Origin of the sequence: Kitasatospora sp. Root107 (genome assembly GCF_001424875.1) — a bacterium.
Taxonomy (GTDB): domain Bacteria; phylum Actinomycetota; class Actinomycetes; order Streptomycetales; family Streptomycetaceae; genus Kitasatospora.
In genome coordinates this window covers 50,635-100,227 of record NZ_LMCT01000009.1, presented here as the reverse complement: position 1 = coordinate 100,227, position 49,593 = coordinate 50,635, and the positions used below count along the sequence as shown (strand labels likewise).

40 protein-coding genes, 1 tRNA gene, 2 pseudogenes and 1 riboswitch are annotated in these 49,593 nt (G+C 73.3%); of the genes and pseudogenes, 25 read left to right on the top strand and 18 right to left on the bottom strand.

The features are described 5' to 3' along the window. Window positions 1–398: 398 nt before the first annotated feature. Both ASC99_RS09700 and ASC99_RS09695 read right to left on the bottom strand, forming a co-directional pair. A pseudogene (locus ASC99_RS09700) lies at window positions 399–1,646 on the bottom strand (PP2C family protein-serine/threonine phosphatase); the annotation flags it as partial. Window positions 1,647–1,834: 188 nt separating this feature from the next. After that, entirely contained in the window at window positions 1,835–3,199 is a 1,365-nt protein-coding gene (locus ASC99_RS09695) for an NAD(P)/FAD-dependent oxidoreductase (RefSeq protein ID WP_057230271.1), read from the bottom strand. Window positions 3,200–3,570: 371 nt separating this feature from the next. On the opposite strand from ASC99_RS09695, the gene ASC99_RS09690 reads away from it, so the two are divergent. Together ASC99_RS09690 and ASC99_RS09685 are read left to right on the top strand one after the other, a co-directional pair. Continuing rightward, window positions 3,571–4,398, top strand: a complete 828-nt coding sequence (locus ASC99_RS09690) for a TetR/AcrR family transcriptional regulator (RefSeq protein WP_082598215.1) — start codon at window positions 3,571–3,573, stop codon at window positions 4,396–4,398. A 369-nt stretch (window positions 4,399–4,767) separates the two neighbouring features. Next, complete coding sequence (locus tag ASC99_RS09685) at window positions 4,768–6,774, top strand: sigma-70 family RNA polymerase sigma factor (RefSeq protein WP_235502918.1); 2,007 nt, start codon at window positions 4,768–4,770, stop codon at window positions 6,772–6,774. Window positions 6,775–6,855: 81 nt separating this feature from the next. Here the strand turns inward: ASC99_RS09685 and ASC99_RS09680 are convergent, their stop codons facing one another. From ASC99_RS09680 to ASC99_RS09670, 3 genes are all read right to left on the bottom strand, one after another. Beyond that, window positions 6,856–7,545, bottom strand: coding sequence for a DsbA family oxidoreductase (locus ASC99_RS09680; protein ID WP_057230270.1), 690 nt, complete (start codon window positions 7,543–7,545; stop codon window positions 6,856–6,858). 113 nt (window positions 7,546–7,658) lie between these two features. Further along, window positions 7,659–8,177, bottom strand: a complete 519-nt coding sequence (locus ASC99_RS09675) for a universal stress protein (protein ID WP_057241214.1) — start codon at window positions 8,175–8,177, stop codon at window positions 7,659–7,661. Window positions 8,178–8,238: 61 nt separating this feature from the next. Continuing rightward, window positions 8,239–10,362: an asparagine synthase-related protein gene (locus ASC99_RS09670; RefSeq protein ID WP_057230268.1), complete on the bottom strand. Its 2,124-nt coding sequence runs from the start codon at window positions 10,360–10,362 to the stop codon at window positions 8,239–8,241. Window positions 10,363–11,221: 859 nt separating this feature from the next. Here ASC99_RS09670 and ASC99_RS09665 point away from each other — a divergent pair. The 9 genes from ASC99_RS09665 to ASC99_RS09625 all read left to right on the top strand — a co-directional run bounded on the left by ASC99_RS09665 (window position 11,222) and on the right by ASC99_RS09625 (window position 23,019). Continuing rightward, window positions 11,222–12,643, top strand: a complete 1,422-nt coding sequence (locus tag ASC99_RS09665) for a hypothetical protein (RefSeq protein WP_057230267.1) — start codon at window positions 11,222–11,224, stop codon at window positions 12,641–12,643. 259 nt (window positions 12,644–12,902) lie between these two features. Further along, window positions 12,903–14,471: a TROVE domain-containing protein gene (locus ASC99_RS09660; RefSeq protein WP_057230266.1), complete on the top strand. Its 1,569-nt coding sequence runs from the start codon at window positions 12,903–12,905 to the stop codon at window positions 14,469–14,471. 78 nt (window positions 14,472–14,549) lie between these two features. Further along, window positions 14,550–15,785, top strand: coding sequence for an L-2-hydroxyglutarate oxidase (lhgO, locus tag ASC99_RS09655; protein ID WP_057230265.1), 1,236 nt, complete (start codon window positions 14,550–14,552; stop codon window positions 15,783–15,785). Between the two features lie 59 nt (window positions 15,786–15,844). Next, on the top strand, window positions 15,845–16,675 hold the full coding sequence (gene trmB, locus ASC99_RS09650; RefSeq protein ID WP_057230264.1) for a tRNA (guanosine(46)-N7)-methyltransferase TrmB: 831 nt from the start codon (window positions 15,845–15,847) through the stop codon (window positions 16,673–16,675). 108 nt (window positions 16,676–16,783) lie between these two features. Then, window positions 16,784–18,037 carry a PrsW family intramembrane metalloprotease gene (locus tag ASC99_RS09645; protein WP_057230263.1) on the top strand — a complete coding sequence of 418 codons (1,254 nt, stop codon included), beginning with the start codon at window positions 16,784–16,786 and terminating at the stop codon, window positions 18,035–18,037. Between the two features lie 53 nt (window positions 18,038–18,090). Further along, a tRNA-Met gene (locus ASC99_RS09640) sits at window positions 18,091–18,164 on the top strand. A 170-nt stretch (window positions 18,165–18,334) separates the two neighbouring features. Continuing rightward, on the top strand, window positions 18,335–19,225 hold the full coding sequence (locus ASC99_RS09635; protein ID WP_057230262.1) for a prohibitin family protein: 891 nt from the start codon (window positions 18,335–18,337) through the stop codon (window positions 19,223–19,225). 328 nt (window positions 19,226–19,553) lie between these two features. Next, complete coding sequence (locus ASC99_RS09630; RefSeq protein ID WP_157531454.1) at window positions 19,554–22,043, top strand: tetratricopeptide repeat protein; 2,490 nt, start codon at window positions 19,554–19,556, stop codon at window positions 22,041–22,043. 49 nt (window positions 22,044–22,092) lie between these two features. After that, a complete protein-coding gene (locus tag ASC99_RS09625; protein WP_057230260.1) occupies window positions 22,093–23,019 on the top strand; it encodes a hypothetical protein in 927 nt (308 codons plus the stop codon). Here the strand turns inward: ASC99_RS09625 and ASC99_RS09620 are convergent. Further along, window positions 23,016–23,711: a class I SAM-dependent methyltransferase gene (locus tag ASC99_RS09620; RefSeq protein WP_057230259.1), complete on the bottom strand. Its 696-nt coding sequence runs from the start codon at window positions 23,709–23,711 to the stop codon at window positions 23,016–23,018. The genes ASC99_RS09625 and ASC99_RS09620 overlap by 4 nt on opposite strands. Window positions 23,712–23,807: 96 nt before the next feature. Beyond that, window positions 23,808–24,554, bottom strand: a complete 747-nt coding sequence (locus ASC99_RS09615; protein WP_057230258.1) for a sensor domain-containing protein — start codon at window positions 24,552–24,554, stop codon at window positions 23,808–23,810. Between the two features lie 125 nt (window positions 24,555–24,679). Between ASC99_RS09615 and ASC99_RS09610 the strand changes: the two genes are divergently transcribed. Further along, entirely contained in the window at window positions 24,680–25,564 is an 885-nt protein-coding gene (locus ASC99_RS09610) for a hypothetical protein (RefSeq protein WP_057230257.1), read from the top strand. Between the two features lie 31 nt (window positions 25,565–25,595). On the opposite strand, the gene ASC99_RS09605 is transcribed toward ASC99_RS09610, so the two are convergent. Next, on the bottom strand, window positions 25,596–26,399 hold the full coding sequence (locus tag ASC99_RS09605; RefSeq protein ID WP_057230256.1) for a M23 family metallopeptidase: 804 nt from the start codon (window positions 26,397–26,399) through the stop codon (window positions 25,596–25,598). Window positions 26,400–26,410: 11 nt separating this feature from the next. Then, window positions 26,411–26,574: riboswitch (cyclic di-AMP (ydaO/yuaA leader) on the bottom strand. Window positions 26,575–26,789: 215 nt separating this feature from the next. Here ASC99_RS09605 and ASC99_RS09600 point away from each other — a divergent pair. Beyond that, the gene (locus ASC99_RS09600; RefSeq protein WP_057230255.1) at window positions 26,790–27,080 is read left to right on the top strand and encodes a YiaA/YiaB family inner membrane protein; all 291 of its coding nucleotides are present in this window, start codon (window positions 26,790–26,792) and stop codon (window positions 27,078–27,080) included. 7 nt (window positions 27,081–27,087) lie between these two features. Here the strand turns inward: ASC99_RS09600 and ASC99_RS09595 are convergent, their stop codons facing one another. Then, window positions 27,088–27,285, bottom strand: a complete 198-nt coding sequence (locus tag ASC99_RS09595) for a 4-oxalocrotonate tautomerase family protein (RefSeq protein WP_057230254.1) — start codon at window positions 27,283–27,285, stop codon at window positions 27,088–27,090. 89 nt (window positions 27,286–27,374) lie between these two features. Here ASC99_RS09595 and ASC99_RS09590 point away from each other — a divergent pair, with 89 nt between their 5' ends. From ASC99_RS09590 to ASC99_RS09545, 10 genes are all read left to right on the top strand, one after another. Next, the gene (locus ASC99_RS09590; protein ID WP_063857044.1) at window positions 27,375–28,199 is read left to right on the top strand and encodes an alpha/beta fold hydrolase; all 825 of its coding nucleotides are present in this window, start codon (window positions 27,375–27,377) and stop codon (window positions 28,197–28,199) included. Beyond that, window positions 28,199–28,771, top strand: coding sequence for a TetR/AcrR family transcriptional regulator (locus ASC99_RS09585; protein ID WP_057230252.1), 573 nt, complete (start codon window positions 28,199–28,201; stop codon window positions 28,769–28,771). The genes ASC99_RS09590 and ASC99_RS09585 overlap by 1 nt, the downstream gene beginning before the upstream one ends. A 123-nt stretch (window positions 28,772–28,894) precedes the next feature. Next, window positions 28,895–29,116, top strand: coding sequence for a hypothetical protein (locus ASC99_RS09580; protein WP_057230251.1), 222 nt, complete (start codon window positions 28,895–28,897; stop codon window positions 29,114–29,116). Window positions 29,117–29,201: 85 nt separating this feature from the next. Then, on the top strand, window positions 29,202–30,332 hold the full coding sequence (locus ASC99_RS09575; protein ID WP_057230250.1) for a PP2C family protein-serine/threonine phosphatase: 1,131 nt from the start codon (window positions 29,202–29,204) through the stop codon (window positions 30,330–30,332). A gap of 265 nt (window positions 30,333–30,597) precedes the next feature. Continuing rightward, window positions 30,598–32,823: a SpoIIE family protein phosphatase gene (locus ASC99_RS09570; protein ID WP_057230249.1), complete on the top strand. Its 2,226-nt coding sequence runs from the start codon at window positions 30,598–30,600 to the stop codon at window positions 32,821–32,823. 163 nt (window positions 32,824–32,986) lie between these two features. Next, entirely contained in the window at window positions 32,987–34,570 is a 1,584-nt protein-coding gene (locus ASC99_RS09565) for a roadblock/LC7 domain-containing protein (protein WP_057230248.1), read from the top strand. 73 nt (window positions 34,571–34,643) lie between these two features. Beyond that, window positions 34,644–34,985, top strand: coding sequence for a DUF742 domain-containing protein (locus tag ASC99_RS09560; protein WP_057230247.1), 342 nt, complete (start codon window positions 34,644–34,646; stop codon window positions 34,983–34,985). Then, window positions 34,963–35,571, top strand: a complete 609-nt coding sequence (locus ASC99_RS09555; protein WP_057230246.1) for an ATP/GTP-binding protein — start codon at window positions 34,963–34,965, stop codon at window positions 35,569–35,571. Before ASC99_RS09560 ends, ASC99_RS09555 begins: the two co-directional genes overlap by 23 nt. Before the next feature lie 1,270 nt (window positions 35,572–36,841). Next, window positions 36,842–38,047 carry a cytochrome P450 gene (locus tag ASC99_RS37070; RefSeq protein ID WP_082598207.1) on the top strand — a complete coding sequence of 402 codons (1,206 nt, stop codon included), beginning with the start codon at window positions 36,842–36,844 and terminating at the stop codon, window positions 38,045–38,047. A 90-nt stretch (window positions 38,048–38,137) separates the two neighbouring features. Then, the gene (locus ASC99_RS09545) at window positions 38,138–38,362 is read left to right on the top strand and encodes a hypothetical protein (RefSeq protein ID WP_057230244.1); all 225 of its coding nucleotides are present in this window, start codon (window positions 38,138–38,140) and stop codon (window positions 38,360–38,362) included. A gap of 11 nt (window positions 38,363–38,373) precedes the next feature. Here ASC99_RS09545 and ASC99_RS09540 read toward each other — a convergent pair whose 3' ends face one another. Both ASC99_RS09540 and ASC99_RS09535 read right to left on the bottom strand, forming a co-directional pair. Beyond that, window positions 38,374–39,186 (bottom strand): isocitrate lyase/phosphoenolpyruvate mutase family protein, encoded by an 813-nt coding sequence (locus tag ASC99_RS09540; RefSeq protein WP_369824388.1) that lies wholly within the window; start codon window positions 39,184–39,186, stop codon window positions 38,374–38,376. Window positions 39,187–39,274: 88 nt separating this feature from the next. Continuing rightward, a complete protein-coding gene (locus ASC99_RS09535) occupies window positions 39,275–39,754 on the bottom strand; it encodes a carboxymuconolactone decarboxylase family protein (RefSeq protein ID WP_057230288.1) in 480 nt (159 codons plus the stop codon). A 50-nt stretch (window positions 39,755–39,804) separates the two neighbouring features. Here ASC99_RS09535 and ASC99_RS09530 point away from each other — a divergent pair, with 50 nt between their 5' ends. Continuing rightward, window positions 39,805–41,226 carry a PLP-dependent aminotransferase family protein gene (locus tag ASC99_RS09530; protein WP_057230243.1) on the top strand — a complete coding sequence of 474 codons (1,422 nt, stop codon included), beginning with the start codon at window positions 39,805–39,807 and terminating at the stop codon, window positions 41,224–41,226. Window positions 41,227–41,233: 7 nt separating this feature from the next. On the opposite strand, the gene ASC99_RS38390 is transcribed toward ASC99_RS09530, so the two are convergent. From ASC99_RS38390 to ASC99_RS09500, 7 genes are all read right to left on the bottom strand, one after another. Next, a complete protein-coding gene (locus tag ASC99_RS38390; RefSeq protein ID WP_157531452.1) occupies window positions 41,234–41,371 on the bottom strand; it encodes a DUF6126 family protein in 138 nt (45 codons plus the stop codon). 15 nt (window positions 41,372–41,386) lie between these two features. Next, window positions 41,387–41,971: a helix-turn-helix domain-containing protein gene (locus tag ASC99_RS09525; protein ID WP_057230242.1), complete on the bottom strand. Its 585-nt coding sequence runs from the start codon at window positions 41,969–41,971 to the stop codon at window positions 41,387–41,389. A gap of 59 nt (window positions 41,972–42,030) precedes the next feature. Beyond that, complete coding sequence (locus ASC99_RS09520; protein WP_057230285.1) at window positions 42,031–43,743, bottom strand: pyruvate dehydrogenase; 1,713 nt, start codon at window positions 43,741–43,743, stop codon at window positions 42,031–42,033. Between the two features lie 48 nt (window positions 43,744–43,791). Next, window positions 43,792–46,197 (bottom strand): glycoside hydrolase family 65 protein, encoded by a 2,406-nt coding sequence (locus ASC99_RS09515; RefSeq protein ID WP_057230241.1) that lies wholly within the window; start codon window positions 46,195–46,197, stop codon window positions 43,792–43,794. Next, on the bottom strand, window positions 46,194–46,946 hold the full coding sequence (locus ASC99_RS09510) for an HAD family phosphatase (protein ID WP_057230240.1): 753 nt from the start codon (window positions 46,944–46,946) through the stop codon (window positions 46,194–46,196). Before ASC99_RS09510 ends, ASC99_RS09515 begins: the two co-directional genes overlap by 4 nt. Before the next feature lie 93 nt (window positions 46,947–47,039). Beyond that, window positions 47,040–47,822, bottom strand: coding sequence for a VOC family protein (locus ASC99_RS09505; RefSeq protein ID WP_057230239.1), 783 nt, complete (start codon window positions 47,820–47,822; stop codon window positions 47,040–47,042). Between the two features lie 90 nt (window positions 47,823–47,912). Beyond that, window positions 47,913–49,025: a winged helix DNA-binding domain-containing protein gene (locus tag ASC99_RS09500; protein WP_057230238.1), complete on the bottom strand. Its 1,113-nt coding sequence runs from the start codon at window positions 49,023–49,025 to the stop codon at window positions 47,913–47,915. 212 nt (window positions 49,026–49,237) lie between these two features. On the opposite strand from ASC99_RS09500, the pseudogene ASC99_RS40285 reads away from it, so the two are divergent. After that, window positions 49,238–49,593 (top strand): annotated as a pseudogene (locus ASC99_RS40285) (hypothetical protein); the annotation flags it as partial.

Sequence of the window (49,593 nt, the reverse complement as noted above, 5' to 3'; positions counted from 1 at the left end):
CCGTTTTCCGGAGTTTCACTCACCGACTCGCTCTTTCCTTCGGCCTTTCGGCGCTTCCGACTCTACCAGGTTTCCCTGACCAGCCGTTCCGCGCTTCCGGATCCTCAAGAAGCTTGTGCCGTAACCGACCTGACGGCCTGTCCGACGTTTCAAACCTTAGCCGATCCCCGCTTCACAAAGCGAATCCAGCCGCAATCCCCGAAATGCGCACACGCCAATTCGCACTGGGTCGCGACAAGGCACGAACCAGCCACAGAATGTGGAGAAGTGGTGTTTCAGAGATCGGCTACCTCGGGAACGTCCGTGCAGAACGCGCGTCCGTTTCTCCCAGTCAGGCAGCTCGAAGAACTCTAGACCTCTGCGGGCCCCACGTCAACACCACGCAGGTCAGCCCCCAGCTGGAAGGCCAGCACCGCGACGTCGTCGTAGTGGTCGGAGCTGACGCCCATGGCGCGCAGTAGCCGCGAGCAGACCACGTCGGGGGTGCCGACGGCGCCGGCCAGGGTGTGGGCGAGCTGGTCGATGCCCTGGTCGATGTCCTCGTCCCGGCGTTCGACCAGGCCGTCCGTGTAGAGGACGCCGGTGGTGCCGGGGAGCAGGCGGAGGGTGTGGGAGAGGTGGGTGCCGCCGCCAGTGCCGAGCGGGGGGCCGTTCTGTTCCTCGCCGCGCAGGACGGTGCCGTCGGGGCAGCGGAGCAGGAGGGGGAGGTGGCCGGCCGAGGCGTAGACCAGGGTGCTGGGGGCCGGGTCCCAGACGGCGTAGGTGCAGGTGGCGATCTGGTTGGCGTCGATCTCCATGGCGAGGCCGTCGAGCAGGGTCATCACCTCGTGCGGCGGGAGGTCGAGGCGGGCGTACGCCCGGACCGCCGTGCGGAGCTGGCCCATCACGGCGGCGGCGCGCAGGCCGCGGCCCATCACGTCTCCGATCACCAGGGCGGTCCGGCCGCCGCCGAGGCCGATGACGTCGTACCAGTCGCCGCCGACCGCGGCCTCGGCTCCACCGGGCTGGTAGGTGGCGGCGACGGTCAGGCCGTCGGGCTGTTCGAGTTTCTGTGGGAGCAGGCTGCGCTGGAGGGTGACGGCGGCGGCTCGCTGGCGGCTCTCGGACTCGCGGAGCCGGGTGGCGGCCTGGACCTGGTCGGTGACCTCGGCGGCGAAGATCAGGACGCCGATCGGGGGGCCCGGCTCCGAGCCGGCGATCGGGTCGGCCTCGCTGCCGAGCGGGACGCAGGAGACGTTGTAGTAGCGGTTGCCGCCGAGGCCGAGGATGCAGCGGGACTTGACGCTCCGCGGGCGGCCGCTGCGCAGGGCCTGGTCCATCAGCGGGAGCACGCCCATCGCGGCCAGCTCGGGGAGGGCCTCGCCGGCGGGCAGTCCGTTGGTGCGTTCGCCGAAGAGTTCGCGGTAGGCGCGGTTGGCGTAGCCGAGCTGGTGTTGCGGCCCGTAGGTGACGGCGACCGGTGCGGGCAGTCGGCCGAGGACGTTGCGCAGGTCGTACAGCTCGTGGATCTCGCGCAGGTCGAGCAGCGGTCCCGGCCGGCCGGGCTCACGCGGGCCGGGGACGGTGAACGGTTCGCCGGTCGCGGTGGGCGGGGCGGCGCGCCACGGGGCTCCGGCGAGCCGCGCGCTCCAGCGCATGAGGTTCAAACGACGGCCGTTTCTTTGGGACAGCGAGTCTGCGGGCGATGGAGATCATCTGACGGATCATCACATTATGTGCCTGACGGAACACTCGGCGTGATGGTCTGAACGGGCTGATCCTGTCAGGCCGGGGCTCGATTCCGAAAGTCGTACGGCGATTGCCGTGCGTCCCGGCCGGGCTCGCCAGGCCGGACTCACTCGCGGAACCCCGCTTCGAACTCCGAACGCGGGTGCTCGACCGTACCCAGCGACACCACCTCCCGGCTGAACAGCCCGCCGAGCAGCCAGCCCGTCAGCACCCTGATCCGCCGGTCGGTGCTGGGCAGCCGCCGCAGGTGGCGGGCCCGGTGCAGCCACCAGGCCCGGCGGCCGGTGAGCTGGCCGCGCCGGGTGTGCGCGACAGCCCGGCCGAGGCCGAGCGAGGTGGAGCAGCTCAGCTGGTCCGGCCGGTACGGAGCGGGTGACCGCCCGTCGAGTACGGCGGCCAGGTTCTCGGCCAGCAGGGTGGCCTGGGCCAGGGCGTGCTGGGCGTTCGGCGCGCAGTACGCCTCGGCCCCCGCGTCCGGGTCGGGGACCGCCGCGCAGTCTCCGGCGGCCCAGACGTCCGGCAGCGCGGCGCCGTCCGGGCCGATCGCCTGCAGGGTGAGCAGGCAGCGGACCCGGCCCACCCGGTCCAGCGGCAGGTCGGTGTCGCGGAGCATCGGTGCGGGCCGGACGCCGGCCGTCCAGACCAGGGTGCGAGCGGCGAACCGGCTGCCGTCGGAGAGGCACATCCGCCGGTCGGTGGCCGACTCCAGGGTGGTGGAGAGGCGGACGTCGATGCTGCGGTCGCGGAGCTCCGCCAGGGTGTGCGCGGCGAGTTCGGGGGACTCCTCGGGCAGGATCCGGGCGGTGGCCTCGACCAGTACCCACCGCAGGTCGTCGGCGTCCACGTTGTGGTAGCCCTTGGTGGCGTACCTGGCCATGTCCTCCAGTTCGGCGAGCGCGCCGACGCCCGCGTAGCCGGCACCGACGAAGACGAAGGTCAGCGCGGCCTGCCGGAGCGCCGGGTCCCTGGTGCTGGAGGCCAGGTCGAGCTGTTCCAGCACGTGGTTGCGCAGGCTGACCGCCTCGCCGACGGTGGCGAAGCCGAGGCCGTGCTCGGCGAGACCGGGCACGGGGGTGGTCCGGGAGACCGAACCGGGCGCCACCACCAGGATGTCGTACGGGAGTTCGGCCGGATCGGCCCGTTCCCCCCGGCTCGCGCCGTTCACCCGGACCGACCGGGCGGCATGGTCGATCCCGGTGACCCGGGCGGTCAGCACCCGGCAGTGCGGCAGCACCCGGCGGAGCGGGACCACCACATGTCTGGGGTCGATCGAGCCGGCCGCGACCTCGGCCAGCAGGGGCTGGTAGGTCAGGTACGGCTGCGGTTCGACCAGGGTGATCTGCACCCGGCCGTCCCGGAGTTGGGCCTTGAGCAGCTGTTGGAGGCGGAGTGCGGTGGCGGTTCCGGCACAGCCGCCGCCGACGATCAGGATCCTGATGGGGGCGCCTCCTTCCGGTGTGAGCTGATTCACGCCTCCATGACGCCCTGCCGGGTGGCTTCTTGTCCACAGCCCGTACCGGATCGGGTGGTGCGATCCGGCCGCCGATGCGTCCCGGCCGGTCCCTGATACGCCGTCGGAGTGCCGGATTTGCCGCGAGAGCGGGGTTTCGGTCCACTTCTGCCGCGAACTTCCTTGAACTATGGTCGGATTGTGCGTCGGGCCGGACCGTTGTCCGGGTCCGAGCGGTATCTGACTGCGGCAGGGCCAACCGGGGAAGGGTGGTCCACAGTGGCCGCCCGACCGGGGACGGCCCCGTGTGATCGGGCGCAGCGGCGCGCCTGGGGGGCGTGCCGCGGCCGGACTGTGGCGCCCGGTGCCGGGCACCTGTGGGGGAGGTTGGTATGACGAATCAGGATCAACTACTGGGACTGCCGGTGCCATCGGCGGCGGGCGAGGGCGCTGCGGGCGAGAGCACGGTCGGCCACGGCCTGGTGCCGGAGCAGCGCGGGCCGGCCCAGCGCGAGTCGTACGGCGTTCCCGGGGCGGTCGCTCCGGCGGTCGCGCCGGGAGCGCCGGCGGACGAGCCGGGCGGCACCGCGCGTCTGCGGGTGGACGCGCGGCGGAATCTGGAGAGCGTGCTGCGGGCCGCCCGGCAGGTGTTCGGCGAACTCGGCTACGGCGCCCCGATGGAGGAGGTCGCCCGGCGGGCCGGTGTCGGGGTCGGCACGGTGTACCGGCGCTTCCCGAGCAAGGAGGTGCTGGTCCAGCGGATCGCCGCCGAGGAGGTCGCCTGGCTGACGGCCCAGGCCAAGGAGTCGCTGTACGGCGGCTCCGGGCCGTGGGATTCGCTGGCCGGGTACCTGTCCCGGGCGGTCGGCTCCGGCGCCGGGCGGCTGCTGCCACCGTCGGCATTCCGGTACGCGGACGAGCTGGCCACCTTCCGGGACGCGGCGGATGTGCCGCAGGTGCCGGTGCAGCGGGGTGCCGAACCGGTCTGGGACGCCGATCCGCGCCAGTTACTGCACCTGCTGGCGGCGTTGGTCGCTCGGGCGGCGGCGGCGGGCGAGCTGCGGCCGGGGGTGACGGTGGCGGATGTGGTGCTGGTGCTGACGGCGGCGGTGCCGGTGCACGCGCGTCCGGTGCGGGGCGAAGGCGACGAGAGTCAACCTCAGGACGCCCCGGCCGAGCGGTTGTTGCAGATCCTGCTCAACGGCCTTCGCGCGCACTGACTGCTGAGCTGCACCACCAGGGGCTCGGGGAACTGCGACGCCGACCACGGGGCGGGGACAGAGTGCGGGTGTGGTCAACCCCGGGCGCGGATTGCGTTGCCTGGCGTGCGGGTTCAAGCGAAAGTGCCTGCCCGTTCACGCGGAGATCACGCACCTGAGGTCGGCGTCGCAGTTCCCCGAGCCCCTGGCTGCCGAACCGTCTGCCTGGATCTGCCCGATTGGGTGGGCGGGGGCCAACCAGCTTCCCGCAGGGGCTGCACTATGCCAAGCTTTGGCCGTGGTTGGAGCCATTGTCCCGTTGCGCGCCGTTCGCCCGGCCATGTCCGCGCCCCCTGCGGTCCGGCGTATCCAGGTGTCCGGGAGGGCCGGTTGAGCGCCGAGGAGCAGAGCGAGCACGGCTACGGTCTCGGTGCGCCCGGCCAGGTGCCGGACCAGGCGGCTGCGCCGAGCCGTGAGTCGCTGACCGGCCGGGTGCCGGGCCAGGCTGCGGCCGGGCACGGCGGGGTGACCCCGGAGGCGTTCGTCGGCACCGAGGGTGAGCCGCCCGCGCGGCCGGTGGTGCCGGCGCCGGCCGATCCGGTGGACGGTGAACGGCCGCCCTCCGACGCCGAGTTGACGGCCAAGGTGCGGGCCGGGGACGACACCGCGTACGAGGAGATCTACCGGCGGCACGCGGACTCGGTCCGCCGCTACGCCCGGACCTGCTGTCGGGACAGCTTCACCGCCGAGGACCTGGCGGGCGAGGTGTTCGCCCGTACCCTGCAGGCGCTGCGGGCGGGCAAGGGGCCGGAGTTCGCGGTCCGCGCGTACCTGCTGACCGCGGTGCGGAACGTCGCCGCGGCCTGGGCGCGGAGCGAGCGGCGCGAGCAACTGGTCGACGACTTCAGCACGTTCGCGCAGACCTCGGCCGCCACCGTCGACCTGGACCTGGCCGACCCGGGTGCGGACGCCTGGGCGATGGCGCTGGCCGACCAGCGGATGGTCATGCAGGCGTACGCCGAACTTCCCGAGGACGACCGGGTGGTGCTCTGGCACACCGAGGTCGAGCGGGAGTCGCCGAAGACCGTGGCGGTGATGCTCGGCAAGACCGCCAACGCGACGGCGGTGCAGGCGCACCGGGCCCGCGACCGGCTGGCCGCCGGCTTCCTGCAGGCTCATGTGTCGGGCAGTCAGGAGCGCGCCTGCGAGGCGTACGCCAACCGGCTCGGCGCCTACGCCCGCGGCTCGCTGCGCAAGCGGGCCTCGGCGGAGGTCGGGCGGCACGTCCAGGAGTGCGACCGCTGCACGGCGGCCTACCTGGAGCTGACCGAGATCAACACCGGCCTGCGGGCGATCCTGCCCGGCGGGGTGCTGCTCTGGGTCGGTGGCGGGTACTTCACGGCGGCCGCGGCGGCCGTCGGTGCGGGCGCGGTCGGCGCGGGTGCGCTGGCCGGTGCGAGTGCCGGTGCCGGTGCCGCGACGTCCGGCTCCTCCTCCGGCGGTGCCGGAGCGGCGGCCGGGGAGGGTCTCGGCACCGCGGCGAAGGCCGGGATCGCGGCCGGGATCGCGGTGGTCGCCGCCGCTGTGGCCGCGTACGCGCTGACCGGTACGCCGGAGCCGAAGCAGCCCACCGCGGCCCCGGCGGTCTCCGCCCCGGCGGCGCCCAAGCCCGTCCCGGAGCCGCCGGCGCCCACTCCGGCGCCCGAACCCACGCCGGAGCCCGAGCCGTCCCCCACGCCGACGCCGGAGCCCACTCCCACGCCGAAGCTCGTCCCGGCGCCCACCCCGACACCGACCCCCGAGCCTCCGGCGGAGCCGACCCCGACACCGACGCCGACCCCGGAGCCGCCGGTGGTCGAGGTGCCGCCGCGTCCGACGCCGCCCACGCCGCCGCCGGTGCCGACCCCGGAGCCCCCGCGCCCCACCCCGCCGGTGCCCCCGATGATGCCGACCGACTTCTGGGCCGACGTGCTGCCGTTCGCCCCGAACGGTATGCACCGCGACCCGCCGCCCGGCCCCACCATCCGCCGTGGCGGGGGCTGGGTCCGGCAGCGCTCCGACGTGTGGATCGGCGGCAGCAGCTACCGGCACGGCCTGAGCGTCAACGCCCCGTCCACGGTGACCATCGACCTGAACCGGACCTGCACGACCTTCCGGGCGAAGGCCGGGCTGGACGACTTCGGGGTCCGGTTCGGCACCGTTCGGTTCAGCGTCGAGGGTGGGGACGGCCAGGTGCTCTGGAGCTCGGACCGGGTCCGCCCCGGCGACCGCGCGGTCCCGGTCCAGGCGGACCTGACCGGCCAGCGCTCGATCCGACTGGTCGTCACCCCGAACGAGGGCAGCTGGGGCCTGATCGACCTGGCCGACTGGGCGGACGCCCGGCTCAGCTGCCTCTGACCGCGCGATGCCCCGGCCGCACGGTGCCCTGACAGCGCGATGCCCCGGGCCGCCGAGCGGTCCGGGGCATCCGATGGCCCGTCAGACGGCGCAGGCGCCGTCCGCGCAGCTGTCCGCGTGCGGGGCGTCGGGCTCGGCCGCGGTCTCCGCCGCCACCTGCTCCAGGACCCGGAGGAAGGTCTCCGCCTCCTGGCCGCCCTGGACGGCCCACTTGCCCTCGAAGACGAAGGTGGGGACAGCGGTGATGCCGATCTCCCGAGCCTCGGCGAGCTGCGCCCGGACCGCGTCCGCGCCCTCGTCACCCGCCAGGTAGGCGGTCACCCGGTCCCGGTCCAGCCCTGCGGCCACCGCGATCTCGGTGAGCTGCGTACGGTCGCCGACGTCCACGCCCCGGCTGAAGTGCGCGGTCAGCAGCGCCTCCTTGAGGACGCCCTGGACCGCCGCGCCGTACTCGCTCTCGGCCAGGTGCAGCAGCCGGTGGCCGAGGAAGGTGTTGGCGTGCAGCGCGGTGTCGAAGTCGAAGTCGATGCCCTCGCCCTTGCCCAGCTCGGTCACCCGGGCGTCCATCGCCACCGACTGCGGCCCGTACCGGTCGGCCAGCCAGGCCCGGTGCGGGGTCGCGGTCTCGGGGGCGTCCGGCACCAGCTGGTACGGGCGGTAGACCACCTCGACGCCGTCCTTGCCCGCGAACCGGTCGAGGGCCTGCTCGAAGCGGCGCTTACCGACGAAGCACCACGGGCATGCGACGTCCGACCAGATCTCGACCTTCATGACGGTGACTCTCCTGCGCTCGGGGCCTTGGGGGACTGACTGGTGAACCCTCAACAACCGGCCCTGATTCCCGGCCCCCGTCCGCTGTGACCGCAGACACCCAGGTCAGGCCCTCAGTGGGCCGGTGGGGCGGGGACCACCAGGACCGGGCAGGCCGCGTGGTGCACAGCAGCGGTACTGACCGAGCCGAGCAGCAGGCGGCTGAAGCCGCCGTTGCCCCGGGTGCCCACCACCAGGGTGTGCTGGCCCCGGGTGCAGCGCAGCAGGACCTCGATCACGTTGCCGAGCACCACGTGCAGGGCCAGTTCGCCCTGGTACGGCCGGCCCCGGGCCTGCTCGACGGTGGCCACCGCCCGGCGCAGACCGTCCGCCATGCTGGCCGACAGCCGTTCGATGCTCTCCTGCACCAGCTCGATCATCCCCGGCGGGTAGCCGGTCGGGGACGGGTTGACCACCGCCAGGACGTACAGCGGCAGCCCGAACAGTTCGGCCTCGGCCATCGCCCGGTCGAGCGCCCAGAGCGACCCGTCCGAGCCGTCGCAGGCCGCCAGCACCCCGGGCGGATCGGCGCTCGGCAACTCCCCGAGCACCGGCAGCACCTCGGGCACGGCGACCTTCTCTGAGCTGGACACCTCCCCATGATGACCCGTCAGCTGCCTGCGGCCGGTGAAGACGCGCGGCCCTCCGGTGCGCTCAGGCCGGGCGGGCCAGGGCCGGGCGGTCCGGGGTGGGCAGGCCGGTCCAGCAGGAGCCGTGGCGGCGGGCCAGGATGCGGCGGAGCCAGAGCTCGGTGGAGACCAGTTCGGCCAGGCCGGCCAGCGTGCCGGGCAGCGGATCGGCCGACGGGTCGGTGGCCTCGGCGAGGGCGGCCCGGACGGCGGGCAGGTCGATCAGCCCGGCCTCGGCCAGCAGGGGGGCGCGGAACAGCTCGGCCAGGCCGTCGGCGGCGAGCCGCAGCCCGTCCCGGTCAGGCCCCTGGCGGTCCGGGCGGGCGGCCCGGCCCCAGTCGGGCGGCAGGTCGGTGCGGGAGGCGCCGGTCAGCACGGCCCGCAGCAGCGCGTGCCTGGCCCCGGGCTGGAGCCGGGTCTCGACCGGGAGCATCCGGGCCGCGCGGACCACCTGGTTGTCCAGGAACGGGGCGTGCAGGCGCTGCCCGCGCTGCTCGGCGGCGTGCAGCAGCGTGCGGTACTCGGCCGCGTGCCGGTGCAGCGCGTACCTGGCCCGCCGGGCGCCGGGCGGTTCGGCCGGTGCCGGGCCCCGGGCCGCCAGCCGGAGCCGGAGGGCGACGGCGGAGAGCGCGTCGTCGGAGAGCCAGCGGGCGGCGGGGCCCGGCACGCACCAGGACAGTTCGGCCGCCGAGATCTCGCCGAGGCTCCGCCCGGCCAGGCCGTGACGGACCGTCAGCCGGACGGCCGCGTCGTCCAGCGCCTCCGCGTACCGGGCGCGGGCCAGCCGATGGGCGGCGCGCCAGACCGTCAGTGGCGTGCGCAACGTGTCCAGTACGCCGGTGGCCGCCGCCCGTTCGGCCCCGGTCAGCGCGGCCACCGGCGCGGCCAGCCGCCGGGCCCGCCCGGCCAGGACCAGGTCGGCCAGCCGGGCCGGATGCCCGTCCAACACCTGGCGGGCGCCGTAGCCGGTGAGGTGGTCGGCACCGCCCGCGCTCAGCCGGCTGCCGATCCGGGCCGCCGCCACCAGCGCCGTCCCCGGCTCGTCGGTGAGCGGACCGGCCGGCAGCTCCGCCCCCGGGTCGGCCAGCTCGGCGTACGGGAGGGTGGACGGCAGCACCAGGTGCCGCAGCCGGGGCAGTTCCGCCACCGTGGCGGCCGGGCCCTCCGCCGACTCCCGGACGGTCACGGCGGTCAGCGCCTCGGGCCCGGCAGGCGCCGGGCGGTCCGGGCGGGCCCAGGAGCCCTTCACCGCGCCGGTCCTGGGAGCCGACGGAGCCTCAGCTGCCTTACGGTCGGCGGACGGTGGGGCCGGGCCGATCGGTACGGCGGCGGCGAGCAGGGCCACGGTGGCCGAGGCGGTGCCGTACGACAGGTCCACCCCGAGCCGTGGCCGGTCGGTGCCGCTGCTGGAGGCGCGCACCCGGCAGCGGACCGACTCCAGCAGCGCACGGGTCAGTTCGCGCACCGCGGGCGCTTCCTCGCGCTCGAAGGGTGCGCCGCCGCGCTCCGGCTCGTACGCGGAGATGAGGGCGCGCCCGTTCCGCAGCCCGAGCTGGTGGCCCGGCGGCACCCGCTGTACGCCGAGGTACGGCGATCCCGAGCCGACCGCCTCCGGCGACTCCGGACAGGCCAGCCGGGCGGCCAGATGGCCGGTGTCCAGCGGGGCGCCGACCAGATCGGCGAGCGGGAGCGCGGCCGTCGCGTACGCCGTGCCGCCCGCCCACGGCGTGTGGAAGACCGGCAGCACCCCGGCCAGATCGGTGAGCAGCACCGTGCTGCGGGGTCCCGTGCGGAGCACCACGGTGTAACTGCCCGGCCAGGTGGTGAGGTGGCGGACCGCCCCGCCCCTGGCGGTGGCCAGGCCGGCCGCGAGCTCCGGATCGGACGCACCGCAGCGGCCGAGCACGGCCAGGCGCACGGTGCCCGGCTGGTCCGACGCCTCGTCAGGTACGTCCGGCCCCGGCGGTCCGGTGGTCACCTTCGCCTGCGCTCCGGGTCGTAGCGTGACCAGCCGGATCTCGTCCGGCCGCCAGTCCCCCACCGCCCACAACGGGCTGGGCCCCGGCCACAACGTGACGGCCGCCAGCGGCCGTACGGTCCCGAGCCCCGGCAGGGCTGTGCCGGGGCACCAGCCCGTGAGCCACCGCATCGTGCCTCCGCTCCGCCGCGACACCTGCCGTACGGAGGCCATCGTGCCACCGTATGGGCGCAGTTGGGGTACACCTTCGGCACTTGCCAGGGCATCTACGGTCAGGGGCTCGGGGAACTGCGACGCCCACCTCGGGGCGGGGACAAAGTGCGGGTGCGGGTTCAAGCGAAAGTGCCTGGCCCTTTACGCAGCCATCACGCACCAGAGGCCGGCGTCGCAGTTCCCCGAGCCCCTGGACCGTAGCCACTTGAGCCTGTGCCGAAGGCACTGGGGCGGGCCGGGCCTCCCCCTCCGTGGCCCGGGCCGCCCCGGTGGGATGCGGTTCGGCTGGCATGGACATCGCCGAATGGCCGAAAGGCATCACACAGCCCGGGAGGGCATCCGCATGCCCTCCCGGACCCCACCGCCGCCCGCGGGGATGTAGGCAGCGGTGTCCCCCGGCCCGCCGGGTCCTCGACGACGGGCCGACCCACAGCCTCCAGCGAATCGCCGACCTGCCGATCGGGCCAGGGAGCACGGCCGGGCGCACATCTGCACCGGACCGGAGCACGCCGGTCCGCCGCGCCCCTGGTGGCTCGGGCCTGCCCGTGCGCCACCCCGTCCGGGACTCGTTGAGCGGCACGCGATCCCGCCATCCGGAATCCGGACTCTTAACCCTCGGAACCCGGACGACTACGCTAGGTGCAGCAGTGGCTCGCGCCGGGGCTCGGCGACGGGCCCGCCACCCCGTCCGCCACCCGCGTTCGCCAGCCGTACCGATCACGATCAAGCCAACTGCCCGGGCACACCGGCCAAAAGCCAGGACGACCCGCCCACACCCGAGAACCGCCGGACATCGCCAGGGGGTGCCGCAGCCACCATGACCGTCAGCTCACGAGGGCCGAACGAACGGCTCGGCACGCTTCTCGGCCTGGCCCAGATCAGTAATGCGGGCCTGGCCAGGAGGGTCAACGACCTGGGCGCCCAGCGCGGCCTGACGCTCCGTTACGACAAGACGTCGGTGGCCCGCTGGGTCGGCAAGGGCATGATCCCGCAGGGTCCCGTGCCGCACCTGATCGCGACCGCGATCGGCAGCAAGCTGGGCCGCCCGGTGCCGTTGGACGAGATCGGGCTCGGCGACACCGACCCGGCGCCCGAACTCGGGCTGGCCTTCCCGCGCGAGGTGCCGGCGGCGGTCCGGTCGGCCACCGATCTCTGGCGGGTCGACCTGGAGCTGCGCCGTGGCCCCGGCGGCGGCCGGTGGAGCGACAGTCTGGCCGGCACCTTCTCGGTGTCCGCGTACGCGACGCCGGTCTCCCGCTGGCTGATCACCCCGGCCGACGGGTCGGTGGCCCGGGGCGAGCCCGCACCCGACCTGAGCGGCTACCGGGTCGGCCACTCGGACGCCGCCAAGCTCCGTGAGGCGGCCCAGGAGGCGCGCCGCTGGGACTCCAAGTACGGCGGCGGGGACTGGCGTTCGTCGATGGTGCCGGAGTGTCTACGGGTGGAGGCGGCCCCGCTGCTGCTCGGCTCGTACAGCGACGCGGTGGGCCGGGCGCTGTTCGGCGCGACGGCCGAACTCACCCGGCTGGCCGGGTGGATGGCCTTCGACACCGGCCAGCACGAGGCCGCCCAGCGCTACTACATCCAGGCCCTCCGGCTGGCCCGGGCCGCCGCCGACGTGCCGCTCGGCGGCTATGTGCTCGCCTCGATGAGCCTGCAGGCCTGTTACCGGGGCTTCGCCGAGGAGGCGGTCGACCTGGCCCAGGCCGCGCTGGAGCGGAACCGGGGCCTGGCCACCTCCCGGACGATGAGCTTCTTCCACCTGGTCGAGGCCAGGGCTCACGCCAGGAACGGCAACGCCCCGGCCTGCGCGACCGCGCTGTCCGCGGCGGAGAGCGCACTGGAGCGGGCCCGCGCCGGTGACTCCGACCCGCCCTGGATCGACTTCTACGCCTACGACCGGCTGGCCGCCGACGCCGCCGAGTGCTTCCGCGACCTCGGCGAGCCCAGCAAGGTCCGGCAGTTCACCCGCGAGGCACTGGCCCGCCCGACCGAGGGCTACGTCCGCTCGCACGGCTTACGGCTGTTCGTCTCCGCCATGGCCGAGGCCGAGGCGGGCGACCTGGACGCAGCCGTCGCCGCCGGCGAACGGGCGGTCGAGGTGGCCGGCCGGATCTCCTCCCAGCGCAGCCGGGAGTACGTCCGCGAGCTGCTCCGCCGACTGGAGCCGTTCCAGGAGGAGCGCCGGGTCCGGGAGCTGACCGAGCGGGCCCGGCTGGTGCTGGTCGCGCCGGCGTAATTCGGATGCCCGTACGGCACGGCGCGGATAGTGTTCCCGTGTCCAGGTGCGCAGGTAGGGGCTACTTCGGATCTGACGGGCGCGGGTTCGAATCCCGCCCCCACCTTCGGGTGGGGTAGCTCAGTGGATAGAGCATCAGACTTTCGCCTCTGCCGCTTCGGTTCTCTGGACACCTACTTCTGAACAGCATTCCGCAGCTCCGCCCGGCGGCTCTGCCATGCCTCCCTGCGGTTTCACCACCCAGCAGGGAGACATCGGCATGTCCAGGTTCAATGTCCGCACGGCCAAGGCCGGTTCGACCTCCCCCGTGCGCACCACCGGCCAGCGGACGGTCACCGGCGAGGGCGGCCAGGGGTACCTGCGCGACGCGCGCTCCGAACTCTTCCTGCTCGCGGTCGCCAACCTGGTCGGGCAGCTCTCCTTCTACGAGAGCGCCGAGGCCAGGGACGACCGCTACACGAAGCTGGTCCGCGAACTCGCCGTCAGCGATCCGGAGTGGACCCTCGCACTGCTGCGCTGGGTGCGGTACGGAGCGCAGCTGCGGACCGCCGCGCTGGTGGGCGCCGCCGAGTTCACCCGGGCCCGGCTCGACGCCAAGGCACCCGGGTACTCCCGCCAGGTCATCGACGCCGTGCTGCAACGCCCGGACGAGCCGGGCGAGTTCCTGGCCTACTGGACCAGCCGGTACGGCCGGGCACTCCCCAAGCCGGTCAAGCGCGGGGTCGCCGACGCCGTCCGCCGGCTCTACACCGGCCGGGCGCTGCTCAAGTACGACACCGAGTCGAAGGGCTACCGCTTCGGTGACGTCCTCGAGCTGACCCACCCGACACCGGACCCGGAGAAGCCGTGGCAGGGCGAGCTCTTCCGGTACGCGTTGGACCGTCGGCACCACCCGGACACCGCAGTCGTCCCGGTCTCGGACCAACTGCTGCTCGCCAACCGCGAGTTGCTGGCCACTCCGGTGGAGCAGCGGCGCGCCCTGGTCACCGACGAGGGAGGCGCGGAGCGGCTGGCTGCGGCCGGAATGACCTGGGAGGCACTGGCGGGCTGGCTGCAGGGGCCGCTGGACGCCGCCGTCTGGGAGGCCGTCATCCCGTCGATGGGCCCGATGGCGCTGGTCCGTAACCTGCGCAACTTCGACCGGGCCGGCGTGAGCGACGAGGTGGCCGCCGAGGTCGCCCGGCGGATCAGCGACCCGGACGAGGTGGCCAGGTCACGGCAGTTCCCGTTCCGCTACCTGGCCGCTCACCGCAGCGTGCCGTCGCTGCGCTGGGGGCACGCACTGGAGCTCGCGCTCGGGCACTCGCTCGCCAACGTGCCCGCGCTGCCCGGCCGGACGCTGATCCTGGTCGACCGCTCGTGGTCGATGTTCGACCGGCCGAGCGGTCAGAGCGAGCTCAACCGGGCCGACTCGGCGGCGATCTTCGGCACCGCGCTGAAGGTCAGGGCCGCCGACGCCGATCTGGTCGAGTTCGGCACCGGCAGCCGGTTGCTCACGGTCGGCCGGGGCGAGTCCGTGCTGAAGGCCCTGGAACGGTTCGGTTCGCTCGGCGGCACCGACACCGCCGGGGCCGTCCACAAGCACTACCGCGACCACGACCGGGTGGTGATCGTGACCGACGAACAGGCGCAGTGGGCACCGGCCGGTGACCCGCTCGCCCCGATCCCTGCCCACGTTCCGGTCTACACCTGGAACCTGGCCGGGTACGCCGCCGGGCACGGCCCGTCCGGCCCCAACCGGCACACCTTCGGTGGCCTGACCGACACGGCCTTCCGACTGATCCCCCTGCTGGAGCGCGGCCACGACGCCGGCTGGCCCTGGGAGTGAGATCCGGTCACCCGCCCACCCCGGCGGGTGACCGGCACTAGCATCGCCGGAGAGCTGACAGTCGGCGAAGGGGCGGACATGGTCGAGGAGTTCGACGTCGTGGTGGTCGGCGGCGGGATCGTCGGGCTGTCCACGGCGTACGCGTTGACGGTGGCCCGGCCCGGGGTGCGGGTGGCGGTGCTGGAGAAGGAACCGGACTTCGCCGCTCACCAGACCGGCCGCAACAGCGGCGTCATCCACAGCGGTGTGTACTACCGCCCCGGGTCGCTCAAGGCGCAGTACGCCACGGCGGGTGCGGCCGAGATGGTGGAGTTCTGCCACGAGCAGGGCGTCCCGTACGAGGTCACCGGCAAGCTCATCGTGGCCACCGGGGAGAGTGAACTCCCGCGCCTGCGAGCCCTGGTGGAGCGCGGCCGGGCGAACGGCATCCCGGTCACCGAGCTCGGCCCGGCCGGGATCGCCGAGTACGAACCCGAGGTGACCGGTCTGGCCGGGCTGCACATCGGCACCACCGGCATCTGCGACTACGCCGCCGTGGCCCGCCGCTACGCCCGGCTCGCCGAGCAGGGCGGGGCGGTGCTGCTCACCGGCACTGCGCTGCGGGCCGTGCACCGACGCCCGGACGGGCTGACCCTGCGCGCCGGGGACCGCGAACTCCGTACCGGCGTGCTGGTGAACTGCGCGGGCCTGCACAGCGACCGGATCGCCCGGCTGGCCGGGGACGACCCCGGGGTGCGGATCGTGCCGTTCCGCGGCGAGTACTACGAACTCACCAAGGAGAAGCGGGAGTTGGTCCGTGGTCTGGTCTACCCGGTGCCGGACCCGGCCTTCCCCTTCCTCGGCGTCCACCTCACCCGGGGCATCCACGGCGACGTCCACGTCGGGCCGAACGCCGTCCCCGCGCTGGCCCGCGAGGGCTACGACTGGCGCACCGTCCGGCTGGGCGACCTGGCCGAGACGGTCCGCTTCCCCGGGACCTGGCGGATCGCCCGGCGACACTGGCGGTACGAGCTGGGCGAGTTGCACCGGTCGCTGTCCAAGCGGGCCTTCACCACCGCGGTGCGGCGCCTGCTGCCCGCGGTGACGGCCGCCGACCTGGTGCCGGCCACCGCCGGGGTGCGCGCCCAGGCCGTGGCGGCGGACGGGACGCTGCTGGACGACTTCGCCTTCGCGGGCTTCGATCCGGCCGACGCCGGGTCGACGAGGCGGATGGTGCACGTGCTGAACGCCCCCTCGCCGGCCGCCACCGCCTCACTGGCGATCGGGCGCGAGGTGGCCCGCCGGGGGCTCGCCGCACTGGCCGCAGGGGGCTGACCAACGAGGACCCGGCCCTGCCCCGGCCCTCGGACGGCCTCCCGTAGACTTGGCCGATTGTGACTGCCACCGCCCCCAGCCCCCAGCCGTCCCCGTCCGCGCGCCTGTCCGCCGCACCCGCCGGATACCCCGCGCCGATGTACCCGCACCGGGCCACCGAGGCCCAGCACCGCGAGCACCGGATCCGCAGCTTCCAGCCCCGCCGGGGCCGGATGACCCCCGCCCAGGCGGGCGCGCTGGACCGGGGCTGGGAGCGGTACGGCCTGGCGATCGACGGCAGCCCGCTGGATCTGGCAAAGCTGTTCGCCGGCCGGCCGGTGACGCTGGAGATCGGCTTCGGGATGGGCGAGACGACGGCCGCGATGGCGGCCGCCGACCCCTCGATGGGCATCCTGGCGGCCGACGTGCACACCCCGGGCCACGGCAACCTGCTCCAGCTGCTGGAGCGCACCGACTCGCGCAACGTCCGCCCGGCCGCCGGGGACGCGGTGATCCTGCTCCGCGACATGCTGCCGGACGCCTCGCTGGCCGGGCTCCGGGTGTACTTCGCCGACCCGTGGCCGAAGCCCAAGCACCACAAGCGCCGCCTGGTCCAGGAGTCCTTCCTCGACCTGGTGCTGCCCCGGCTGGCGCCCGGCGCGCTGGTGCACTGCGCCACCGACTGGGAGCCGTACGCCGAGCAGATGCTCGCCGTGCTCTCCGCCTCGCCCGAGCTGACGAACCTCCACCCCGAGGGTGACGGCTCCGGCTGGCTGGAGCCCGACGAACACCCGGCCGGCACCGTCCCCGGCTACGCGCCCCGCCCGGACTGGCGGCCGGTCACCAAGTTCGAGCGGGCCGGGATCGCCAAGGGCCACGTCGTGCACGACCTGCTGTTCCGCCGCCGCTGACCACACCGACCAGGGCTCAACTGACGCTCTATCACACCGGGTGATCCACCGGGTACGGATCGTCCCGACACCTCCCGTCGGAGCGAGTCGTTCCCCTACCCTGTCCGCGTGAGCAGTCCGCCCAGTGGCGGCCCGTACCCCCACGCCCCGGCCCCGGCCGGGGAACGCGCCGTCACCGTCGACCCGCCCACCCGCGCCACCGGCACCCGGACCGTCCCGGGGCCCCGGGTGCGGCGGGCGGGCCCGTTGCTGTCCTGGCACCCGTACGTCCGCGCCGAGGACCTGCTCCGTCGCGCCCGGGCACTGCGCTACCCCGCGCTCTCCTCCGCCCTGGCCGCCCTCGCGCTGGCGGGCTGCGGAGTGCTGATCCTGCAGCTGGTGCACCGGCAGACCGGGACCACCGGGCTGCTGGTCGGGCTCGGTCTGGCGCTGCTCCCGCTCCCGTTCGTCCTGGGCGCGCTGGCCTGGCTGAACCAGACCGCCCGGGTCCCCCTCCGGCACACCCTGTTCTGCCTGGCCTGGGGGGCCTGCGCGGCGACCACGGTGGCGATCCTGGCCAACGGCTGGGCCAGTGACTTCCTGATCGCCCGCCAGGGCAGCGCCCGGGGCGAGACCCTGCTCGCCGACTTCGCCACGCCGCTGATCGAGGAGAGCGCGAAGGGCGCGGCGCTGCTGATGCTGCTGCTGCCGGTCCGCCGCCGGCTCCGCTGCCACGTGCAGCGGATCTGCGCGGTGCCGATCCGGCACCGGCCGCCGACCGGACCACGGTCGGCCCGCGCAGCCCGCCCGTACCGGCGCCCGCCGCTCCGGCCCCGGCTGCGCCAGCTCCCGTACTTCCGGCGTCCGCCCCGGTCCCGCCCGCACACCCGGGCCCGGTCCAGCCCCCGCACGCTCTCCGCCGGGGTGGTCCTGGGCGGGGTCACCGCCTGCGGCTTCGCCTTCACCGAGAACGCGCTCTACCTCGGCCGGGCCTTCACCGACGACCAGCAGAGCCGGCTGGACAGCATCGGCCTGGGCGCCGCCCCGAGCCTGCGCGACTTCGACTCCACCCTGCACACCTTCGTGCTGCGCGGTCTGCTCTCGCCCTTCGCGCACCCGCTGTTCACCGCGCTGACCGGGCTCGGCATCGCGATCACCCTGACCACCGGACGGCACTGGCTGGCCCGGCTGGCCGCTCCCGTCGGGCTGCTGCTCTCGATGGCGGTGCACGGCTGCTGGAACGCCGCCGCCGGTCTGGGCACCAACGGCTTCCTGCTGTTCTACGCCGGGCTGATGGTGCCCTGCTTTGCTGCTCTGGTCTGCTTCGCGTTCTGGGCCAGGACCCGGGCGAAAGCGGCCAGGCACCGCTCTGCCACGGCCTGAACCGGAACGGATTTCCCTTTCGCCCGGCACTCACGTAGTGTCGTGTTTACCGACGCGGGGTGGAGCAGCTCGGTAGCTCGCTGGGCTCATAACCCAGAGGTCGCAGGTTCAAATCCTGTCCCCGCTACTCAGTAGCACAGAAGGCCCGGCAGACATCGTCTGCCGGGCCTTCTGCCGCTCCCGGGCGTTCACCGATCGGCCACCTGATCGTCACCCGCAGTCCCACGCCCGGTCAGCCCGGGCGCCCCTAGGCTCGGCGAACTCCGACCGAACCGATCGAGGGGACGACACCGACCCATGTTCTTCCTGGCCGTACTGCTGCTCGTCGCGGGCATCCTGCTGATCGTGCTCAAGCGCACCGGGGTGGTCAGCCGCCGGGGTACCGCTCCCGCCGGCTGGGCCACGGTCCTGCTGGGGCTGCTGGCCGGGCTGAGCACCTTCGCGCACGTGACCGAGCCCTACCAGGTCGCGGTGCCGGTCAGCTTCGGCAAGGTCGGCGAGCCGTGGAAGTCGGGCGTGCACCTGAAGAGCCCGTTCACCGAGGTGACCACCTTCTCCACCCGCCCGGTGGACCTCAACTTCACCGGGGACAGCAACGTCGAGGTCCGCTCCTCCCAGGGCGGCGTGCTGTACGCCGACCTGACGGTGAAGTGGTCGATCGACCCGGCCCACACGCTGGCGCTGTACAAGCTGGCCGGCGACGAGGGCTCCGTGGAACGGCGACTGGTCGCCCCGGACTCCCGGGAGATCGTCCGCAACGTCTTCGCCCGGTTCACCAGCGAGGACGGCTACGTCGCCAAGCGGGAGGCGATCAGTTCCGAGATCGACCGGCTGATCCGGGAGCGGCTGGCGCCGCGGGGCATCCTGGTGGACACGGTCAACCTGCGCAACGTGAAGCCGAGTGAGGCGCTGCAGAAGGAGATCGACCTCAAGATCCAGCAGGAGCAGGCCACCCAGCGCGCCACCGAGGCGGCCAGGACCGCCAAGGCGGAGGCCGAGCAGAAGCGGATCACCGCCGAGGGCGAGGCCGCGGCCAACAGCATCCTGAACAACTCGCTGACCGACAAGGTGCTCGCCGCCAAGTGCCTGGACGCCTTCCGGGCCGCCGCCGAGAAGAACCCGGTGTACGACAGCCCCTGCGGTTCCGGCAGCGGCGCACCGGTGATCGTGGACGGCACCAAGCGCTGAACACCCGGCCCGAATAAATCCGTTGTGCCCTCCGAGGGGGCTGCCTACAGTGGGCAGCACACTGAAAGGAGGTGATCCTGAGTTGAATTCCATCAGGATGTGTGAGGTGGCTGCTCGCTAGAGCCGCCCCTGCCTGTGCAGTAGTGAGGCCGGTACCAGCCTCCGGCGGCAGGCAATTCCCAGCAGTCACCCGGCCCGTGGGTTCACCGGAGACATCCCCGGTGCCTCGTCGGCCGCCCTCTCGGGGGCGGGCCGCGAGGAGCAGACCCACGGGCCGTCTGCATGCCCGGAGCGAGTAGGCCATGATGGTGCGCCGGGGGTGGGCGAGATGGCGGAACAGCAGGTGTCCCGGCAGGAGTTGATCCGGCGCAGGCGGCGGGGCGGGTTCGTCGGACGGCGGGCCGAGCTGGCCGCGTTCCGGGCGAACCTCGACCGCGATCCGGCCGACGAGGCGTACCAATTCCTGTTCCACGTCCGGGGCAACGCGGGCGTCGGCAAGACCTCGCTGCTGCGGCAGCTGGAGGTGGTCGCCCGGGAGCAGGACTCGGTCACCGCGTATCTGGACGACGACGTGCACAGCGTGGTCGAGGCGATGGCGGCGATCAGTGCCCAGTGCGAGCGGCAGGGGCGGCCGTTGAAGCGGTTCGACCGGCTGCTGGCCACCTACCGGCAGCGGCGGCACGAGGCGGAGAGCGCACCGGTCGGCCAGTCCGACGGGGAGCCCTCGGTGGCCGGCAGCCTGGCGGCCCAGGTCGGCCTGGCCGGGCTAGGTGCGGTGCCCGTGGTGGGTGCGCTGGCCGGTGTGATGGACGCGCAGCAGGTGGCGGCCGGCGCGGACCGGCTGCGCGGAATGCTGAGCGCGCGGCTGCGCAGCCACGACGACGTGCAGCTGGTGCTCACCCCCGTCCCGCTGCTGACCCCGGTGTTCCTGGCCGACCTGACCGAACTGGCCAGGCAGCGGCCCCGGGTGGTGCTGTTCTTCGACACGTACGAGCGGACCGCGCCGGTGCTGGACGGCTGGCTGCGGGAGCTGCTGGTGGACGGCGGGCACGGCGAGCTGCCGCTGAACGTGCTGGTGGTGCTGGCCGGGCAGCGGCGGCTGGACCCGGGGTTCTGGGCCGACGCGATGGATCTGGTCGCCGAGCTGCCGTTGGAGGTGTTCACCGAGACCGAGGCGCGGCAGCTGCTGACCACCCGGGGGATCACCGACGAGCAGGTGACCGGGACGGTGCTCCGGCTGGCCGGCGGGCTGCCGGTGCTGCTCGACACCCTGGCGCAGGCCCGGCCGACCGGCCCCGGGGCGGTACAGGACCCGTCGGGCACCGCGGTGGGCCTCGTCGTCGGCACCGGACACAACAGCTACAACAACGTCCCGCTCCAGCTCGACCAGGACGTCTACCGAGTGCTGGCCGAGGGCGACCACTACGCCTGGCTGCACGCCCTGCCGTTCGTCAACGAGCAGGCGGGGAAGGCCCGATACCACGAGGTGGTGCGGACGCCGATGCTCCGGCTGCAGCGCGCCCGGTCACCGCTCGGCTGGCGCGAACAGCACACCGCGCTGGCCGAGGCGTTCGGCCGTTGGCGTTCGGCGCTGGAGCAGGATCTGCCATCGGACGGGCGCTGGGAGGACGGCACTTGGCTGGAGTACCGCCTGAGCGAGACCTACCACCGGCTCTGCGCCAACCCGCACCAGGCGCTGCCCGGGGCCCTGGTGGAGCTGGTCGACGCCTGCGCGAGCGGTGACTCGGCCTGCCGACGAGCCGCCCGGACGATCGCGCTGGCCGCCCGGGACACCGAGGCGGAGCCGCTCGCCCACTGGGGCGAGCAGCTGGCCGGCCTCGACGAGAGTCCCGAACTCACGCTGCTCACCCTGCTGTTGACCCAGCCCGGGCTGCCCGCCGAGCACCGGGTGGCCTGCTTCCTGGCCCGGGCCGACCGGCACCAGCTGGGCGGCGACCACTCGGCGGCTGCCGGTGACTGCTCGGCGGCGCTCGCGCTCGACCCGGAGTGCGCCCGGGCCCATGCCACCCGGGCCCGGAGCCGGCAGGCGCTGAAGCAGCTGCCGGAGGCGCTGGCCGACTGGGACCGGGCCGTCGAACTCACGTCGGACCAGGCCGCGTTCCTGGTCCAGCGGGGTCGGCTGCTGCGGACCCTGGGCCGCTTCGAGGAGGCCCTGCGCGACCTGGATCTGGCCGTCGGTCTCGACCCGTCCGACTGGCTGCACCGGGCCGAGCGCGGTGAGACCCACCGCCTCGCGGGCCGCGCGGCCGAAGCACTGGCCGAGCTCACCCGGGCCACCGAACTGAACGGCGCGGAGGGCTGGCCGCTGGCCAGCCGGGGCTGGGTGCTGCACCAGCTCGGCCGCGACGAGGACGCCCTGGCCGACCTGGACCGCTCCCTCGACCTGAATCCGGATCAGCCGTGGGCCCTCACCCGCCGGGCCGAACTGCACCGGAACGCAGGTCGGTTCAACGCGGCGCTGACTGATCTGGACCTGGCCGTCACGCTCTCCCCCAGCTGGCAGTGGGTGGTCGCCGAACGCGGCGATACCCACCGGGTGGCGGGCCGTCACACCGAGGCGCTGGCCGACTTCTCCCGCGCGATCGAGCTCAGCCCGACGTACGCCTGGGCCCTGGTCCGCCGGGGCCAGACCCACGAGCGGCTCGGGCAGCACCAGGAAGCGGCGGCCGACTGGGCCGAGGCGCGAAGGCTGGACCCGGAGCTGACGGTCCGGATGCTGACCAGCGCGCATCGTCAACTCGGCACTTTCCGGGTGCAGTTCGGGAGCGGGGGCGCCGGCGACCTGCCCAGAGCGTGACCGGTCCGCTACGGTTGCAGCGCGGTTCGGGCGGCGGGAGGGGTGTGCGGTGGAGCTGGAACGTGACGGGGAGTTGGCACCGGCGGCGAAGGCCGGACTCGGGGCGGTGGTCGGGGCCGGGCTGCTGGGGCTCGCCCTGTACGCCTCGGCCTCCGGGGACTGGGCGGCGGCACTGGGCGGCGGGCTCGTGGTGTCGGCCAGCTCGATGATGGTCGGCGGCGGGGCCGGGTTCCTGTTCGGCATCCCCCGGCTGCTGACCAGCGGGGCGGCGGCCCAGCCGGCCGATCTGAGCGCGACCTCCACCGCGAGCTACGCGCCGAACACCAACCTGGAGCAGGTCTCCGACTGGCTGACCAAGATCCTGCTGGGCGCCGGTCTGACCCAGATCGGCACCCTGCCGCGCCGGCTGGCGCAGCTCGGCGACGCGCTGGCCCCGGTGGTCGGCGGCGGCAGCGGGGCGTCGGCGTTCGCGGCCTCGCTCGCGGTGTACTTCACGGTGCTGGGCTTCCTCTCCGGCTGGCTGCTCACCCGCCTGCGGCTGGCCCGCGCGCTGTCCACCGCTGACCGGCAGACGCTGGCCGACTCGGTCGGGCAGACCGTCCGCCGGGCCAGGGAGCTGGACTTCAGCCCGGCCGAGGTCAGGCGGCTGTTCGAGGCCGAGACCGAGGGCCTGCGGGTGCAGGCGCTGGCGCTGTTCCAGGGGCGGCCCGACCACGAGAACCTGCCGCTGGTGATTGGTGCGATCCGCAGCGACCTGTCCGCCTTCGAGCTGCTGCAGGCCCTGCTGGCGGCCCGCGAGGCGGTCCTGCAACTGCCGCTGACCCCGGAGGAGAAGCGCAGCCTGCGCTTCGCGGTGGAGGACAAGCTGCGCAACTTCCGTACCGCGCCGAAGGACTCGCGCCGCCGGGTGGTCGGCGAGGAGATCCTCAAGAAGCTCCCCACCGCGGTCCCGAACCCCACCCCGGCAAAGCCCTAGCGCCCGACCCTGCGGAGCACCAGCACCCGGCGGGTCCGCCCGTCGCCCGGGCGGGCGAACCGGGTGATCTCGCTGGCCACCCGACGCTCCCCCAGTGCGAACCGCAGCCGCGACAGGTGCGGGCAGGGCCGGGCGGCGCCGTCGTGCAGCGGGTGGACCCTGACCTCGCCGTCCGGCGCGGTGACCCGGACCAGTTCGAGCAGCCCGGCCAGCTGCTGCTCGGGCGGGAACAGCTCCGGGTAGGCGAACAGCAGGTACGCGCTCAGGGTGAGCGCGAACGAGCCGTCGGCGAACGGGAGCCGGGGCAGTGCGGCGGCCACGTACCGCTCGGGACGGGCCACGCTGTCGGCGGCGAACAGCCGACGGGCCCGGTCCCAGCTGCGCAGGTAGCGCTCGGGCCGCAGGTGGGTGGAGGGCAGGTGCCGGTCGGGGGCCGTCGCCAGCCGGGCGGCCATGCTGTCCCGGCCGGCCCGGGCCAGTGCGGTGAGTTCGGGCAGCGGGGCGGCGTAAGCCGGGTCGGTGGCGATCACCGTGACGCCGAGTTCGCGGGCCTCGGCGGTCAGTCCGGCGGCGCCGCCGGGGCAGTCCAGGACCGGTCCCGGCAGGGCCACCAGGGCAGCCCTGGTCAGGCCGAACAGGCCGCAGTACTCGTCCAGCGGACGCGAGGTGATCAGCGTGCCGGGGGTGTGCACCAGGCCTCCCGAGGATGCGTCAGGCCCGGTACCGGGGAGCGGTACCGGGCCTGTTCATCGCAGCACGGGAGCGGCGGGGCCGCATCCGGTCGCGGGTCAGCGGCTGCCGCACAGCCCCTTGACCGCGATCCGGGAGATGTTGGTCAGGCCCCGGATCAGCACCGGGGTCAGGAAGACCAGCACCAGGCCGAGCAGCGAGACGCCCGCGATGTCCCGGGCCGAGCTGATGTAGTACTCGTGGTGCACGCCCGCGTCGGTGGTGAAGTCGTACACCCGGTAGCCAGGCCAGTCGGTGTAGCGGGCGAACACCCAGTGGTAGGCCGGGTAGAGCGCGACCACCCAGCCGGTCACCAGGAAGGTCACCGTGAGGGTGAAGCTCAGGATGCTCCAGGGCAGCATCAGCACCTGGTACAGCGCCGCCTTCCAGCCCGCCTTGTCGGCCAGCCGGGCGGTGACGGAGCCCCAGAAGCCGGGCCGGGACGGCACCACCGGGGCGGGTGCGGCGACCTCGGTGGCCAGCAGGGTCTCGGCCCGGTACCGCTCCAGCGCGGCGAAGCCCCGGGAGCCCGAGGTGAGCAGGGCGAGCACCGGCAGCCCGAGCGCGGTGACCACCAGGCCGAGCCCGAGCGAGAAGAAGGTGACCACGAAGGTGAAGCCCAGGACGGCGAGCGGCAGCGAGCCGAGCACGAAGCCGACCTCCCGGTAGGTGGCGGCGGCGAACGGCGCCCACCAGAACCTCGGGTGCACCCGGCTGCTGCTGTTGCTGCTGCTGCGCTCGGCGTACGGAAAGGTCTGACTGGTCATCACCGGCTCCTCGGTCTGGTTGTCCTGCTCGCTGCCCACCCCTCAAAGGTGCCCGATCGGCGCCCCCGGCGACATGAGGTCCACCGGCGGACTGGGGGTAGGGAGAACCCCACCCCTGTCCAGGGCGAACGGCCTGCGGCCCGGGCACCGGATACCGTACGGGGGTGAACGACGACGACCTCCGGCTCAGCCCGCGTACCCGTGCCGACGACCTGCTCCGGTGGGCGGCCGACCAGGGCCTCGACCCTGTCCCGGTGGAGGCGGTCCGGACGGTGCTGGCCCTGCTGGAGCTGGGCGACGGCCGGATGCACGACGGCTACCCGGAGCTGAGCTCGCCGGTGGTGGAGCAGCTGCTGTACGAGCGGATCTACATGTACGTGCAGCCGGCGTCCGACCCCGGCGCGTACGGGCGGGCGGTGGGGCTGCTGATCGACCATCAGCGGGCCGCCAAGCGGCTGAACGCCAAGCGGCACGAGCGGCTGCACGCCGAGGTGGAGTGGCAGGGCGAGCTGCTCTGCGGGCTGCTCCGGCAGCCGCACCTGGTCACCTGGCCCCGGCTGTTCACGCTGCTGCTCCGGGCGGCCGGGGTGGACACCTCCGACCTGGCGGCGGTCCGGGCCTGGCTGGACGGCTTCCGCGAGCTGACGGCGGAGCAGCGGGCCGAGGCGTTCGGCGCGCTGACCGAGCTGGACGAGATCGACGCCGACGGCGGCTGGGGCCGGACCAGGCTGATCTCGATCGGGATGGCCACCGACGGCGCCCGGCTGCTGCTGGAGAACCGGCTGATGCAGCGCAGCTACCGCAACCTGGCCGGGCTGAACGCGCTCGGCCTGCCGATGCCGGACGAGCTCTCCGGCGACTTCGACGGCTTCGAGGCCGCGGTGGCCGAGGAGGCGCTCAGGCTGCTGGGTGAGTGGACGGTCCCGGGGCTGCCCGCCCTGCTGGTGCACGAGTACCCGGACCTGGCCCCGGAGCCGGGCGCCGAGGAGATCGAGGCGTACCTCGCCGAGCAGGCGGAACAGGCCGAGGAGACTGAGGAAACCGACTGAGGGCGATGGCGGGCCCGGCTCCGACGGTGTGTCAGGGGTTGATGCCGCGCTCGCGCAGCCAGTCCAGCGGGTCGACCGGGGCGGCGCCGTCCGGCCGGACCTCGAGGTGCAGGTGCGGTCCGGTGACGTTGCCGGTGGCCCCGACCTTGCCGAGCACGGTGCCGGGGGCGACCTCGCCCGAGGCGGTGGCGATCGAGGAGAGGTGGCAGTACCAGATCTCGGTGCCGTCGGTCAGGGTCTCGATCACCCGGTAGCCGTACGCGCCGGACCAGCCGGCCGAGGTGACGGTGCCCGCCCCGACCGCGGTGACCGGGGTGCCGGTGGCGGCCGCGAAGTCCAGGCCGGTGTGCAGGTGCGACCAGTACGAGCCGGACTGGCCGTAGTGGGCGGTCAGCTCGTAGTTGGTGGTCGGCGCCGCGAACGCGCTGCGCTGCTCGGCGTGCTTCGCCTCGGCCTCCTGGGCGGCCCGCTTGGCCTCCGCCTCCTGGGCGGCGGCCAGCCGGGCGGACTCGTCGGCGGCGGTGCGCTGCCCGTCGGCCTGGAGCTGAATCCGGGCGGCGAGGGCGAGGCCGGGGTCGGCGGAGAGCAGGTGCTGCTGCCCGGCCTGGTCGGCGGAGTCGGCGGCTGCCACGGCGGGCGGCTGCGGGGCCGCGGCGGCCGGGCTCGCGGCGAAGGCGGTGGCGCCGAGTGCGGCGGTCATCGCGGTGACGCCGATCAGCGGGCCGCCGGAGCGGGGCTGACGGGGCATCCGGTGCCTGGCTGCCTCCGGGTGCTCCAGCAGCAGCTGGTTGCCGGAGTCGGTACGAGGGTGTGCCTGGGAGTGCGTCGACGCCACGGAGGCGCGCTCCTTTCCTTCCTTCTCGCCTACCGGGTTAGCTGACGGGTTCGGAGCAGGAAGGTCTCCTACGACCGGGTCGGGGACCCAGTCGATTCACCCCAAGGAACGGTGGTTCCCCGGCTCCCGGACCCACCGGTGAAGGCGGGTCCTGAGGATTAGGCGACGGCGCACGGTGCCGTTCTGGTACGGCGTTGCCGACCGCGCTGCGTTATCAAACGTTAATCCTAGGAGCCCGTGATTCCAAGCGCCTAGAGAGGTGCAGTCCATCTCTTCTGACGACCCGTGACCGGAATGCGGCATTTGCTCATTCACTCGGTGACGGTGCGCTACCGATGGTTGAGTATCCGTACTCAGGTGCGCGGCAAGGGAGTTGGAGACCCTCAGGACATGAGCCCTTCGATGCAGCCGCGGACCACCAACGCCTACTACCTGCAGGCGGTCCTGTCCTTCGCCCTGGCCAGCTCGGCCCTGGTGATCGGGATCGCCTACCTGCCGGTCGACCCCTGGATGCGCGGCTTCCTGGCGGTCGGCCTGCTCTACGAGATCACCGCGGCGTTCACGCTCGCCAAGGTGATCCGCGACCGCCAGGAAGTCGGCGAGATCTCCAGCCGGGTCGACCAGGCCAGGCTGGAGAAGCTGCTCGCCGAGCACGACCCGTTCCGGGTGGACGGGGTCTGAGCAGCGATCAGCCGGCGGCCCGCTTGGCGGCGTAGGTCTCCCCACCCGCCGCCCAGTTCTCCAGCGGGATCTCCTCGATCACGACGGTGACCGCCTCCGGGCTCACCCCGGTGACCCGGACGTACGTCTCGGTGAGCTCGCGGGCGATCTCGGCCCGCTGCTCCACGGTCCGACCGGCCAGCTGCTTGACGTTGATGAACGGCATGACGACCCCTCAGGTTCGGTGCGACGCGACCATCCGCACGCTATCCCACGGCCCACCCCTTGACGGCTAAGGCTATTAGCCTTAGCTTTATGGCTATGACAAAGAACTCCAGCACCCAGTACCTCGATGTCCCCGGCGGCCGACTGGCCTACGACGACACCGCCACCGAGACCGGCCTGCCGGTCGTCCTGCTCCCCGGCATGCTCGACTCCCGCACGGTGTACCGGCACCTGCGCCCGCTGCTCACCGCCGCCGGCCACCGGGTGATCACCCTGGACCTGCGCGGTTTCGGCGAGTCCTCGATCGCCTGGAGCGACTACTCGCCCGCCGCGATCGCCGAGGACACCCTCGCCCTGCTCGACCACCTGGGCATCGAGCGGGCCGCCCTGGTCGGCAACTCCTACACCGGCGCCACCGTGGTGAAGGTCGCCACGCTCGCCCCCGAGCGGGTGGCCGGCATCGCCCTGATCGACGCCTTCATCGAGAACCTGCCTCCGAACGCCTTCCAGCGCGCCCTGGTCAAGACGCTCGGCGCCCTGGTGGTGCAGTTCCCCGCCGCCTGGGGCGCCTACCTCAAGAAGGCGTACCCGAGCGGCGGACCCGCCGACCTCGCGGAGTACCGCGCCGCCGCCGTCGCCGCCCTGCGCGCCCCCGGCCGCCGGGTCGCCACCCGCGGGCACGTCAACGGCGACTCCGCGCCGCTCGGCTGGACCGCCGGGGTGACCTGCCCCGCCCTGGTCCTGATGGGCAGCCAGGACCCGGACTTCCCCGATCCGGCCGTGGTGGCCGACCGCCAGGCGGCGGCGCTGAAGGCCCGTAAGGTGATGATCGACGGTGCCGGGCACTACCCGATGGCGGAGTTCCCGCAGGCCACCGCCGACGCCCTGCTCCCCTTCCTGTACGAGGTCGCCTGATGCCGAGGGCCGGACTCTCCCCCGCCGCCGTGGTCGATCACGCCCTGGAGCTGATCGACGCCCAGGGGCCCGAGGGCCTCACGCTGGCCGCCGTGGCCGGCCGGGCGGGTGTCGCCACCCCCTCGCTCTACAAGCACGTCACCGGTGGTCTGGCCGAACTGCGCCGGCTGATCGCCGTCCGGGTCACCGAGGAGCTGGCCGAGCGGCTGGCCGAGTCGGTGCTCGGACGCAGCCGGGACGAGGCGATGACCGCGCTGCTGAACGCCTACCTGGACTACGCCGAGCAGCACCCGCGCCGGTACGCGGCGCTGCCGCAGGCGCCCGATCCGGACCCGGACCTGACCCGGGCCGCCGCCCGGCTGGTCGGGGTGATCATCGCGGTGCTGAACGGCTACGGCCTGACCGGCGAGGAGTCGGTGCACGCCGCCCGTACGGTCCGTTCGACGGCGCACGGTTTCGCCTCGCTGTCTGCGGGCGGGGCGTTCCGGCTGGCGGCGGATCTGACGGTGACTCGGCAGCGGGTGATCCGAGTCGTCGTGGAGGGCTTGCGGGCCTGGCCCGAAGCGGGATAAACCACTATCTGTCGGAACGGTATCCGTTCGGGTGGTTTTCGAGACCATTCCGTCGCCATGTCCGTCCGAGACTGGCAGCCTGCAGGCATCCCCGCCTGTCACCAGCACGAAGGATGTGGGCAGATGACGCAGACCGCACGGACGGCCCGTCCCGCCACCGCCCCCATTCCTGACCAGCACATCCCCGTCCAGCGCACCCCGCTCCCAAGCCCCGCCCCGGCCGCCGTCACCACGCCGCGGCCCGGCGCCGCCCGGCGGTTCCTGGAGATCCTCCGCGGTGCCCGCTCGCTGCGGCCGGTCACCGCCGGAGCCCAGCAGTCGTACGGCGAGTGCGACGGCCAGTGAGGCCGATCGGCCTCCAACAGAAGGTATGAAACGGACATCTGACGCTAGATTGGGCTGACGGAAGGTCAGCCCCGGCGGAGGTCAGGTGCCCGCAGTCACCACGATGGCCCGGCAGTTCGCCGGGCGGCTGCGGCGCGGTCCGGCCGGCCGCTGGTCGAGCCAGCTGCTGGACGGCGACCCGGCCGCCGAGAAGGCCGCACTCGGACTGCTCCTGATCCTGGTCACACTGCTCTCCCTGCTGGCCATCGCCTTCCCCACCGGCTGCCCGCCCTCCGCGCTGACCCTGCCGCTGATCCTCGGCGGCTTCCTGCTGCACACCCGGCGCCAGGTCCGCCTGCTGCTCGGGGTCGGAGTCGGCCTGCTCGCCTGCTGGTGGCTGCGCGAACCGTTGGGAGTGACCCCCGGCTCGGCCTGGGTGGTCGGCGCGGCGGCCCTGGTGGTGCTGCTGACCTCCCGTTACCGCAGCCGGCTCGGCCTGCGCGGCACCCGGGGCGACGCGATGCTGCAGGAGCTCTCCGAGCGCACCACCGCCCTCGGCAGGCTGCCCGACCGACTGCTGGACTGGCGGTTCCACCAGGCCCTCGCGCCGGTCAGCGGCACCTTCTTCTCCGGCGACTTCCTGCTCTCCGCACACCGCCCCGACCGGGACCTGCTGGAAATCCTGCTGGTGGACGTCTCCGGCAAGGGCAGCCGGGCGGCGGCCCGGTCGATGCACCTGTCCGGCGCCTTCGCCATGCTGCTCGGCTCGGTACCACCGGAGTCCTTCCTGCCCACCGCCAACGAGTTCCTGGCCAGGCTCGGCGGGGATGAGGAGTTCGCCACCGCCGTCCACCTCGCCCTGCACCCCTCGCACGGTGGCTACCGCCTCTTCACGGCGGGCCACCCGCCGGCCGCCCAGTACCGCCGCGAGTCGGGCGGCAGCTGGCTGCTGGTCGGCGACGGCGGCCCGGCGCTCGGCATCCTGCCCGGCGCCCCCTACCCGCCCACCGAGGGCCGGCTCGCGCTCGGGGATTCGCTGCTGCTCTACAGCGACGGCCTGGTCGAGGTCCCCGGCGAGGACATCGACGACGGGATCGCCCGGCTGCTCCGGGCTGCCGCCCCGCTGCTCCGCTACGGCGGCGGCGACCCGGCCGCCGAGCTGCTCGGCACAGTGGCCCGCAACGTCGCCGACGACCGCACCCTCGTGGTGGTCCGCCGCCTCGGCGCGGGCAGCTGAGCCTTCTGCAGGTGCTCAGCCGTCTACTACCCAGGGGCTCGGGGAACTGCGAGGAGATCTGGCGCCGGGGTCACATACGAAAGTGCCTGACCATCTACGCACGGATCACCTTTTCCGAGGTCGGCGTCGCAGTTCCCCGAGCCCCTGTCTTCCGAACGGTCTGCCCAGCCCTCAGCGTGTGCCTAACCCGCCAAATGAGGGGAGAGCAAATAGGATGTTCACCATTACTTAAGGCAACTGAGCGAGCGGAAGGGCGGGGCTTCCGATGGACCTGACCTCGCCATGGCTGCCGCCCGACGACGAGACCCGGGTGCAGGGCGCCCGGACCTCGATGCGCTGTGTACGGCTGCTGCTGCGCAGTGGCAGCGCCACCGAACTGCTCGGCACCATCCTGGCCGAGGGCCCGGGCTGGATCACCGGTGAGGGCTCGGCGCTGTACCTGACCGACGCCGAGGGGATGCTGCGGCTCGCGGCCTCGCACGGCTTGCCGGAGTGGGCGCACGAGCACTACAGCCTGGTGGACCCCAAGTCCGACCTCCCTGCGGCGCTCGCGCTGCGCCGCCGCGAGACGGTGCTGCTCAGCCCGGAACAGACCAGTGCCGACTATCCGAAGACGTCGGCGGGCCGAGGCACCGGGCTGGTCGCGCTGGCGATCATGCCGCTGATCGTGGACGGGGTCGCGATCGGTGCGCTGGCGCTCGCGCTGGCCCACCGGGGCACCGTGCCGCGCCGCGACATCGACGTGCTGGAGACCCTGGCGGAGGCCGTCGCGCACCGGATCTCGCATCTGATCGACCACGTCCAGGCCACCGAGCACCACCTGCCGCCCGGCGTCCGGGCCGGCGGGGCGCCGGCCGGGCAGCCCGTGCTGGCGCTGGCGGCGCTGGCCGCCGGGGTGGGGGCGTTCGACCGTGATCTGGTCACCGGTGAGACGGCCTGGGACGCCCGGACGTACCGGCTGTTCGGGCTGACCGCGCCGCCGGAGGCGGAGACCGCGCCCGCGCCGGACCTGGCCAAGTTGGTGCACCCCGAGGACCTGCCGGACCTCCAGGCGGGCATGGCCGAGGCGCTCGCCTCCGGTGGTCCGTACCGGCTGCGCTACCGGGTCCGGCGGGACGACGGGAGCTCCGTACTGGTGCAGGAGGACGGCGAGGTGATGCTCGACACCCACGGCCGGCCGGTCAGGGTGGCCGGCCTGCTGACCGACCGTCAGCGCACCGGCGAGACCGCCGATCCCGGCACCGGGCCGGCCGACGGGCCGGTCGCGGGTGCCAGGTCGGCGCTGCTGCTGGCACTGACCCGGACGCTGTCCCGGGCGGTCAGCGTCCGGGACGTCACCACCGCGATGACCGACATAGCCAGGCCCGCGCTGGGCGCGGCCAGCCTGGTGCTGGACCTGGTGGACGAGGGCCGGCTGCTGCCGATCTCGCACACCGTCTTCGGCGGCCCGTACCGGACCGAGCTGAGCCGCCTGCACGACCTCTCGGCCGGGGTGATGCAGACCGCGCTGGCCCGGGCCGTCCCGCTGTTCAGCGAGCCCGGGCAGCAGGCCACCGGCAATCCGCTGGCGCCGGCGGCCTGGGCGGTGCTGCCGCTGGTGGCGTCCGGGCGGCAGGTCGGATCCTGCCTGATCACCTTCGCCACCGAGCGGGCCTTCAGCCGGGAGGACCGCACCATGTACTCGGCCTTCGCGGGCATCCTGGCCCAGTCGCTGGAGCGGGCCAGGCTGTACGACACCCACCACTACCGGGCCACCGAGCTGCAGCGGGCGATGCTGCCGCGCAGACTGCCGAAGCTGGCCGGGGTGTCCACCGCCGCGCGCTACCTGCCGAGCACCGAGGGGATGCAGATCGGCGGCGACTGGTACGACCTGATCCCGCTGCCGGACGGCCGGGTCGGGCTGGTGATCGGCGACGTCCAGGGGCACAACGCCGAGGCCAGCGCCGTGATGGGCCAGCTCCGCAGCGGGCTGCGGGCGTACGCCACCGACGGGCACGATCCGGCGGCCACCCTGGCCAGGACCAGCCGGCTGCTGGCCGAGCTGGACACCGACCTGTTCGCGACCTGCCTCTACCTGACCTTGGATCCGGTCACCGGACAGCTGGACGGCGCCCGGGCCGGACACCCGCCGCCGGTCCGGATCGCCGGGCACCGGGCGGTCGAGCTGGAACTGCCCGGCGGTCCGCCGCTTGGGGTGGACCCGCACGGGGACTACCCCCTGACGGTGAGTCGGCTGGCGCCGGGCGAGGCCCTGCTGGTGTACACCGACGGCCTGGTCGAGGACCGGAACGAGGACTACGACGAGTCGGTGCAGCGGATGATCGGCGGTCTCGAGCTGTGGAGCCGCCGGACCGGCGGGGCGGACCGGGACGGTTCCGACGGTGCGCTGGAGCGGCTGGCCGACCTGCTCACTCTGAACGTGACCGAACGACCCTCCCGGCCGGACGACGTCGCACTGCTCCTGCTGCAGCGGACCCGGTCGGCCGACTGAAACTACCTGCCGGTAGCGAGAGTTGACTGTACACGGCCGCCCACCTGCGGTTTCTGACCCCTCGACACAGCAGGCGTCCCGCATTTTGACCGGATCAGATCACTGAACGTCAGATCCGTTCATGCTTCCGTAGGATCACCACCCTAGAATTCGCCCCGTGACGATGACTCAGTGGTTCGGTGCGGCCCTCGCTGCCATCGCCGTTCTCGCTTTCCTGGCCGCCGCCCGGTACCACGCGGTCAGCCGCACCCTGCGGGCCCTGCTGACCGAGACCGAGCAGGCGAACGCCGAACTCCGCGACCAGGTCAGGGCCGAGACCGAGCGGCGGAGCACCGAGAGCGCGGCCGTCCAGCAGGAGCAGGAGCTGAACGCCTCCACCCAGCGGGCCTTCCTCAGCGTGGCCCGCCGGATCCTGGTGATGGCGCACGACCAGCAGGCCGGGCTGGACGAGATGGAACGCACCCACGACGACCCGGAGTTGCTGGAGGGCCTGCTCAGGGCCGACCACGCGGCGGCCCAACAGGCCAGGCTGGCCCAGACTCTGGCCGTGCTCTGCGGCGCCAGGGCAGGCCGGCACTGGCCCGAGCCGGTCGCGCTGGAGGACGTGGTGCGCGGCGCGCAGTCCCGCATCCTGCCGTTCCAGCGGGTGGTGGTCAGCAGCCGGACCGAGACCGCCGTGGTCGGCGCGGCCGCCGAGGCGCTGATCCACGCGGTGGCCGAACTGCTGGACAACGCCACCCGCTACTCCCCGCCCAGCACCCAGGTGTTCGTCACCCTGATGCCGGTGCACAACGGCGCCGTGATCGAGATCGACGACGGCGGCGTCGGCATGCCCGAGCACGCGATCCTGAAGGCCGCCGCCGCCCTGGCCGGCGGCTCGAGCCTGGAGGTCTCCCGGCTCGGCGAGGTCCCCCAGCTGGGCCTGGCGGCGGTCGGCCGGCTGGCCGAGCAGTACGGGTTCCGGGTCACCCTGAGCTCGGCGCCCTCGCCGTACGGCGGGGTCCGGGTGGTGGTGCTGCTGCCGACCGCGCTGCTCACCGAACCCCTGCCGACCCCGGCCGCACCGTCCGCCGAGCGGCGTACCGCGCTGCCCGAGCGGCCGCCCACCGCCCGGACGGGTGACGGCGGCCCCGCCGGTCCAACCGGCGCGGCAGCGGCGGCGAACCACCGGCCACCACCTTCGGCGGTACCCCCGTGCCGCCGCGCTCGGCCCGGGAGGCGCAGACCTTCCTGTCGCTCTTCCAGGCGGGCACCGCCAGCGGCCGGTCGGCCGCGCGGCACCAGCAGGACCAGTACCCCGACTCCCCCCAACCTCAGCTCCCCGGAGACTTCCATGACCCCGAATCCTGACCTCGGCTGGCTGCTGGCCGACATCGTCACCGTCCCCGAGGTGCAGCACGCCATCGTGGTGTCCAACGACGGTCTCGAGATCGGCCGCAGCGAGCAGATCGCCCGGGACGACGCCGAACGGCTGGCCGCCGCCTGCTCCGGCCTGCAGTCGCTGGCCCGGGGCGTGGCGCACGGCTTCGGCGGCCCGCAGAGCAGCACCCGGCAGATCATCGTCGAGTACGGCGGCGGCTACCTGTTCGTGGTGGCGGCCGGGGCCGGGGCACACCTCGCCGTGGTGACCGGCGAGGCGGTGGACGCGGGCCTGGTGGCGTACCAGATGCAGGTGCTGGTCGAGCGGATCGGCAGCCACCTGACCAGTCCTCCCCGGGCCGAGCATTCGGCCGGGAGCGCGCGGTGAGCGAGCGCAGCGAGCGAACCATCAAGAGGTGCGGGTTCCGCGAAGCGGCTGACGAGCGCAGCGAGGAGGTCGCATGAGCGGGCCGGTCCGGCCGTACGTGATCACCGGTGGGCGGAGCCGCCCGAGCCGGAACGTGCTGGCGCTGGAGAGCCTGGTCGCCACCGTGCCCGGCAGCGCCCCGGAGCCCGGCGGCCTGAACCGGGAGCAGCAGCGGATCCTGACGATCTGCCAGGAGCTGCTCTCGATCGCCGAGATCGCCGCCCACCTGCGACTCTCGCTCGGTGTGGTCAAGGTGCTGATCGGTGATCTCTGGGACCTCGGCGCCGTCCTGGTCCGTCCCCCCGTGCCGCAGGCCGAACGCCTGCCCACCACCCTCCTGGAGGAGGTGCTCCTTGGCCTCCGCCAACTCCGCTGAGCCCCGGCCCGCCTATCTGCCGGACACCGTCCAGAGCGCCGTGAAGATCCTGGTCACCGGCCCGTTCGGGGTCGGCAAGACCACCCTGGTCGGCTCGCTCAGCGAGATCGCCCCGCTGCGGACCGAGGAGACCATGACGGTCGCCGGGACGGACGTGGACGACCTGACCGGGCGGCCGGACAAGACCACCACCACGGTGGCGCTGGACTTCGGGCGGATCACCCTGAACTCCCGGCTCGCGCTCTACCTCTTCGGCACTCCGGGCCAGCAGCGGTTCTGGCCGCTCTGGGAGGACCTCTCGCGCGGGGCGCTGGGGGCCATCGCGCTGGTGGACGCGCGGCGGATCGAGGAGAGCTTCGACGTACTGGGGCAGTTGGAGGAGCAGCGGATCCCGTTCGCGGTGGCCGTCAACACTTTCCCGGACAGCCCGGACCACCCCGAGGACGAACTCAGGGCGGCGCTCGACCTGCTGCCCGAGGTGCCGATCCTCCGGTGCGACGCCCGGGACCGCCGGGCCTCGTACGACGTCCTGATCGACTTCGTCGACCACCTGCACTCGACTGCCGTACTGGAGCTCCAGCGATGACAACTCCCCAGCCGGAGACGGCTGCTGCGGCCCCGCCGCCCGGCTGCCCGGCCCACCGCCCGGCTGCTCTGTTCGGCGCGGCGGTGGCCGAGGACCCGCACGGCCTGTACGCCCGGCTGCGCGAGCAGCACGGCCCGGTGGCGCCGATCGAGCTGGAGCCGGGGGTGGAGGCCTGGCTCGTGCTCGGCTACCCCGAGCTGCTCGAACTCACCCGGAACGAGCAGCTGTTCTCCAAGGACTCGCGCCGCTGGCGGGTCCCCGCCGAGGGCCGGCTGAAGCCGGACTCCCGGCTGCTGCCGATGACCTCCTGGCGGCCGACCCTGCTCAACCTGGACGGCGCCGAGCACCAGCGGCTGCGGGCGGCGGTCTCCGAGACGCTGGCCCGGATCGACCACCGGCAGCTGCGGCAGGCCACCGAGGCCGCGGCGGACACCCTGATCGACAACTGGGGTCCGGACGGCACCGCCGACCTGATCGCCCAGTACGCCCGCCGGCTGCCGCTGATGGTGTTCACCCAGCTGATCGGCCTGCCAGCCGCGGCCGGGCCGCACATCGTCGAGCTGATCAGCCACTTCGTGGACAGCAGCGACAAGTCGGTGCGGGCCAACGCCGAGTTCCAGGCGATCCTGCTCGACCTGGTCCGGCAGCGCCGCGAGCGGCCCGCCGCCGACCTGACCTCCTGGCTGCTGGCCCACCAGGCCGCGATGACCGACGAAGAGGCGGTGCACCACCTGGTGGTGATCATGGTCGCGGGCAACGAGACCACCATCAACTGGACCGGCAACACGCTCCGGCTGCTGCTCACCGACCGCCGGTTCCGGGCCACCCTCACGGGTGGCCGGCTGACCGTCTCGGACGCCCTCGACGAGGTGCTCTGGCGGGACCCGCCGACGCAGAACTTCCCCGGCCGCTGGGCCACCGTCGACACCGTGCTCGGCGGCCAGTACATCAGCGCGGGCGACATGCTGGTGCTCGGCCTGGCCGCCGCCAACGCCGACCCCTCGGTGCTCACCTCCGACGGCGTCAGCGGGAACCGGGCCCACCTGGCCTGGGGTGCGGGCAAGCACGTCTGCCCGGCCCAGCACCCGGCCCGGCTGATCGTGGAGACCGCGGTGGAGACCCTGCTGCACCGGCTCCCCGATCTCCAACTCGCCGTCCCCGGCCATGAACTGGCCTGGCGTCCGTCCCCCTGGTCGCGAGCCCTGGTCTCCCTGCCGGTGCTCTACAGCGCCTTCACCCCGCCGCGCACTCCCCCCTCCGAAAGGCCCGCATGGACGCCACCGCCGCTCCCCTCCGTCTCGACCCCTTCGGCGGCGACCAGCACGCCGAGAACGCCCGGCTCAGGGCGGCCGGGCCCGCGGTCCTGGTGGAGCTCCCTGGCGGGGTGGTGGTCTGGGCGATAACCCGGCACGAGACCCTCCAGACGCTGCTGAACGACCCCCGGGTGGGCAAGAACGCCCAGCTCTGGACCACCTTCCGGGAAGGCCGCCTGCCGGAGGGCTGGCCGCTGCTCAACTTCGTCACGGTGCCCGGCATGGTGACCGCCGATGGCGAGGACCACCGGCGGCTGCGCGGGCTGGTCACCCAGGCGTTCACCCCGCGCCGGATCGCTGAGCTAGCGCCCGCGATCGAGGCCAGGGCCGCCCTGCTGCTCGACGAAGTCGCCGTGCTGGAGGGTGACTTCGACCTGCGGGAGCACTTCGCCTACCCGCTCCCGATGCAGGTGATCGGCGAGCTGCTCGGCCTGCCGCCCAAGCAGCAGGACGAGCTGCACGAGCTCTCCAACACCCTGGTCTCCAGCTCGGCCACGCCCGCCGCCGCGGTCGCCGCGCAGCAGGGTCTGTTCGCGCTGCTCGCCTCGGTGGTGGCGGGCAAGCGGGCCGAACCCGGCGACGACCTGACCACCGACCTGATCGCCGCCCGGGCCGACGACGACCGGCTCACCGAACAGGAGCTGGTCGGCACCCTGCTGCTGATGCTGGTCGCCGGTCACGAGACCACGCTCAACCTGATCACCAACGCGGTCCGGGCCCTGCTCGCCCACCCCGCGCAGCTGGCCCAGGTGCTGGACGGTACGTACTCGTGGGCCGCGGTGGTCGAGGAGACGCTGCGGTACGACTCCCCGGTCGGACAGTTCCCGCTCCGGTACGCAACGGAGGACATCCAGGTCGGCGACGTGACCATCCGTCAGGGCGAGGCGCTGATCGCCTCGTACGCCTCGGCCGGCCGCGACGAGGAGCACTTCGCGGACGCCGACCGGTTCGACCTCTCCCGCAAGCCCGCCAAGCACCTCTCGCTCGGCCACGGCCCGCACTTCTGCCTCGGCGCCGGGCTCGCCCGCCTGGAGGCCGAGACGGCGCTGCGGCAGCTTTTCACCCGCTTCCCCGCCCTACGGCTCGCGGACGGGCCCACGCCCGAGCCGATCGCGTCCTTCGTCAGCAACAGCGTGAAGACCCTGACCGTCCGAACGAGCTGAACCTTTTCTGCAGACGCTCAGGCATCTACGGTCAGGGGCTCGAACGCCTGCAGAAGGTAACCGTTCGGGGTGCGTCTCGTTGGACCGGCCATGCGTAAGATCACGGCGCTCGCCGCCCTCACCATGGCCGGTCTGGCCCTCGCTGTGCCCGCCGCCCAGGCGGACAACAACATGGGCGGCAAGCTCAGCACGGACCACCCCGTCGGCGCGGCAGGCACCTGCGTCGAGCAGCTCGGCAGCATCCCGCTGGTGGGGAAGCAGGCGTCCGCCGCCACCCCGGTGTGCGGGGCGTACGCGGTGGTCCCCCGGGGCTAGACCGACCGGGGTCAGCCGAACAGCGCGTTCAGTTCGCCGTACTCCAGACCACCCGTCAGGGCCTGGTAGCTGCCGGAGCCGTAGACCTCCTCGGCCGCCCGGCGGACCGCCGCGTACGCGACCTTGGCCAGGCCGGGGCCGAGGCTGATCCGGGCGACGCCGAGCCGGGCCATTTCGGCGACGGTCGGTGCACCGGGGCCGCCGCCCACGTTCAGCAGGACGCCCGGCAGGGCGGCCAGCAGTGCGGTGATCACGGCCGGGTCGGTCGGGCCGGGGACGAAGATGCCGTCGGCGCCCGCCGCCAGGTAGGCCCGGGCCCGCTCGACCGCGGCCTCGACGCTGCCCCCGCCGTGCAGGAAGACGTCGGTGCGCGCGTTCAGGTAGAGCCGGATGCCCGCCTTGTCGGCCGCCTCGCGAGCCGCCGCGACCCGCTCGGCCGCTTCGGCCACCGGCCGGAGCCCGGTGGCGGCGCCGTCCTCGAGGTTCATCCCGACCGCGCCGAGTGCCAGCAGCTCGGTGACGGTCCGGCCGACCCCGGCGGCGTCCTCGGCCAGGCCGTCCTCCAGGTCGGCCGTCACCGGGACGTCCACCGACCTGACCACCAGTTCGGTCTGGGCCAGCGAGCCGGCCAGGTCGAGGCCGCCGCCGTCCGCAACGCCCCTGGTCCAGGAGACGCTGGCACTGGCCGTGGCCACGGCGGGTGCGCCGGCGGCGGCCACCAGCCGGGCGGTCGCCGCGTCCCAGACGTTGGCGAGCACCAGCGGGGCGCCAGGGACGTGCAGTCGGTGCAGAAGCTCGGCCTTGTCCTGCTGAGTCATCGTCATGATCCCCACCCTGTCAGTCCGGCCCGCGATCGGACCGGCGATTTTCGGACCTTGGACCCTCCGGGTCTTAACCGGCCGGTCTGCCGGATCAGCTCTGCTTGGGGGCCGGGCTGAGCCGGCAGGTGACGCCGATCCGGTTCCAGGAGTTGATCGAGATGATCACCGCGAGCAGCTGGGAGAGCTCGTTCGGCGCGAAGTGCTTCGCCGCCGCCTCGTAGACCTCGTCGGGCACATGACCCTCGCTCAGCCGGGTGACCGACTCGGTCAGCGCCAGCGCCGCCCGCTCCTTCGCCGTGAAGAACGGCGTCTCCCGCCAGGCCGGCAGCGCGTACAGCCGGTGCTCCTGCTCGCCCGCCTTCCGGGCGTCGGCGGTGTGCATGTCCAGGCAGTACGCACAGCCGTTGATGGCCGAGGCCAGCGTCCGCACCAGCTCCCCGATCACCGGGTCCACCAGCGGCCGCGAGGCGGCGTCCAGCGCGATCATCGCCCGGTACCACTCGGGGGAGAGCTCGGGCATCGAGAAGCGCTGCTCGGGGGCGGCCACGTAGTCCTTCGGTTCGTTCGTCATGATCTTCACCCTAGGTGTGCGGCGGCCCGCTCGTATGGTTCATTGGGGCGATGGAATCCTGGGCCACTTTCGGCGGCGACCTGCACTTGGACCTCTCTGCCGGGCGGGCGCGCGGGCTCGGCCTGCGGGCCGCGTTGGAGGATGCGCTGCGGGCGGCGGCCCGGGACGGGCGGCTCGCGGCCGGGACCAGACTGCCGTCCTCCCGGGTGCTGGCGGCCGATCTGGGGATCGCGCGGAACACCGTGGCGGAGGCGTACGCACTGCTGACGGCGGAGGGGTGGCTGACGGCACGTCAGGGGTCGGGGACGGTGGTGGCGGAGCGGGGGACGGCTTCGGTGACCACGGCGCCGAGCACGCCGCAGCGGACGCCGGCCGTGCGGTTCGACCTGATGCTGGGGCGGCCGGATCTGGCGCTGTTCCCCCGCTCCGCCTGGCTGGCCGCCGCACGCCGGGCGCTCGCGGTGGCTCCGCACGAGGCGCTCGGGTACTCGGACCCGCGCGGGCGGATCGAACTGCGCCGGGCGCTCGCCGACTACCTCGCGCGGGTGCGCGGGGTGCGCACCGATCCGGAGCGGCTGCTGATCTGCGCCGGGTACACCCAGGGGCTCGCGCTGCTCTGCGCCGCGCTGCGCGAACGGGGCGTCGCAGCGGTGGCGGTGGAGGAGTACGGGCTGCCGCCGCAGCAGGCGGTGATCACCGCCGCCGGGCTGGCCACCGTCCCGCTGCCGCTGGACGAGGGCGGCGCCAGGACCGACCTGCTCGGCGGCCTCGACGCCGGTGCGGCGGTGCTCACCTCGGCGCACCAGTTCCCGACCGGGGTCCCGCTGCGGGCCAACCGCCGGGCAGCCGCGGTGAGCTGGGCCCGGGAGACCGGCGGGATCGTGATCGAGGACGACTACGACGGCGAGTTCCGGTACGACCGGCAGCCGATCGGGGCGATGCAGGCGCTCGACCCCGAGCGGGTGGTCTACGCCGGCACCGCCAGCAAGAGCCTGGCCCCCGGCCTGCGGCTCGGCTGGCTGGCCCTGCCCGCCGCGCTGGTGGAACCGGTGATGCGGCAGAAGGAGCTGGCCGACGGGCAGTCCGGGGTGATGGACCAGCTGACCCTGGCCGAGCTGATCACCTCGGGCGGCTTCGACCGGCACGTCCGGCGCTGCCGCCTGCACTACCGGCGACGCCGCGACCAGCTGATCAGCACCCTGGCCGAACGGGCACCCGAGGTCCGGGTGACCGGGATCGCGGCCGGGCTGCACGCCGTGCTGGAACTGCCGCCGGGCTCACTCACCGATGCCGAACTGCTCCGGCACGCAGGGTGGTTGGGATTGTCACTGAACACCATGTCCGGCTGCCGCGCCGACTCGGCCGGGCCCGCTCCGGATGCTCCGTCCGCCCTGGTGATCGGCTACGGCACCCCGCCCGAACGGGCCTGGCCCGGGGCCTTGGAGGCACTCTGCACGCTGGCCACCCTCTGACCCGGCGTCAGCCCCGGCCGCCGATCTCGAAGAGCAGTGCGAGGAAGCCGAGGAACACATGGGTGGCGACCATGTAGATCAGGACCCGCTTGAGCACCCGGCGGTCGGTGCGGCTCCCGGCATCGGTGGTGGTGAGCTTGGCCATGGCGGTGGACCCCTTTCAGTGCGGGTTTCCCAGGCAGAGGTTGCTGCCGGGGCTCTGGAGCAGGGTGTGCAGGAAGAGCAGCTCGACGCCGTCCGGGGAGTCGGCGGCGATGCAGTGCGGGGTGAGCGAGTCGAAGTGGGCCGAGTCGCCCGGGTCGAGCAGGTGGGTCTGCTCCCCGAGCGTGAGCCGCAGCCGGCCCCGGGTGACGTACAGCCACTCCTCGCCGGGGTGCACCCGGACCACGGCGTCCTGCAGCCCGGGCGGCACCTGGACGTGCAGCGCCTGGAGTGCGCGCCCCGGCGCACCCGCCCGGCGGTAGCCCCAGCCGCCGGCCCGGTCCGGCTCGATCACGCCGCCCCGGATCACCGGCTCCGGCTCGCCGGGCTGCTCGCCGAGCAGGTCGGAGACGGTGGTGCCGTACGCCCGGGCCAGGCCGAGCAGGACCGGGAGCGAGGGTTGGCGCAGGCCGGTCTCCAGCCGGGAGAGATACGCTGGGGAGAGCCCGATCCGGCCGGCCGCCGCCTCCAGCGTGAGACGGCTGGCCGAGCGGTGTTCACGCAGTCGGGCGCCGAGGCCCTCGACCTCCTGGTCCACGTTCATGGCTCCAGTTCACACCTGCCGTGCCTGAGCGGCAAGCAGTTTGCCTCCGGGGCAAAAAGCTAGCGCCGGGGGATGTTCCGCAGGTTGCTCCGGGCCAGGTCGATCATCCGGCCCACGCCGCCGGAGAGCACCGTCCGCCCGGCCGCCAGCGCGAAGCCCTTCAGCTGGGCGGCGGTGATGTGCGGCGGGATGGAGAGCGCATTCGGGTCGGTGACCACGTCCACCAGCACCGGCCCCGGCCGCTCCAGCGCCTCCGCCAGCACCTCGCGCACCTTCGCCGGGTCGGTGACCCGGCTGGCCTGGATGCCGATCGCCCGGGCGAGCGCCGCGTAGTCCACGTCGCCGTTGTCGATCTCGGCCTCGGGGTACCCGCTGACCAGCATCTCCAGCTTGATCATGCCGAGCGCGCCGTTGTTGAACACCACGACCTTGACCGGCAGTTGATACTTCGCCACGGTCAGCAGCTCACCCAGCAGCATCCCGATCCCGCCGTCCCCCGACATCGAGATCACCTGCCGCCCCGGCACGGCCAGTTGGGCGCCGATCGCGTGCGGCAGCGCGTTCGCCATCGAGCCGTGCAGGAACGAACCGATCACCCGTCGCCGCCCGTTGGGCGTCAGGTAGCGGGCCGCCCAGACGTTGTTCATCCCGGTGTCGACGGTGAACACCGCGTCCTCGGCGGCGAGTTCGTCCAGCACCGAGGCGACGTACTCCGGGTGGATCGGCACGTGCTTCTCGATCTTCCTGGTGTACGCACCGACCACCTCCTCAAGTGCCTTGCAGTGCTTGGTCAGCAGACCGTCCAGAAAGCTACGGTCGGTCTTCTGCTCCAGCAGCGGCAGCACGGCCCGCAGGGTGGCCGCGACATCCCCGTGCACCGCGAGCTCCAGCGGCGTACGACGGCCCAGCCGGGTGGCGTCGTGGTCGACCTGGACGGTGTTGGCGCCGGGCAGGAAGGCGTCGTACGGGAAGTCGGTGCCCAGCAGCAGCACCAGGTCCGCCTCGTGCAGCGCCTGGTGGCAGGCCCCGTAGCCGAGCAGCCCGCTCATCCCGACGTCGTACGGGTTGTCGTACTGGATCCACTCCTTGCCGCGCAGCGAGTGCCCGACCGGAGCCAGCACCCGCCCTGCCAGCTCCATCACCTCGCCGTGCGCCTTTCGCACGCCCGCCCCGCAGAACAGCGCGACCCGCTCGGCCGCGTTCAGCCGCTCGGCCAGCGCCTGCACCTGGGACCACGGCGGGGCGGCCACCGCCTGCTCGGTGAGGAAGCTGCCGGTCCCGGTCGGGTTGGCGGCGGGCAGCGCGGCCACGTCACCGGGGAAGACCAGCGTCGAGACGCCCCGGGCCCCGAGGGCGTGCTGCACCGCGACCCGGAGCAGGCGCGGCAGCTGGGCCGGGGTGGAGACCATCTCGCACCAGCTGCTGCAGTCGACGAACACCCGCTCCGGGTGGGTCTCCTGGAAGAAGCCGGTGCCGATCTGGGCACTCGGGATGTGCGAGGCCAGCGCGAGCACCGGGAGCCCGCTGCGCTGGGCGTCGTACAGACCCTGGATGAGGTGGGTGTTGCCGGGCCCGCAGGAACCGGCGCAGACCGCCAGACGGCCCGTCAGTTCGGCGTCCGCGGCCGCCGCGAAGGCACCTGCCTCCTCGTTCCTGACGTGCACCCACTCGATACCGTCCGCCCGCCGGATCGCGTCCACCACGGGGTTGAGGCTGTCCCCCACCACGCCGTAGACCCGTTCCACCCCGGCCTGCCGGAGGACCTCGACCATCTGCTCGGCCACACTGCCCACGGTTCCACCTCTCTCGCCGAACGGCTGCTACTCGGCCGCCAGGTGCGGCGGTTCGGCCCCGCTGCCGACCGCCGGACCCAGCTGCTGCTGACGGCGGGCCGGCTCCCGGCCGGGCGGCTGGAGGCAGCGTTCGGGTGTCTCTTGGACCGGCATCGGGCGGGAGACGGGCCGGCCGGGTTCGACCCGGAGCGGTTCGCCCTCGTGCAGGACCGTCAGCGTGGAACCCCGGCGGAGCGTGTAGGTGGTCCGGGTGTGGGTGATCTCCACGTGCAGCAGGTTGCCCCGGATCTTCATGGCGAAGGCGAGCCGGCGCAGCCCGGCCGGCAGCCGGGGCCGGAACGCCAGCTGCTCGCCGTGGTCGCGCAGGCCGCCGAAGCCCGCCACCAGGGCCAGGCAGGCCCCGGCCAGCGAGGCCATGTGCAGGCCGTCCCTGGTGTTGCCGCCGAGGTCGTGCAGGTCCATCAGGGCGGCTTCGGCGGTGTAGTCGTAGGCCAGGTCGAGCTGGCCCACCTCGGCCGCGATCACCGCCTGGGTGCAGGCGGAGAGCGAGGAGTCCCGGACCGTCAGGCGTTCGTAGTAGGCGAAGTTGCGGGCCTTCTGCTCGTCGGTGAAGGCGTCGCCGCGCATCTGCATGGCCAGCACCAGGTCGGCCTGCTTGACCACCTGCTTCCGGTACAGGTCGAAGTAGGGGTAGTGCAGCAGCAGCGGGTACTTCTCCGGCGGGGTGGTGTCGAAGTCCCAGAGCTGGTGGTCGGTGAAACCGTCGGCCTGCGGATGCACCCCGAGCTTCTCGTCGTACGGGATGTACATCGCCCGGGCGGCGTCCCGCCAGGCGGCGGTCTCCTCGGTGTCGACGCCCAGCTCGGCGGCGATCACCTGGTGCCGGGCGGCGGCTTCGGCGGCGGCCCGCAGGTTGGTCTGCGCCATCAGGTTGGTGAAGACGTTGTTGTCGGCCACCGCGCTGTACTCGTCGGGCCCGGTGACCCCCTCGATCCGGAACCGTCCGGCCGCGTCGTGGTGGCCGAGCGAGCGCCACATCCGGGCGGTCTCGACCAGCAGCTCCAGCCCGTACGTCTGCTCGAACTCCACGTCGCCGGTGGTCCGGACGTACCGGGCCGCCGCCACCGCGATGTCGGCGCCGATGTGGAACGCGGCGGTCCCGGCCGGCCAGTAGCCCGAGCACTCCTCGCCCCGGATCGTCCGCCACGGGAACACCGCACCGGCCAGCCCGAGTTGGGCCGCCCGTTCGCGGGCCAGCGGCAGCGTGGTGTGCCGCCAGCGCAGGGCCTGCTTGACCGCGTCCGGCAGGCAGTAGGTGAGCACCGGGAGCACGAAGGTCTCGGTGTCCCAGAAGCTGTGTCCGTCGTAGCCCGGGCCGGTCAACCCCTTGGCGGGGATGGCCCGTTCCTCACTCCGGGCACTGGCCTGGAGCACGTGGAAGAGCGCGAACCTGACCGCCTGCTGGAGTTCGACGTCCCCGTCGATCTGGACGTCGCTGGTCTCCCAGAACTCCTTGAGGAACTCCCGCTGTTCGGCCACCAGACCGTTCCAGCCGGTGTACCTGGCAGCGGTCAGCGCGGCCTCCACCTGGTCCCGGACGGCGGGCAGCGAGCGGGTCGCCGACCATCCGTACGCGGTGAACTTGGTCAGCCGCAGCTCCTCGCCGGGGTGCAGCACCGTGGTGACGCTGATCCGGCCCTGGTCCTCGGCGCACTCGGCGGTGACGTGGAAACCCTCCGGACCCTCGATCAGGTGGTCCATCCCGACCGCCACCCGCTGGCCGCTGTACCTGGTCCGGTGCACCAGCACCGCCTTGGTCCCGGCCGCCAGCCGGGCCTCGGCCACCAGCGGGGCCTCCAGCACGGCGGCCGCCCTGGGGTCGGCTTCGACCCCGCCGGGCAGCTGCTCGTTGGCCACCAGCTCGGACTGCAGCACGACCCGGATCGGGCCGTCCACGGCGGTGACCCGGTAGTCCACCGCCGCGATGGCCCGCTGGGTGAGCGAGACCAGCCGGGTGGAGGAGACCTTGACGGTCCGTCCGGCCGGCGAGGTCCACTCCGCGTCCCGCCGGAGCAGTCCCTCCCGGAAGTCCAGCCGCCGCTGGTGGTGCCGGAGTTCGCCGTACCGGAGGTCGAATGGCTCGTCGTCCACCAGCAACCGGATGATCTTGCCGTTGGTGACGTTGATGACGCTCTGGCCGGACTCGGGGTAGCCGTAGCCACCCTCCGCGTACGGCAGCGGACGGAGCTCGAAGACACCGTTCAGGTAGGTGCCGGGCAGGCCGTGCGGCTCGCCCTCGTCCAGGTTCCCTCGCAGGCCGATATGGCCGTTGGAGAGTGCGAAGACCGACTCGGCCCTGGCCTGGGCGCCGAGGTCGAGGCCGTGCTCGGCGATGCCCCAGGGGTCGACGGTGAAGGTGGGCTGCGGGCTCATCGAGTGCCCTCCTGACCCTCGATCAGTTCGGCGAGATCGTCCACCACCAGGTCGGCGCCGTGCTCGCGGAGGGCTTGGGCCTGCCCGGTCCGGTTGACCCCGACCACGGCGCCGAACCCGCCGGCCCGGCCGGAGGCGACGCCCGCCAGCGCGTCCTCGAAGACGGCGGCGTTCGCGGGGTCGGCACCGAGCGCCCTGGCGGCGGCCAGGTAGGTGTCGGGGGCGGGCTTGCCGGGGAGCTGCTCCCGGCTCGCCACCAGCCCGTCGATCACCACGTCGAACATGTCGTCGATCCCGGCTGCGCGCAGCACGTCCCGGCAGTTGGCGCTGGAGGACACCACCGCGCGGGGCAGCCCGAGCTCCCGCAGCCGGTGCAGGTAGGCCACCGAGCCGGGGTACGGCTGGACGCCCTGCTCCCTGATCATCCGCAGCACGGTGTCGTTCTTGGCGTTGCTCAGCCCCTGCACCGTCGGGGCGCCCGGCGGGTCGTCCGGGCTGCCCTCGGGCAGGGTGATGCCGCGCGAGGCCAGGAAGGACCGGGTGCCGTCCAGGCGTGGGCGGCCGTCCACGTGCTGGTCGTAGTCGGCCGGCTCGAACGGGGCGAACCCGGTGCCGGTACGGAGGGCCTCGGCTCTGAGGAAGGTGTCGAACATGTCCTTCCAGGCGGCCGCATGCACCTTGGCGGTCTGCGTCAGTACGCCGTCGAGGTCGAACAGGAACGCTTCGATGTGGTCCGGGAGCCCCAGCATGACTGCCAGTCTGGTCCCCCGGACGGCCGAAACCGCCCATTCGCGGCGTTTCTGGCGCGTCGCGAGCGGGCGGTCGTGGTCAGACCGGAGCCGTCACATCGGTACGGGCTTGATCAGCGTGAAAGTGGCGCCGTCCAGGTCCTGAACCAGGGCGACCCGGCCCCAGGGCTGGTCGGTCGGCGGGTCGAGCAGATTTCCACCCGCCCTGACCAGCGCGTCCACCGTGCTGTCGACGTCGTCCACGGCGAAGTACGTCCGCCAGTGCGGCGGCGTGCCGGGCGGGTCGTCGGCCAGGTCGACCACCCCGCCGACGCTGCGGCCCCCGACGTTGAAGGACAGGTACTCCGGCATCTGCTCCATCGGGGCGATCCTGGCCCCGAACACGGCGTCGTAGAACGCGCCCACCTCGCCGGGGGCGGCGGTGTGCAGCTCGTTCCAGGCCACCGCACCGGCCTCGTTCACCACCTGCGCGCCGGGGAATTCCAGCGGCTGCCAGACCCCGAACACTGCACCGCTCGGGTCGGCCGCCACCAGCATCTTGCCGGTGCTCCCGACCGTCATCACGGGCAGCATGACGGTGCCACCGTTGTCACCGATGGCGGTCAGGGTCGCCTCGGCGTCATCGGTGGTCAGATAGGTGGTCCAGTTGGACGGCACCGCCGGCCGCCCCTCCTCCACCGGCACCGGGCCCATGATCCCGGCCACCGGCTTGTCGTTCTTCATGCAGACCGAGTACCCGCCGAACTCCTCGGGCCCGATCTCGCCCTGCCAGCCGAACAGGTCCCGGTAGAAGTCCAGCGCGGCCTGCTGGTCACGCGCATTCAGATCCACCCAGCACGGTGTCCCCACCGCATACGGTTCAGTCACCTCGACCATGCGTCATCTCCCATCGAACCGGCCCCCGCCGCCCACCCTCACCGGCAGCACCCCATCCCGCCACCGGAACCGCGAGCGGCGCGCGGGGGATCAGCCCGGTTCGGGGGCGGTGATGCGGACCTCGTGGCGGGGGGCCTTCGGGGCCAGGAAGGTGCTGAGCTGCTCGCCCTCCTCCGTCAGGTCGTGCTGGCCGGCCTTGGTGAGCCGGCGGAACGGGCGGACCGTCAGCACCGCGCCGTCCTTGGCCGCCACGAAGCGCCAGGTGGCGGCGACGAAGCCGTCCAGCAGCACCGAGCGCGGCATCTCGTTGCTGCCGCCGAAGAAGCCCTGGTCGGTGAAGTCCACGGTCAGCACCCGGCTGCGGTCGGCGTGCGAGAGCAGCAGGTTGTCGAAGTCGTAGAGGTAGCGCACCGGGGCCGGGGTGTCGGCGGGCGGGCGGGGAGCGTCGGGGAGGTCGAACAGCTCCCGGCCCTGCTCGTCCCGGAACACCGCCAGCTGCGGGCGGAGCCGGTCCACCACCTCGGCCAGCCGGGTCAGGCCGCACCACTGCTGGATGTCCTTCACGGTGCACGGACCGAAGCCGGCCAGCTGCCGGAGCACCAACTGCTCGATGCTGGGGGCCGGTTCGAGCTCGCGGCCGGGCCACTGCTCCATCGGCAGGTGCGCCACCGGCCCGCTCCGCCCCCAGAGCCCGCGCGGCGGCACCTGCACCAGCGGCACCGAGGCCCGTACCGCCTGCGCCATTGCCGCTCCGTCGTGGGCCGGCCACCGCTCGGCCAGCTGCTTGCCCAACTCGGCGAAGGTCAGCGCCCGTTCGGCGAACGCGGCCCGCCCGGCGGCAGTCAGCTCGGCCGGGTCGAGGCCCACCAGCTTCCGCCCGAACGCCGCCCTGGTGCCGCGCTCGATCACCGGCTCCACCAGCGGCCGCAGCCAGCGCGCGTCCTCCGCCGTGACCAGGTGGATGGTGCCGCGCATCAGCGCGATCCGCACCAGCTCGCCCTCGGCCAGCAGCCCGGAGGTCTCCTCGGGGGTGTACCCGGCCAGCCTGGTCCACAGCCCGACGTACCAGGTCTGCGGGGTCTGCGCCTGCAACCCGAGCACCCGCTCCAGCGCCTGCTGCACCGTCAGGTCCGCGCGCTCCAGCAGCAGCTGCCGGGCCAGGGTGGCCCGGTTGAGCTCCCTGTTGTCCAGCGTGACGGTCATCGCTCCCCCTCGGATCCGGTTCTGCGGCCGACCGTACCGGCACTGATCGAGCGGAGCCGAGCCGACTGTCCGCTGATCGCCTGTCACGCCCACCCTCCCGACGGTAGGTTGGGCGGGTGGCTGAGCGGTGGGGTGAGTGGGTGCGGGTCCCGGTCGGGGACGAGTCCGCACGGTGGGCGACCCGGGGCGGCAGCACGAAGGTCCTGCTGGTCGTGCACAACGTCACGTCCGCGACCAGGCTGCTCGACGTGGTGCCGCTGTTCCGCGACGACCTGCGGGTGCAGCTGCTGGCCACCTGCACCGGCTCCTCGCCGTTCCAGGCCGGCCTGGCGGAGCTGTTCGACGCGGTCGGCGTTCCGGTGCTGCCCTGGGAGCAGGCCGTCAGCACGCCGGTGGCGCTGGCGATCTCGGCCAGCCTCGGCGGTCAACTCGACCGAATCCAGGGCAAGTTGATCGTTCTTTCGCACGGCGTCGGGTACAATAAGATACTCTCGCCAGCCAGCCAGCCAGCCAGCCAGCCAGCCAGCCAGCCAGCCAGCCAGCCAGCCAGCCAGCCAGCCAGCCAGCC

Excerpts from the sequence above, each read along its gene's own strand:
- ASC99_RS09690 (WP_082598215.1), top strand. The coding sequence starts at position 3,571 with ATGACGAATCAGGATCAACTACTGGGACTGCCGGTGCCATCGGCGGCG.
- ASC99_RS09680 (WP_057230270.1), bottom strand. The coding sequence starts at position 7,545 with ATGAAGGTCGAGATCTGGTCGGACGTCGCATGCCCGTGGTGCTTCGTC.
- ASC99_RS09670 (WP_057230268.1), bottom strand. The coding sequence starts at position 10,362 with ATGCGGTGGCTCACGGGCTGGTGCCCCGGCACAGCCCTGCCGGGGCTC.
- ASC99_RS09665 (WP_057230267.1), top strand. The coding sequence starts at position 11,222 with ATGACCGTCAGCTCACGAGGGCCGAACGAACGGCTCGGCACGCTTCTC.
- ASC99_RS09660 (WP_057230266.1), top strand. The coding sequence starts at position 12,903 with ATGTCCAGGTTCAATGTCCGCACGGCCAAGGCCGGTTCGACCTCCCCC.
- lhgO (WP_057230265.1), top strand. The coding sequence starts at position 14,550 with ATGGTCGAGGAGTTCGACGTCGTGGTGGTCGGCGGCGGGATCGTCGGG.
- ASC99_RS09635 (WP_057230262.1), top strand. The coding sequence starts at position 18,335 with ATGTTCTTCCTGGCCGTACTGCTGCTCGTCGCGGGCATCCTGCTGATC.
- ASC99_RS09630 (WP_157531454.1), top strand. The coding sequence starts at position 19,554 with ATGGCGGAACAGCAGGTGTCCCGGCAGGAGTTGATCCGGCGCAGGCGG.
- ASC99_RS09600 (WP_057230255.1), top strand. The coding sequence starts at position 26,790 with ATGAGCCCTTCGATGCAGCCGCGGACCACCAACGCCTACTACCTGCAG.
- ASC99_RS09595 (WP_057230254.1), bottom strand. The coding sequence starts at position 27,285 with ATGCCGTTCATCAACGTCAAGCAGCTGGCCGGTCGGACCGTGGAGCAG.
- ASC99_RS09590 (WP_063857044.1), top strand. The coding sequence starts at position 27,375 with ATGGCTATGACAAAGAACTCCAGCACCCAGTACCTCGATGTCCCCGGC.
- ASC99_RS09585 (WP_057230252.1), top strand. The coding sequence starts at position 28,199 with ATGCCGAGGGCCGGACTCTCCCCCGCCGCCGTGGTCGATCACGCCCTG.
- ASC99_RS09580 (WP_057230251.1), top strand. The coding sequence starts at position 28,895 with ATGACGCAGACCGCACGGACGGCCCGTCCCGCCACCGCCCCCATTCCT.
- ASC99_RS09570 (WP_057230249.1), top strand. The coding sequence starts at position 30,598 with ATGGACCTGACCTCGCCATGGCTGCCGCCCGACGACGAGACCCGGGTG.
- ASC99_RS09565 (WP_057230248.1), top strand. The coding sequence starts at position 32,987 with ATGACTCAGTGGTTCGGTGCGGCCCTCGCTGCCATCGCCGTTCTCGCT.
- ASC99_RS09560 (WP_057230247.1), top strand. The coding sequence starts at position 34,644 with ATGAGCGGGCCGGTCCGGCCGTACGTGATCACCGGTGGGCGGAGCCGC.
- ASC99_RS37070 (WP_082598207.1), top strand. The coding sequence starts at position 36,842 with ATGGACGCCACCGCCGCTCCCCTCCGTCTCGACCCCTTCGGCGGCGAC.
- ASC99_RS09545 (WP_057230244.1), top strand. The coding sequence starts at position 38,138 with ATGCGTAAGATCACGGCGCTCGCCGCCCTCACCATGGCCGGTCTGGCC.
- ASC99_RS09540 (WP_369824388.1), bottom strand. The coding sequence starts at position 39,186 with ATGACGATGACTCAGCAGGACAAGGCCGAGCTTCTGCACCGACTGCAC.
- ASC99_RS09535 (WP_057230288.1), bottom strand. The coding sequence starts at position 39,754 with ATGACGAACGAACCGAAGGACTACGTGGCCGCCCCCGAGCAGCGCTTC.
- ASC99_RS09530 (WP_057230243.1), top strand. The coding sequence starts at position 39,805 with ATGGAATCCTGGGCCACTTTCGGCGGCGACCTGCACTTGGACCTCTCT.
- ASC99_RS38390 (WP_157531452.1), bottom strand. The coding sequence starts at position 41,371 with ATGGCCAAGCTCACCACCACCGATGCCGGGAGCCGCACCGACCGCCGG.
- ASC99_RS09525 (WP_057230242.1), bottom strand. The coding sequence starts at position 41,971 with ATGAACGTGGACCAGGAGGTCGAGGGCCTCGGCGCCCGACTGCGTGAA.
- ASC99_RS09520 (WP_057230285.1), bottom strand. The coding sequence starts at position 43,743 with ATGGTCGAGGTCCTCCGGCAGGCCGGGGTGGAACGGGTCTACGGCGTG.
- ASC99_RS09515 (WP_057230241.1), bottom strand. The coding sequence starts at position 46,197 with ATGAGCCCGCAGCCCACCTTCACCGTCGACCCCTGGGGCATCGCCGAG.
- ASC99_RS09510 (WP_057230240.1), bottom strand. The coding sequence starts at position 46,946 with ATGCTGGGGCTCCCGGACCACATCGAAGCGTTCCTGTTCGACCTCGAC.
- ASC99_RS09505 (WP_057230239.1), bottom strand. The coding sequence starts at position 47,822 with ATGGTCGAGGTGACTGAACCGTATGCGGTGGGGACACCGTGCTGGGTG.
- ASC99_RS09500 (WP_057230238.1), bottom strand. The coding sequence starts at position 49,025 with ATGACCGTCACGCTGGACAACAGGGAGCTCAACCGGGCCACCCTGGCC.